The following is a 44,636-nucleotide window of genomic DNA, read 5'->3' as shown; positions in this document are numbered from 1 at the left end:
TGAGAAATTCGAATTTTCGGCGAATGTCGTCTTCACAGTATAACCAGATTGCTTGGGGTTATATGGTCAAGTGAAGAAGCGCATACGGTGGATGCCTTGGCAGTCAGAGGCGATGAAAGACGTGGTAGCCTGCGAAAAGCTTCGGGGAGTCGGCAAACAGACTTTGATCCGGAGATGTCTGAATGGGGGAACCCAGCCATCATAAGATGGTTATCTTGTACTGAATACATAGGTGCAAGAGGCGAACCAGGGGAACTGAAACATCTAAGTACCCTGAGGAAAAGAAATCAACCGAGATTCCCTTAGTAGTGGCGAGCGAACGGGGACTAGCCCTTAAGTGGCTTTGAGATTAGCGGAACGCTCTGGAAAGTGCGGCCATAGTGGGTGATAGCCCTGTACGCGAAAATCTCTTAGTCATGAAATCGAGTAGGACGGAGCACGAGAAACTTTGTCTGAATATGGGGGGACCATCCTCCAAGGCTAAATACTACTGACTGACCGATAGTGAACTAGTACCGTGAGGGAAAGGCGAAAAGAACCCCGGAGAGGGGAGTGAAATAGATCCTGAAACCGTATGCGTACAAGCAGTGGGAGCCCACTTTGTTGGGTGACTGCGTACCTTTTGTATAATGGGTCAGCGACTTATTTTCAGTGGCGAGCTTAACCGAATAGGGGAGGCGTAGCGAAAGCGAGTCTTAATAGGGCGTCTAGTCGCTGGGAATAGACCCGAAACCGGGCGATCTATCCATGGGCAGGTTGAAGGTTGGGTAACACTAACTGGAGGACCGAACCGACTACCGTTGAAAAGTTAGCGGATGACCTGTGGATCGGAGTGAAAGGCTAATCAAGCTCGGAGATAGCTGGTTCTCCTCGAAAGCTATTTAGGTAGCGCCTCATGTATCACTGTAGGGGGTAGAGCACTGTTTCGGCTAGGGGGTCATCCCGACTTACCAAACCGATGCAAACTCCGAATACCTACAAGTGCCGAGCATGGGAGACACACGGCGGGTGCTAACGTCCGTCGTGAAAAGGGAAACAACCCAGACCGTCAGCTAAGGTCCCAAAGTTATGGTTAAGTGGGAAACGATGTGGGAAGGCTTAGACAGCTAGGAGGTTGGCTTAGAAGCAGCCACCCTTTAAAGAAAGCGTAATAGCTCACTAGTCGAGTCGGCCTGCGCGGAAGATGTAACGGGGCTCAAACCATACACCGAAGCTACGGGTATCACGTAAGTGATGCGGTAGAGGAGCGTTCTGTAAGCCTGTGAAGGTGAGTTGAGAAGCTTGCTGGAGGTATCAGAAGTGCGAATGCTGACATGAGTAACGACAATGGGTGTGAAAAACACCCACGCCGAAAGACCAAGGTTTCCTGCGCAACGTTAATCGACGCAGGGTTAGTCGGTCCCTAAGGCGAGGCTGAAAAGCGTAGTCGATGGAAAACAGGTTAATATTCCTGTACTTCTGGTTATTGCGATGGAGGGACGGAGAAGGCTAGGCCAGCTTGGCGTTGGTTGTCCAAGTTTAAGGTGGTAGGCTGGAATCTTAGGTAAATCCGGGATTCTAAGGCCGAGAGCTGATGACGAGTTAACTTTTAGTTAACGAAGTGGTTGATGCCATGCTTCCAAGAAAAGCTTCTAAGCTTCAGGTAACCAGGAACCGTACCCCAAACCGACACAGGTGGTTGGGTAGAGAATACCAAGGCGCTTGAGAGAACTCGGGTGAAGGAACTAGGCAAAATGGCACCGTAACTTCGGGAGAAGGTGCGCCGGTGAGGGTGAAGGACTTGCTCCGTAAGCTCATGCCGGTCGAAGATACCAGGCCGCTGCGACTGTTTATTAAAAACACAGCACTCTGCAAACACGAAAGTGGACGTATAGGGTGTGACGCCTGCCCGGTGCCGGAAGGTTAATTGATGGGGTTAGCTAACGCGAAGCTCTTGATCGAAGCCCCGGTAAACGGCGGCCGTAACTATAACGGTCCTAAGGTAGCGAAATTCCTTGTCGGGTAAGTTCCGACCTGCACGAATGGCGTAACGATGGCGGCGCTGTCTCCACCCGAGACTCAGTGAAATTGAAATCGCTGTGAAGATGCAGTGTATCCGCGGCTAGACGGAAAGACCCCGTGAACCTTTACTATAGCTTTGCACTGGACTTTGAATTTGCTTGTGTAGGATAGGTGGGAGGCTTTGAAGCGTGGACGCCAGTCTGCGTGGAGCCAACCTTGAAATACCACCCTGGCAACTTTGAGGTTCTAACTCAGGTCCGTTATCCGGATCGAGGACAGTGTATGGTGGGTAGTTTGACTGGGGCGGTCTCCTCCTAAAGAGTAACGGAGGAGTACGAAGGTGCGCTCAGACCGGTCGGAAATCGGTCGTAGAGTATAAAGGCAAAAGCGCGCTTGACTGCGAGACAGACACGTCGAGCAGGTACGAAAGTAGGTCTTAGTGATCCGGTGGTTCTGTATGGAAGGGCCATCGCTCAACGGATAAAAGGTACTCCGGGGATAACAGGCTGATACCGCCCAAGAGTTCATATCGACGGCGGTGTTTGGCACCTCGATGTCGGCTCATCACATCCTGGGGCTGAAGCCGGTCCCAAGGGTATGGCTGTTCGCCATTTAAAGTGGTACGCGAGCTGGGTTTAGAACGTCGTGAGACAGTTCGGTCCCTATCTGCCGTGGACGTTTGAGATTTGAGAGGGGCTGCTCCTAGTACGAGAGGACCGGAGTGGACGAACCTCTGGTGTTCCGGTTGTCACGCCAGTGGCATTGCCGGGTAGCTATGTTCGGAATAGATAACCGCTGAAAGCATCTAAGCGGGAAACTAGCCTCAAGATGAGATCTCACTGGAACCTTGAGTTCCCTGAAGGGCCGTCGAAGACTACGACGTTGATAGGTTGGGTGTGTAAGCGCTGTGAGGCGTTGAGCTAACCAATACTAATTGCCCGTGAGGCTTGACCATATAACACCCAAGCAATTTGACTACTCTAACGAGCATCAGATTGCGGTGTGTGAAGACGAAAATGAACCGAAAGTTCGACGCTCATAAAACACCGAAAGCTGTCACATACCCAATTTGCTGAAGCGAGGCATAAGCCACGATTCAGTACCCGAATTTCTTGACGACCATAGAGCATTGGAACCACCTGATCCCATCCCGAACTCAGTAGTGAAACGATGCATCGCCGATGGTAGTGTGGGGTTTCCCCATGTGAGAGTAGGTCATCGTCAAGATTAAATTCCGAAACCCCATTTGCGAAAGCAGATGGGGTTTTGTTTTGGGCGGTCGAAAAGTCCCCAAATACTCGGCGTGATCACTTCATCGGTGCTTTCAGCTCCGCATTAATCTGGTTTTTCATACATGCTCGGTGGCGCTGGCACCCAAATGCGTTCGACGCGTTGAGCGCTCTCCAGTAGCTGCTAGAGGCTTGTAAGTGCGCGATGAATGGTAGGCGGGCATTGCGCTGACAGCGCGTGTCAGAGCGCGCCTGGAGAGGGGCGTTGGCGTGGTGCACCGCTCACAAAAGAACAACTTTGCAGGTGATGCACTTTTCTACAGGCGAAAAAAAAGACCTTGAATTTCAAGGTCTTTTTTTAAGATGGTGCCCCGAGGGAGACTCGAACTCCCACTCCTTTCGAAAACGGATTTTGAATCCGCCGCGTCTACCAATTCCGCCATCAGGGCTCAATGGCGGCGAAGTATAGAGATGAGATTACCGTTGGTCAATCACCTTTCATGGTCAATTTTGACTAATTCCGCTAGACTTCCCGGCCCTGCTAGACGAACTCCATCATGCGCGTTGCTGACTTTACTTTTGAACTCCCTGATTCGCTGATCGCTCGCCACCCTTTGGCCGAGCGTCGCGCCAGTCGACTGCTGACCCTGGACGGGGTGAGTGGCGTCCTCGCACACCGTCAATTCACTGATTTGCTTGAGCATTTGCGCCCTGGCGATCTGATGGTGTTCAACAATACCCGAGTGATTCCGGCGCGGTTGTTTGGCCAGAAAGCATCTGGCGGCAAGCTGGAAATTCTGGTTGAGCGAGTACTGGACAGTCATCGCGTACTGGCCCATGTGCGCTCGAGCAAGTCGCCGAAACCGGGTTCCTCCATACTGATCGATGGCGGTGGCGAAGCCGAGATGGTGGCGCGTCATGATGCGCTGTTCGAACTCAAGTTTGCCGAAGAGGTATTGCCGCTGCTGGAGCGCGTCGGCCATATGCCGTTGCCTCCCTATATAGACCGCCCCGACGAAGACTCGGACCGCGAACGCTATCAGACGGTTTACTCCCAGCGCCTCGGCGCCGTTGCTGCACCGACCGCAGGCCTGCACTTCGATCAACCGCTGCTCGATGCGATTGCCGCCAAGGGCGTCGAGACCGCCTATGTGACCCTGCACGTGGGGGCCGGCACGTTTCAACCGGTGCGTGTGGATAACATCGAAGACCACCATATGCACAGCGAGTGGTTGGAAGTCAGCCAGGAAGTGGTGGACGCTGTCGCGGCGTGCAAGGCGCGTGGCGGACGCGTAGTCGCAGTGGGCACCACCAGTGTGCGCTCGTTGGAAAGCGCGGCCCGTGATGGCGTGCTCAAGCCGTTCAGCGGCGACACCGATATCTTTATCTTCCCAGGCCGGCCATTCCATGTGGTCGATTGCCTGGTGACCAACTTCCATCTGCCCGAATCCACGCTGTTGATGCTGGTTTCGGCATTTGCCGGTTACCCGGAAACCATGGCCGCTTATCAAGCCGCCATCGCCAACGAGTACCGTTTTTTCAGCTACGGTGATGCGATGTTTATCACCCGTAACCCGGCGCCGCGCGGCCCAGAGGAACAATCATGAGTCGTATGTCGTTTGAATTGCTGGCCACGGATGGTAAAGCTCGCCGCGGCCGTTTGACCTTCCCGCGCGGCACCGTCGAGACCCCGGCTTTCATGCCGGTCGGCACCTACGGCACCGTCAAAGGCATGCTGCCGCGTGACATCGTCGCCACCGGCGCCGAGATCATCCTCGGCAACACTTTCCACCTGTGGCTGCGCCCGGGCACCGAAGTGATCAAGAAGCATGGCGACCTGCATGACTTCATGAAATGGCAAGGCCCGATCCTGACCGACTCGGGTGGTTTCCAGGTGTTCAGCTTGGGCGCCATGCGCAAGATCAAGGAGGAGGGCGTGACCTTCGCCTCGCCGGTGGACGGTTCCAAAGTGTTCATGGGCCCGGAAGAGTCGATGCAGGTCCAGCGTGACCTGGGCTCCGATATCGTGATGATTTTTGACGAGTGCACGCCGTACCCGGCTGACGAAGACGTCGCGCGGATCTCCATGGAGTTGTCCCTGCGTTGGGCCCAGCGTTCGAAGAATGCCCACGGCGACAACACCGCTGCGCTGTTCGGTATCGTCCAGGGCGGCATGCACGAAAGCTTGCGCAAACGCTCGCTGGAAGGCTTGGACAAAATCGGTTTTGACGGCCTGGCCATCGGCGGTTTGTCGGTGGGCGAGCCCAAGCACGAAATGATTAAGGTGCTGGATTACCTGCCGGGCCTGATGCCGGCTGACAAACCTCGTTACCTTATGGGCGTTGGCAAACCGGAAGATCTCGTAGAGGGTGTGCGCCGCGGTGTGGACATGTTCGATTGCGTGATGCCAACCCGTAATGCCCGCAATGGGCATCTGTTCATCGATACAGGCGTGCTGAAGATCCGTAACGCGTTCCATCGCCATGATGATTCGCCGCTGGATCCCACCTGTGATTGCTACACCTGCCAGAACTTCTCCCGTGCTTATCTGCACCATCTGGACAAGTGTGGGGAAATGCTGGGTAGCATGTTGAATACCATCCACAATTTGCGTCACTACCAAGTCCTGATGGCTGGTTTGCGCGAGGCTATTCAACAGGGTACATTGGCCGCCTTCGTCGATGCCTTCTATGCCAAGCGCGGGCTCCCTGTGCCGCCCTTGGACTGAGTTTTCCGACCCTAAGATTCACTATTTGCAACTGGAGTGCTAAATGAGCTTTTTTATCTCTAACGCCATGGCTGATGCCGCTGCGCCTGCTGCTGCCGGCCCTATGGGCGGTGGTTTCGAGTGGATTTTCCTGGTCGGCTTCCTGGTCATCTTCTACCTGATGATCTGGCGTCCACAGGCCAAGCGCGCCAAAGAGCAGAAAAACCTGCTGGGCAGCCTGCAGAAAGGTGACGAAGTTGTGACCACTGGCGGCATCGCCGGCAAGATCACCAAGGTTTCCGATGCTTTCGTGGTTCTGGAAGTTTCCGACACCGTAGAAATGAAGTTCCAGAAGGGCGCCATCGCCGCCACGCTGCCAAAAGGCACGCTCAAAGCGATCTGAGTAACAACCTTTACCAATCGACGGGGCGCGCAAGGCGCCCCGCGTTATAAGCGGGCGGCGTGATGCTGAACAAATACCCTCTGTGGAAATACGTACTGATCCTGGCGGTGCTGGCGATCGGTTTTATTTATTCCGCTCCCAATCTCTATCCTGATGACCCGGCGATCCAGATCACTGGCGCCAGCACTTCGCTGCAGGTCAATCAGGCCGACCTGGAACGCGCGAGCAAAGCGCTCGTTGACGCGGGTATCCAGGTCAAGGCGGCAACGTTGGCGGCTGATTCGAAGGGCGGCTTGCTGCGCCTGACCAAGGCAGAAGACCAATTGCCGGCCAAAGATGTCGTGCGCAAGGCCATGGGTGACGACTATGTTGTCGCACTCAACCTGGCACAGACCACGCCAACCTGGCTGCGCAAGATTGGCGCGCACCCGATGAAGCTGGGTCTGGACTTGTCCGGTGGCGTGCACTTCCTGCTGGAAGTCGACATGGACAAAGCCCTCGACGCTCGACTGAAGGTCTACGAAGGCGACGTGAAGAGCCTGCTGCGTAAAGAGCGCCTGCGTTATCGCAGCCTGCCGCAGCTCAACGGTGCCATCCAGCTGGGCTTCTCTGACGAAGCTTCCCGCGAACAGGCCCGTGCACTGATCCGCAAGAACTTCAACGATTTCGACATCGTACCGGCCGACCTCAACGGTCAACCTGTACTGCGTCTGGCGATGACCCCGGCCAAGCTGGCGGAAATCCGTGAATACTCCATCAAGCAGAACTTGACCACGGTACGTAACCGCGTCAACGAACTGGGTGTGGCTGAGCCAATCGTTCAGCGCCAGGGTGCCAACCGTATCGTGGTTGAACTGCCGGGCGTACAGGACACCGCTGAAGCCAAGCGTATCCTGGGTAAAACCGCCAACCTGGAATTCCGTCTGGCGGCTGAGCCGGGTGCTACTCGCGCCACTTCCGAAGAGTTCGAGTTCCGCGAAGGCAACCGTCCTCCTGCGTTGATCGAGCGTGGCTTGATCATCACCGGTGACCAGGTGACTGACGCCAAGGCTGGTTTTGGCGAGCACGGCACCCCTGAAGTGAACATCCGTCTGGATGGCCATGGCGGCGAACTGATGAGCCGCGCCACGCGCAGCAACGTCGGTCGCAGCATGGCGGTGATCTTCATCGAGCAACGCCCGGTGACCACCTATACCAAGCAGATGGTCAACGGCGTCGAGAAAGACGTGCCGGTTCAGACCTTCAAGGAAGAAAAGAAGATCATCAGCCTGGCGACCATCCAGTCGCCACTGGGTGCTCAATTCCGTATCACTGGCTTGAACGGCCAGGGCGAATCCTCGGAGCTGGCCCTGCTGCTGCGTGCCGGTGGCCTGGCTGCCCCAATGTACTTCGCTGAAGAACGTACCATCGGCCCGAGCCTCGGTGCCGACAACATCACCAAGGGTATCGATGCGGCCTTGTGGGGCATGCTGTTCGTGTCCCTGTTCATCATCGCCATCTACCGCTTCTTCGGTGTTATCGCCACCGTGGCCCTGGCGGGCAACATGGTCATGCTGCTGGCCCTGATGTCGCTGCTGGGCGCTACGCTGACCTTGCCAGGTATCGCCGGTATCGTACTCACCATGGGTATGGCGGTAGATGCCAACGTACTGATCTTCTCGCGGATTCGTGAAGAGATCGCCAATGGCATGACCGTACAGCGTGCAATCAACGAAGGCTTCGGCCGGGCATTTACCGCGATTCTCGACTCCAACCTGACCACATTGTTGGTGGGTGGGATTCTCTTCGCCATGGGTACCGGCCCGGTCAAGGGCTTTGCGGTGACCATGTCCCTCGGTATCTTTACCTCGATGTTCACGGCCATCATGGTGACCCGCGCAATGGTCAACCTGATCTATGGCGGGCGTGACTTCAAGAAGTTGTGGATTTAAGGGGCTGCCATGTTACGTACAATCAACTTCATGGGCGTTCGCAACGTTGCGTTCGGCGTCACCGTGCTCCTTACCGTTCTGGCGTTGTTCAGCTGGTTCCATAAGGGCCTGAACTACGGTCTGGACTTTACCGGCGGTACGCTCATCGAGCTGACCTACGAGAAACCGGCCGATGTGACCCTGGTGCGCAACGAGCTGGTCAAGGCCGGCTATCACGAAGCCATCGTGCAGAGCTTTGGTGCCACCACCGACCTGCTGGTGCGTATGCCTGGCGAAGACCCGCAACTGGGTCACCAGGTAGCCGAGGCCTTGCAGAAGGTCGGCGGCGACAACCCTGCGTCGGTCAAGCGTGTCGAGTTCGTGGGCCCGCAGGTCGGTGAAGAACTGCGCGACCAGGGCGGCCTCGGCATGCTGATGGCGCTGGTCGGTATCATGATCTACCTGGCGTTCCGCTTTCAGTGGAAGTTCGGTGTCGGCGCCATTGTGTCGCTGATCCATGACGTGATCGTCACCGTGGGTATCCTCGCGTACTTCCAGATCACGTTCGACCTGACCGTACTGGCCGCTGTACTGGCGATCATTGGTTACTCCCTCAACGACACCATCGTGGTATTCGACCGGGTTCGTGAGAACTTCCGTGTACTGCGCAAGGCGTCGCTGATCGAGAACATCAACGTCTCGACCACCCAGACCCTGTTGCGGACCATGGCGACGTCGATTTCCACTTTGCTGGCGATCGCTGCGCTGATGATTTTCGGTGGCGACAACCTGTGGGGCTTCTCCCTGGCGCTGTTCATCGGCGTTCTGGCGGGCACCTACTCGTCGATCTACATCGCCAACGTGGTGCTGATCTGGCTGAACCTCAACAGCGAAGACCTGATCCCTCCGGCCAGCACTGGCAAGGAGGTTGACGACCGTCCTTGATGGGCGTTTGTTGATCGGCTGTGACAAGAAAGGCGCGAGTATTGAACTCGCGCCTTTTTTTTTGCTCCAAGGCTGGGTATAGCGCGGACGTTTCGGTCCGCTTGTGATGGTCAGGAGGTTCACGTGAACAAGTCGTTGCTGGTTGGTGCGGTATTGGGTGCTGTCGGTGTGACTGCCGGGGGTGCTGTTGCCACCTACAGCCTGGTAAAAAGCGGCCCTGAGTATGCGCAAGTGCTGGCGGTGCAGCCGGTTAAAACCCAGATAAAAACTCCCCGTGAGGTCTGCAAGGACGTCACCGTGACCCGGCAGCGTCCGGTGCAGGATCAGCATCAAATCGCCGGTACGGTCGTAGGCGCCCTGGCGGGTGGTTTGCTCGGCAACCAGATCGGTGGCGGTAATGGCAAGAAGCTGGCGACTGTAGCCGGCGCGGTGGGTGGCGGTTACGCCGGTAACAAGGTTCAGGAAGGCATGCAGAACCGCGATACCTACACCACCACGCAAACCCGTTGTAACACCGTCAACGACATCAGCGACAAGGTGGTCGGGTACGACGTGCGTTACAACCTGGATGGCAAGGAAGGTTCCGTGCGTATGGAGCGTGACCCTGGCAGCCAGATTCCAGTCGACAAAGAGGGTCGTCTGATTCTGGGTCAGAACCAGCAGTAACCGGTTCTACAGGCATAAAAAAAGCACCCCTCGGGGTGCTTTTTTGTGCTCGCTCGCTTAGCGCTTCAGCGATGCAGGCAGGTGCGGCTGGATGGCCGTCAGTACTGCCTTGAAGCATTTGGTGTTGCCGGCAACGACGTGGCCTTTCTCAAGGAAATCGTGACCGCCCGTGAAGTCGCTCACCAAGCCACCTGCTTCTTGGATCAGCAGGGCGCCTGCAGCCATGTCCCACTCGGACAGGCCCGACTCCCAGAACGCATCGAAACGACCAGCAGCCACATAAGCCAGGTCCAGGCTCGCGGCACCGGCACGACGGATGCCGGCAGTCTGGCCAACGAGGGCGCGGAACATGCCCAGGTAGTTTTCCAGGTTGTCCATCTGGTCATCACGGAACGGGAAGCCGGTACCCAGCAGGGCGCCGTCCAGGCTGGTACGACCGCTGACGCGCAGGCGACGACCATTCAGCTGGGCGCCACGGCCACGGCTGGCGGTGAATTCTTCTTGGCGGACTGGGTCCAGGACGACGGCGTGTTCCAGGCGACCACGGTATTTGCACGCGATGCTCACGGCAAAGTGCGGGATGCCGCGCAGGAAGTTGGTGGTGCCATCCAGTGGGTCGATGATCCACAGATAGTCTTCGCCTTCGCCGCTGCCTTTGTGCAAGCCGGTTTCTTCACCGAGGATGCCGTGGGTAGGGTAGGCCTTGCGCAGGGCATCGATGATTTTCTGTTCGGCGGCGCGATCCACCTCGGATACATAATCCTTGGCGTCTTTTTCGTCGACCTTGATGGTATCCAGGCGCTCGATGGAGCGGAAGATCAATTCACTGGCGCTGCGGGCGGCGCGCAGCGCGATATTCAGCATGGGCTGCATGGATGTGTCACCTAAGGTTGTTAAAGAAAGCCGAGCATTCTAGCAGAAACTTTCTTCAGGTGAAGGACGACGTTAGCTTTCATGGCATAACCTTAGGCTGTTCTGTAAGATTTGCTCCCCTTTCCCGTGTCCGAGAGCGCCTCCCTTGCTGCAAAACATTCGTGTCGTCTTGGTCAATACCAGTCATCCCGGTAACATCGGCGGGGTGGCGCGAGCCATGAAAAACATGGGGCTGACGCGCCTGGTGCTGGTCGAACCGCGTGTGTTCCCGCACCACGAGGCTGATGCCCGTGCGTCCGGCGCCAATGACATCCTGGAAAAAGCCCAGGTTGTCGCCACCTTGGAAGACGCCTTGGTCGGCTGCAACTTGGTGCTCGGCACCAGTGCCCGCGACCGTCGCATCCCTTGGCCGCTGCTGGATCCGCGTGAATGCGGCACCAAAGTGGTCGAAGAAGCCGCCGGCGGCGCTGAAATAGCCTTGGTCTTTGGTCGTGAGGACTCCGGCCTGACCAATGAAGAGCTGCAGCGATGTCATTACCATGTGCATATCCCATCGGACCCTGAATTCAGCTCGCTGAACCTCGGGGCGGCGGTGCAGGTGTTGACCTACGAAGTGCGCATGGCCTGGCTGGCCGCTGCGGGTCAGCCGAGCAAGGTAGAGAAGGAAGAGGTCGCGTCGACCAAAAGTGGCGAGTTGGCCACCATGGACGAGTTGGAGCGGTTCTATGAACACTTGGAGCAAACCCTGGTGGCCATCGAATTCCTCGATCCGGAAAAGCCGCGGCACTTGATGGCACGCCTGCGTCGCCTTTACGGACGTAGCTCGGTCAGCCGGGCAGAAATGAACATATTGCGTGGCATCCTCACGGAAACCCAGAAAGCGGCCCGTGGCGAGCTTCTTAAGCGGAAGGATTAAAAATGTTCGAGCGTTTGCGAGAAGATATCCAAAGTGTTTTCCACCGTGACCCGGCGGCGCGCAACGCTTTTGAAGTGCTGACCTGCTATCCGGGCATGCACGCCATCTGGATTCACCGCCTTTCCGGTGCCCTGTGGGGCATGGGCTGGAAATGGCTGGCGCGGTTGGTGTCGAACTTCGGGCGGTGGATGACGGGGATCGAGATTCATCCGGGCGCCAAGGTGGGTCGTCGTTTCTTCATCGACCATGGCATGGGTATCGTGATTGGCGAGACTGCCGAGATCGGCGATGACGTGACCCTTTATCAGGGTGTGACCTTGGGTGGGACCAGTTGGAATAAGGGCAAGCGCCACCCAACTCTAGGTGATGGTGTGGTGGTAGGTGCGGGCGCGAAGGTGCTCGGCCCGTTCACTGTCGGCGCGGGCGCCAAGGTCGGCTCTAATGCGGTGGTGACCAAGGCTGTGCCGCCAGGTGCAACCGTTGTAGGTATTCCTGGCCGAATCATCGTCAAGCCGGAAGTCGGCGACGAGCAGGAAGCCAAGCGCAAGGCCATGGCTGAGAAAATCGGCTTCGATGCCTATGGCGTCAGCGAAGACATGCCTGACCCGGTGGCGCGAGCCATTGGCCAGTTGCTGGATCACCTGCAAGCGGTGGACGGCAAGCTGGATGGCATGTGCGGTGCGCTGAAGGACCTGGGCAGTCCGTACTGTGCGAAGGATCTGCCTGAGCTACGCGAAGAAGACTTCGCCGAGATCAAGGCCGAAACCAACCAGCAAGCTAGCTAAAGTACTTATTCCTGTAGGAGTCCGGCTTGCCGGCGATGGCGTCGTTAAGGTCGCTATCGCCGGCAAGCCGGGCTCCTACAAGGTTTACGCTTTATCGGCCACATGATGTTGAATGTGCCATTACCTCTCGCACCCTGCTATGATTCGCGCGCCCTTTTTACGGGTAATCCTGACTAAAGTACTAGGTCTTATAGTTGACTTAAATACTCGGGAATCGCATACTTGCCCACATTCTGAAACACCTTGGTAATTGTCCATGAGACTGACTACAAAAGGCCGATACGCGGTGACCGCCATGCTTGACCTGGCTTTGCACGCGCAAACTGGGCCGGTGTCCCTGGCCGATATCTCCGAGCGCCAAGGCATTTCCCTGTCCTATCTCGAGCAACTGTTTGCCAAGTTGCGCCGTAGCAACCTGGTTTCCAGTGTCCGCGGCCCAGGCGGCGGCTATCAGTTGTCCCGCGACATGCAGGGTATCCAGGTGGCTCAGGTGATCGACGCGGTCAACGAATCCGTCGACGCCACCAAATGCCAGGGCCTGGGTGATTGCCACGCCGGCGACACCTGCCTCACACACCACCTGTGGTGTGACTTGAGCCTGCAGATCCATGAGTTTTTGAGTGGTATCAGCTTGGCTGATCTTGTGACTCGCCGTGAGGTGCAAGAAGTAGCCCAGCGTCAGGACCAGCGCCGTTGCAACACCAAGGCGCCGCGTCTGGACAAGATCGAAGCGTCCGCCGTCGAGTGACAGCCGAAGAGCTAACGGCACGCCAGCCAGCCTGATTTAGGAGAAAGTCCATGAAATTGCCGATTTACCTTGATTACTCAGCGACCACCCCGGTTGATCCGCGTGTCGCGCAAAAGATGAGCGAATGCCTGCTGGTTGACGGAAACTTCGGCAACCCGGCCTCCCGTTCCCACGTATTCGGCTGGAAAGCCGAGGAAGCGGTCGAGAACGCTCGTCGCCAAGTCGCTGACCTGGTCAACGCCGACCCACGGGAAATCGTCTGGACCTCCGGTGCTACCGAGTCTGACAACCTGGCAATCAAGGGCGCGGCGCATTTCTATGCGACCAAAGGCAAACACCTGATCACCACCAAGATTGAGCACAAGGCTGTCCTCGACACCATGCGCCAACTGGAGCGTGAAGGTTTCGAGGTCACCTACCTCGAGCCAACCACCGACGGTATCGTCACCCCGGCCATGATCGAAGCGGCCCTGCGTGAAGACACCATCCTGGTTTCCGTGATCCACGTGAACAACGAAATCGGCACCATCAACGACATCGCGGCCATCGGCGAGCTGACCCGCTCGAAGGGCATCCTGCTGCACGTCGACGCTGCTCAGTCCACCGGCAAGGTCGACATCGACCTGTCGAAGCTGAAAGTCGACCTGATGTCGTTCTCTGCCCACAAGACCTACGGCCCTAAGGGCATCGGCGCCCTGTATGTGAGCCGCAAGCCACGTGTGCGCATCGAAGCCACCATGCACGGCGGCGGTCACGAGCGCGGCATGCGTTCGGGCACCCTGGCGACTCACCAGATCGTCGGCATGGGCGAAGCCTTCCGTGTAGCCAAGGAAGACATGGCTGCCGAAAACGTGCGCATCAAGGCCCTCAGCGATCGCTTCTACAAGCAGGTCGAGAACCTTGAAGAGCTGTACATCAACGGCAGCATGACCGCCCGTGTACCGCACAACCTGAATTTGAGCTTCAACTACGTCGAAGGCGAGTCGCTGATCATGGCGCTCAAGGATCTGGCGGTTTCGTCCGGTTCGGCCTGCACCTCGGCGTCCCTTGAGCCTTCATACGTACTGCGCGCCCTGGGCCGCAACGACGAACTGGCACACAGCTCGATCCGCTTTACGTTCGGCCGTTTCACCACCGAAGAGCAAGTCGACTACGCCGCGCAGAAAGTCTGCGAAGCCGTCAACAAGCTGCGCGTTCTGTCGCCGCTGTGGGACATGTACAAAGACGGTGTCGATATTTCCAAGATCGAGTGGGCGGCACACTAAATATAGAAGCCGCCACCCAAGCTCTGTAGGAACGTGGCGGAAAACGCAGGCGTTTCTACAGGGTTCCAGAGCGGCCCTGATGAGTGAGGATTCAGTACCATGGCTTACAGCGAAAAGGTCATCGACCACTACGAAAACCCGCGCAACGTCGGCAAGATGGACGCGGAAGACCCTGATGTCGGCACCGGCATGGTCGGCGCTCCGGCGTGCGGCGATGTGATGCGCCTGCAGATCAAGGTCAACGACGCTGGCGTTATCGAAGACGCCAAGTTCAAGACCTACGGCTGCGGTTCGGCCATCGCCTCCAGCTCCCTGGCGACCGAATGGATGAAAGGCAAGACCCTGGACGAGGCTGTCACCATCAGCAACACCCAGCTGGCCGAAGAACTGGCCCTGCCGCCAGTGAAAATCCACTGCTCGGTACTCGCAGAAGACGCCATCAAGGCGGCCGTTCGCGACTACAAGCAGAAGAAAGGCTTGATCTAAGCATTTGGCGACGAGTAAGGAGTCAACGATGGCTATCAGCATGACAGAAGCGGCTGCACAGCACATTCGCCGCTCCCTGAATGGGCGCGGTAAAGGTGAGGGGATTCGTCTGGGTGTTCGCACCACAGGCTGCTCCGGCCTTGCCTACGTGCTGGAGTTTGTCGACGAAGTGGTTGCGGAAGACCAGGTGTTCGAAAGTCACGGCGAGAAAGTGATCATCGACCCTAAAAGCCTGACCTACCTGGACGGCACCGAGCTCGATTTCGTCAAGGAAGGGTTGAACGAAGGCTTCAAGTTCAACAATCCCAACGTGCGCGGTGAATGTGGCTGCGGCGAAAGCTTCAACATCTGAGGCTATTCGTGGGTACTCCTTGTCATTTCGCTTTATTCGAGCTGCAGCCGAGCTTTCGGCTGGACCTTGAGCAGCTTGCCACGCGCTACCGAGAACTGGCGCGTGGCGTGCATCCGGACCGCTTTGCTGACGCCTCCGAGCGTGAGCAACGCCTGGCGCTGGAGCAATCGGCCAGCCTCAACGAAGCCTATCAGACGCTCAAAAGCCCCCCCAAGCGCGCGCGTTACCTGCTCGCGATGAATGGTGGCGAGTTGCCGCTGGAAGTCACGGTTCACGACCCGGACTTCTTGATGCAGCAGATGCAGTGGCGCGAAGAACTCGAAGACTTGCAGGACGAAGCCGATCTGGCCGGCGTCGCAGTCTTCAAGCGTCGTCTGAAAACGGCCCAGGATGAACTCAACGAAAGCTTCGCAGCCTGTTGGGATGATGCTGCGCAACGTGAACAGGCCGAACGCCTGATGCGGCGCATGCAGTTCCTCGACAAGCTCACCTACGAAGTGCGCCAGCTAGAAGAGCGCCTCGACGATTAACCCAGTGTGCTGCCCGTGATGCACGCCTGATAGACAGATAAGACCTGATTACCATGGCCCTACTGCAAATCGCCGAACCCGGCCAAAGCCCTCAACCGCACCAGCGTCGCCTGGCGGTCGGGATTGACCTGGGCACCACCAATTCCCTGGTTGCTGCCTTGCGCAGCGGCCTGTCCGAGCCGTTGCCCGACGCTGATGGCCAGGTGATCCTGCCGTCCGCCGTGCGTTATCACGCTGATCGCACCGAAGTCGGTGAGTCAGCCAAGCTGGCAGCCTCTAGCGATCCTCTGAACACTGTGCTGTCGGTCAAGCGCTTGATGGGTCGTGGTCTGTCCGACGTCAAGCAATTGGGCGACCAACTGCCATACCGCTTTGTTGGCGGTGAATCCCACATGCCGTTCATCGACACCATCCAGGGCCCGAAAAGCCCGGTGGAAGTGTCGGCCGATATCCTCAAGGTGCTGCGCCAACGCGCGGAGAAAACCCTGGGCGGCGAACTGGTCGGTGCCGTAATCACCGTTCCGGCTTATTTCGATGACGCTCAGCGCCAGGCCACCAAGGACGCGGCAAAACTCGCCGGCCTGAACGTACTGCGCCTGCTCAACGAACCGACTGCGGCGGCCGTGGCTTATGGCCTGGACCAGCACGCCGAAGGCCTTGTCGCTATTTACGACCTGGGCGGCGGCACCTTTGATATTTCTATCCTGCGCCTGACCGGCGGCGTCTTCGAAGTGCTCGCGACCGGCGGCGACAGCGCCCTGGGCGGCGATGACTTCGACCACGCCATTGCGGGCTGGATCATCAGCAGCGCCGGCTTGTCTGCCGACCTGGACCCGGGCGCGCAGCGCAACCTGCTGCAAACTGCTTGCGCGGCCAAGGAAGCGCTGACCGATGCTGCAAGTGTTGAAGTTTCCTACGGCAACTGGTCGGCCCAACTGACGCGCGAAGCCTTCGATGCGTTGATCGAACCGATGGTTGCCCGCAGCCTGAAAGCCTGCCGCCGCGCGGTGCGCGATTCCGGTATCGAGCTGGAAGATGTCGGCGCCGTGGTCATGGTCGGTGGCTCCACCCGTGTGCCGCGCGTGCGTGAAGCCGTCGCCGAAGCCTTCGGTCGCCAGCCGCTGACTGAAATCGACCCGGATCAAGTGGTCGCCATCGGCGCTGCGATCCAGGCCGATACCCTGGCCGGTAACAAACGCGATGGTGGCGAACTGCTTCTGCTCGACGTGATCCCACTGTCCCTGGGTCTCGAAACCATGGGTGGCTTGATGGAGAAGGTGATTCCACGCAACACCACCATCCCCGTCGCCCGCGCCCAGGACTTCACTACTTACAAAGATGGCCAGACGGCCATGATGATTCACGTGTTGCAAGGTGAGCGCGAGCTGATCAGCGACTGCCGCTCCCTGGCGCGCTTTGAATTGCGCGGCATTCCGGCGATGGTGGCGGGTGCGGCGAAGATTCGCGTGACCTTCCAGGTTGACGCCGATGGCCTGTTGAATGTGGCCGCGCGCGAGCTGGGCTCAGGCGTTGAGGCGAGCATCCAGGTCAAGCCGTCCTACGGCCTCACCGACGGTGAAATCGCCAAGATGCTCAAGGACTCGTTCCAATATGCCGGTGACGACAAGGTCGCCCGGGTATTGCGTGAGCAGCAAGTCGACGCCCGGCGCCTGCTCGAAGCGGTGCAGGGCGCGCTGGATGCTGACGGCGAGCGCCTGTTGGATGCCGAAGAGCGCATGGTCATCGACCTGCAAATGCAGGAACTGGCCGAACTGATGAAAGGCGACGATGGTTATGCCATCGAGCAACAGACCAAGCGCCTGTCCCAAGTGACCGATGCCTTTGCCGCCCGTCGTATGGACCAGACGGTCAAAGCCGCCTTGGCGGGACGCAACCTGAATGAAATCGAGGAATAATTAATGCCGCAGGTCATTTTTCTGCCACACGCCGAGCATTGCCCGGACGGTATGGTCGTGGAGGCTGAGACCGGCAAGTCCATCCTCGAAGTTGCCCATGACAACCACATCGAGATCGAAAGCGCCTGCGGCGGTGTGTGCGCTTGCACCACGTGCCACTGCGTCATCCGCGAGGGCTTCAACAGCCTGGAAGAGGCTGACGAGCTGGAAGAGGACTTCCTTGACCGCGCGTGGGGCCTGGAAGCGACTTCGCGTCTAAGCTGTCAAGCAAAGGTCGGGACGGAAAACATCACCGTCGAAATTCCGAAATATTCCCTCAACCATGCCGCCGAAGCGCCGCATTGATTCAAGGAAATGTCATGAGCCTGAAATGGGTTGATGTACAAGAAATCGCTATACAACTTGCTGAAGCTCATCCGGAGGTCAATCCTCTGACTGTCAACTTCGTCAAGCTGCGCAATCTGGTGATGGAGCTGCCGGACTTCGATGACATCCCTGATCGGGGTGGCGAGAAGGTCCTGGAGGCGATTCAAGGCCTGTGGATCGAAGAAGCAGACTGAGCCGCCTTTTTACGCAGTTAGGCAATACCCAATAACCCGCGTATAATTCGCGGGTTTAATTTTTCGTAAATTACCGTTTCTGGAGTTACACCATGGCTGTTCAACGTACTTTCTCCATCATCAAGCCTGACGCTGTTGCAAAAAACGTCATCGGCGAGATCACCACTCGTTTCGAAAAAGCCGGCCTGAAGGTTGTAGCTTCGAAACTCAAGCAACTGTCCAAAGCCGAAGCTGAAGGCTTCTACGCTGAGCACAGCGCTCGTGGTTTCTTCGGCGACCTGGTTGCCTTCATGATCTCCGGTCCTGTTGTTGTTCAGGTTCTGGAAGGCGAAAACGCTATCGCTCTGAACCGTGAGCTGATGGGCGCTACCAACCCTAAAGAAGCTGCTGCCGGCACTATCCGTGCTGACTTCGCTGAATCCATCGACGCCAACGCTGTACACGGCTCGGACTCCGAAGCTGCCGCTGCTCGCGAAATCTCGTACTTTTTCGCTGCTACTGAAGTAACCGCTCGCTAAGCATCGGCTTAAAGAGTGAGGGTGAATCCATGACTACATCGACTGTTAAAACCAACCTGCTGGGTCTGACCCAGCCGGAAATGGAGAAATTCTTCGACTCAATCGGGGAGAAGCGTTTCCGTGCCGGTCAGGTAATGAAGTGGATTCACCACTTTGGCGTCGACGATTTCGATGCCATGACGAACGTCAGCAAGGCCCTGCGCGACAAGCTCAAGGCCATTGCTGAGGTCCGTGGTCCCGAAGTGGTCAGCGAGGACATCTCCAGCGACGGCACCCGCAAGTGGGTGGTGCGCGTGGCGTCCGGCAGCTGCGTCGAGACTGTGTACATTCCCCAGGGCAAACGTGGCACCTTGTGCGTTTCGTCCCAGGCAGGCTGTGCCCTGGACTGCAGTTTCTGCTCCACCGGCAAGCAAGGCTTCAATAGCAACCTCACCGCCGCCGAAGTGATCGGCCAGGTGTGGATTGCCAACAAATCCTTTGGCAGCGTCCCGGCGACCGTCGACCGTGCCATCACCAACGTGGTGATGATGGGCATGGGTGAGCCGCTGCTGAACTTCGATAACGTCATTTCGGCCATGCACCTGATGATGGACGACCTGGGCTACGGCATCTCCAAGCGCCGTGTGACCCTGTCGACCTCCGGCGTGGTACCGATGATCGATGAGCTGGCCAAGTACATCGACGTCTCCCTGGCGTTGTCGCTGCATGCACCGAATGACGCATTGCGTAACCAATTGGTGCCAATCAACAAGAAGTATCCGCTTAAGATGCTGCTCGAATCTTGCCAGCGCTATATGGCAACGTTGGGCGAGAAGCGAGTGTTGACCATTGAGTACACCCTGCTCAAGGACATCAACGACAAGGTCGAACACGCGGTCGAGATGATCGAGTTGCTCAAGAACACCCCGTGCAAGATCAACCTGATTCCGTTTAACCCGTTTCCACATTCTGGCTACGAGCGGCCGAGCAACAACGCTATCCGCCGTTTCCAGGATCAACTGCACCAGGCCGGCTACAACGTCACCGTGCGCACCACCCGTGGTGAAGATATCGACGCCGCCTGTGGCCAATTGGTAGGGCAGGTGATGGACCGCACCCGCCGCAGCGAGCGTTATATTGCCGGGCGTGAGTTGAACTCCCCCGACGATCTGCCGCTGATTGCTGTGAATCGAATCTGAGAGAGGATCTCTATGCCCTTGCGCCTTGCGCTGCTTTTGCTTGTTACTGGTCTCGTGGCCGGTTGTGTTTCATCGGGTCATGAGAGCCCTTTGCAAACCGGTAAAGGCCGTGACGAGGCGCGTGTTGCCTATGTGCAACTGGGCTTGGGTTACCTTCGACAAGGCATGAGCGAACAGGCCAAAGTGCCGCTGAAGAAAGCCTTGGAGCTGGACAGCGATGATGCGCACGCCAATGGCGCACTGGCCTTGGTGTTCCAGGCCCAGGCCGAGCCTGAACTGGCCGAACAGTATTTCCACAAGGCTCTGGCCTCCCGTCCTGCCGACCCGCGGCTGCTGAACAATTACGGCAGCTTCCTGTTCGAGCAGAAGCGTTATGACCAAGCCGCCCTTTATTTCCAGCAAGCCAGCGCTGATACCCTCTATCCTGAGCGTTCGCGGGTATTCGAGAACCTTGGGGTGACCTCGATGCGCTTAGGTCAACGCGACAGCGCCCGCCAGCAACTGGAAAAAGCCCTGCATTTGAACAGTCGCCAGCCTCGGGCATTGCTCGAAATGGCTGAGATATCCTTTGATGACAGGCATTATGTGCCAGCACGTGACTATTACGAGCGTTTTAGCCTGCTCAGTGGGCAAAATGCACGTAGTCTATTGCTCGGCGTGCGCCTGGCGACGGTTCATGAAGAACGCGACACGGCCGCACGTTTTGGCCAGCAACTCGAACGACTCTATCCCGGTACGCCGGAATATCAGCAATACCTGTCGGAGCAATGATGAAAGCGGCGCACCCGGAAGTTGTAGCAGCTAATCGCGTAAACCCAGGCGACACCTTGCGCCAGGCCCGCGAAAGCAATGGTTGGTCGCTGGCGGAAGTGGCCCTCAAGCTCAATTTGACCACGACGTCCCTGGGCAACTTGGAAGCTGGCGCGTTCGATAAGCTGCCTGGGCACACCTTTGCCCGCGGCTATATCCGTGCCTATGCCAAATTGCTGGGTATCGACCAAGCCATACTGGTCCAGGAATTCGACCAATTTACCGGCACCGACTCCCAGGGCAGCAATGTCCACGGCCTGGGGCGCATCGAAGAGCCGGTGCGGGTTTCCCACACGATTTTGCGAATTGTCAGCCTGTTGCTGCTGATCGCGGTCATTGGTGGCGGTTTCGTCTGGTGGCAAGACCAGACCTCCCAGCGGGCCAAGGACTTGACCAGCAACGCAATGGAGCACGTCGAAGTCGAGAGCGCTGACGGTACCACCCAGATTCACCCGCTGGATGAGCCGGAAGACCAGGCCGTTGCCGAAAGCCAGGCCGCGCCGGAAGCACCGGCTGCCACCGAGCAGCCAGCCGCACCGGAAACCGCGCCAGCCGCGACTGCTGCCGCGCCGGCTCCTGCAACGCCTGCTGCCCCGGCTCACACTCCGGCCGCTCCAGTGCAGACGCCAGCGACTCCGGCTCCAGCCGCTCCTGCTGCCCCTGCGATTTCGCCGCCCACCACCCCAGCGTTGATCGCCGGTGATGGCCGTGTACAGATTACCTTCATCGCTGACTGCTGGACGCAAGTCACCGATGGCAACGGCAAAGTGCTGTTCAGCGGTCTGAAGCGTAAGGGAGATACGCTCGACCAGGGCGGCAAGCCTCCTTTGACGCTGCGTCTGGGCTTTGCCCGTGGCGCGCAAGTGGCCTACAACGGCCAGCCTGTGGACGTAGCGCCGTTCACCAGTGGCGAGACCGCTCGCCTGAAGTTGGGACAATAGTCATGCACGGCGAATCTCCAATCAAACGTCGCGTATCGCGCAAGATCTGGGTCGGCTCGGTGCCGGTGGGTGGCGATGCCCCCATCGCGGTACAAAGCATGACCAACAGCGACACCAATGATGTGGCCGCCACGGTTGCCCAGATCAACCGTCTGGAAGCAGCCGGCGTGGACATCGTGCGCGTCTCCGTGCCGGACATGGATGCTGCCGAAGCCTTTGGCCGCATCAAGCAATTGGTCAAGGTGCCATTGGTTGCTGATATTCACTTCGACTACAAGATCGCATTGCGCGTGGCAGAGCTGGGTGTGGACTGCCTGCGTATCAACCCGGGCAACATCGGTCGTGAAGACCGTGTGCGTGCGGTGGTTGATGCGGCTCGCGACCGTGGCATTCCAATCCGTATCGGCGTCAACGCCGGTTCCCTGGAAAAAGACCTGCAAAAGAAATACGGCGAACCTACCCCAGCGGCGCTGGTTGAATCGGCGCTGCGCCACGTTGAGCACCTTGAACGCCTGAATTTCCAGGACTTCAAGGTCAGCGTAAAGGCCTCCGACGTGTTCATGGCGGTAGAAGCCTACCGCCTGCTGGCCAAGGAAATTGTGCAGCCGTTGCACCTGGGTATTACTGAAGCGGGCGGTTTACGCTCAGGCACAGTGAAATCTGCGGTAGGTCTCGGTATGCTGCTCGCCGAAGGGATTGGCGATACTATCCGCATCTCGCTGGCAGCAGACCCTGTAGAGGAAGTGAAAGTCGGTTACGACATTCTCAAATCCCTGCGTTTGCGTTCCCGTGGCATCAATTTCATTGCCTGCCCGAGCTGCTCGCGGCAGAACTTCGACGTGGTTAAAACCATGAACGACTTGGAATTGCGCCTTGAAGACCTGCTGGTGCCGCTGGATGTTGCAGTGATCGGTTGCGTGGTCAACGGGCCGGGCGAGGCCAAAGAGGCCCATGTGGGCCTGACCGGTGGTACGCCGAACCTGATCTACATCGACGGCAAGCCGTCGCAGAAGTTGACGAATGACAATCTGGTGGATGAGCTGGAAAAGCTGATCCGCGAGAAAGCGGCCGAAAAGGTCGCGGCTGACGCAGCGCTGATCGCGCGCGGCTGATTGAACGAATTTAAGGATTTGATGTGAGCAAGTCTCTGCAAGCCATTCGTGGCATGAACGACATCCTGCCGGAACAGACGCCGCTGTGGCGCTATTTCGAGGGCACTGTCGCGCGCCTGCTGGATAACTACGGTTACAAGCAGATCCGCATGCCGATCGTCGAGTTCACCGAGCTGTTCAAGCGCTCCATCGGTGAAGTGACCGACATCGTCGAAAAAGAGATGTACACCTTTGAAGACCGCAACGGCGACTCCCTGACCCTGCGTCCGGAAGGCACTGCCGCCTGCGTTCGCGCTGTGCTTGAGCATGGCCTCACCGGTGCTGGCCAGCCGCAGAAGTTGTGGTACATCGGCCCGATGTTCCGCCACGAGCGTCCACAGAAAGGCCGTTATCGCCAGTTTCACCAGATCGGCCTGGAAGTGTTCAACATCGACGGCCCGGACATCGACGCCGAGCTGATCGTCCTGACCTGGCGCCTGTGGGGCCTGCTGGGCATCCGCGACGCGGTCAAGCTTGAACTCAACAGCCTGGGCACCAGTGAATCCCGCGGCCGCTACAAAGTGGCCCTGGTCGAGTACCTGTCTGCCCACCTGGACAAGTTGGACGAAGACAGCCAGCGCCGTCTGAAGACCAACCCATTGCGCGTCCTCGATACCAAGAACGCCGATACCCAGGCCGTGCTGCTCAATGCGCCGAAAATGGCCGACTACCTGGACGACGAGTCCCGTATCCACTTCGAGGGCCTCAAGGCTCGCCTGGATGCTGCCGGTATTCCGTTCGTGATCAACACCAAGCTGGTGCGCGGCCTCGATTACTACAGCAAGACCGTGTTCGAGTGGGTCACCGACAAACTCGGCGCCCAGGGCACCGTGTGTGCTGGTGGTCGTTACGACGGCCTGGTCGAGCAGATGGGCGGCAAGCCGACCACCGGCGTGGGCTTCGCCATGGGCATCGAGCGGCTGATCCTGCTGCTGGAAACCCTGGAGCGGGTCCCGGAAGAGATCTCCCGTCAGGTGGACGTGTACCTGTGCGCCTTTGGCGAGGCCGCCGAACTGGCTGCCCTGGCCCTGAGCGAAAAGGTTCGCGACCAACTGCCGAACCTGCGCCTGCAAGTCAATGCCGGCGCTGGCAGCTTCAAGAGCCAATTCAAGAAGGCCGACAAGAGCGGTGCGCTGTATGCACTGATCCTCGGCGATGACGAGCTGGCCCAGCAAGTGATAGGTTTCAAACCCCTGCGTGGCCAGGGCGAGCAACAGAACATTGCCTTTGATGCGCTCGCTGCGCACTTGGCCACCTGCGTCGTGCAGGGTTGAAGCTGTCGAACAGCCGAATTTAGCGATTAAGGAGTATTGGGGTGTCGAGTTCTGATGATGATCAACTGGCCGAGTTCAAGGACTGGTGGCAGCGTAACGGCAAGCCCCTGGTTACTGGCGGTCTGCTGGCTTTAGTGGTGGTGTTCGGCTGGCAAGCCTGGACCAAGTATCAGGCTAACCAGTCCCAAGGCGCCTCGATCCTCTATCAGCAATTGCTGGAAACCACCCTGACGCCGGACGGCAAGCCTGATCCTGCGCAGGTTGCAGACCTGGCCGGCAAGCTGAAGAATGAATTCGGTGGTAGCACCTACGCCCAATACGGCAGCCTGTTCGTCGCGAAAGTCGCGGTCGACACCGGCAAGCTGGATGACGCCGCCGCTGAGCTGAAGGCCATCGCCGACAAGCCGACCAACCCGACCCTGGGTGAAATCGCACGTCAGCGCCTGGCTCAGGTACTGGCGGCACAGAACAAGGCTGACGAAGCACTCAAACTGCTCGACGGCGATGCTGACAAGGCATTTGTAGCCACTCGCGAAGAGCTCAAGGGCGACCTGTTGGTCCAATTGGGTCGTACCGACGAAGCCAATGCTGCGTACCAAAAAGCCAAGGCGGCGCTGTCTGATGAAGCGGCGGTCGGTGGCTTACAAATCAAGCTGGACGACTTGGCCAAAGGGGATGCGTGACGTGATCCGTTGGAAACATGCAGCATTGCTGGCTCTGGCCGTTCTGGCCGCGGGTTGCAGCAGCAACAGTAAAAAAGAACTGCCTCCGGCCGAGCTGACGAGCTTCAAGGAAGAAGTGGTCCTGCAAAAGCAGTGGAGCCGCTCCATCGGTGACGGTCAGGGCGACACCTACAACATGTTGGTACCGGCAATCGACGGTGACAACATTGTGGCCGCTGACGTGACCGGCGTGGTGATCTCCATAGATCGCATGAACGGCGACGTGAAGTGGAAGAAAGACCTCGAATTGCCAGTCTCCGGCGCCGTCGGCGTGGGTTACGGCATGGTGATGCTCGGCACGCTGAAAGGCGAAGTCGTGGCCCTGGACTCCAGCACCGGTGAAGAGAAATGGCGCGCTCGCGTGACCAGTGAAGTCCTTGCACCGCCTGCCACCAACGGCGATATCGTCGTGGTGCAAACCCAGGACGACCGTGTAATCGGCCTCGACGCCAGCACTGGCGAACAGCGTTGGTTGTACGACAGCACCCCAGCGGTGCTGACGTTGCGCGGTACCAGTGGTCCGATTGTGACCAACAATCTGGCCGTTGCAGGCCTGTCGACCGGTAAAGTGGTCGCCCTGGATACCCAGAACGGCGTGCCGGCCTGGGAAACCCGTGTGGCCATCCCGCAAGGTCGTTCCGAGCTGGACCGCGTAGTGGACATCGACGGCGGCCTGCTGCTGTCCGGTGAAACCCTCTACGTCGCTACCTACCAGGGCCGTGTTGCCGCACTGGACCTGCAGAGCGGCCGCGTTAACTGGCAGCGTGATGCTTCCAGCTACGCCGGTGTCGCCCAAGGGTTTGGCAGCGTCTACGTAAGCCTCTCGTCCGGCACCGTTGAAAGTGTCGACGAACGTTCCACTACCGCGCTGTGGAGCAACGACTCCCTGGCTCGCCGTCAACTGTCGGCACCGGAAGTGTTCTCCAGCTACGTCGCCGTGGGTGACTTCGAAGGCTACCTGCACCTGCTGAGCCAGGTGGACGGTCGCTTCGTGGGTCGCGAGCGTATCGACAGCGACGGCCTGCGTGCGCGTCCGCTGGTCGTGGGTAACATGCTTTATGTGTTTGGCAACAGCGGCAAGCTGGAAGCCCTGACCATCAAGTAAGAACTATGCTTGGGGTAACACCCAGGCGGCCCCGCTTCGGCGGGGCATGCGGCATTTGATTATGCTGCCCCGAGCACCAGCCGCTGCCCTGCAGCGGCTTTTGTATTTTCTGAAATAACGAAGTGGAGAGCCGCATGGTTCCCGTAATCGCCCTGGTGGGCCGACCTAACGTCGGCAAGTCCACCTTGTTCAACCGCCTGACCAGGACTCGCGACGCCATCGTCGGCGACTTGTCCGGTCTGACCCGTGATCGCCAATACGGTGAGGCAAAGTGGCAAGGGCGCTCCTACATTATTGTCGACACCGGTGGTATCTCCGGTGACGAGCATGGCATGGACGAAAAGATGGCCGAGCAGTCTCTGCTCGCCATTGAAGAAGCCGATGTCGTGTTGTTCCTGGTGGACGCCCGTGCGGGCTACACCGCTGCTGACCAAATGATTGGCGAGCACCTGCGCAAGCGCAACAAGCGTTCCTATCTGGTCGCGAACAAGATCGACAACATCGATCCTGAAGCGGCCCGTGCCGAATTCAGCCCGATGGGCCTGGGCGATGCGATTCCGGTCGCCGGCGCTCACGGTCGCGGTATCACCCAGATGCTGGAAATCGCCCTGCGCGATTTCCCTAAGGATGATGTCGAGGAAGAAGAAGGCGAAGAGGAAATCGTTGCCGAAGGCGAGGAAGCCAAGCGCATTCCTGGCCCGAGCGAAAAAGACGGTATCAAGATCGCCATCATCGGCCGCCCTAACGTCGGCAAGTCGACGCTGGTCAACCGCATGCTCGGTGAAGATCGGGTTATCGTCTACGACCAACCCGGCACCACCCGCGACAGCATCTACATTCCGTTCGAACGCAACGAGGAAAAATACACGCTGATCGACACCGCCGGTGTGCGCAAGCGCGGCAAGATCCACGAGGAAGTTGAAAAGTTCTCGGTGGTGAAAACCCTGCAGGCGATCAAAGACGCCAACGTGGTGATCTTTGTGATGGACGCCCGCGAAGGCGTGGTGGACCACGACCTCAACCTGCTGGGCTTTGCCCTGGAGGCCGGTCGGGCACTGGTGATCGCGATCAACAAGTGGGACGGCATGACGCCGAGCGAGCGCGATTTCGTCAAGATCGAGCTGCAACGCCGCCTGTTCTTCGTCGAGTTCGCCGATATCCACTTTATCTCGGCACTGCACGGCACCGGCGTGGGCAACCTCTACGCGTCCGTACAGAACTCGTTCAAGTCTGCGGTCACCCGCTGGCCGACCAATCGCCTTACCCAGATCCTGGAAGACGCCGTTGGTGAGCATGCGCCGCCGATGGTCAACAACCGCCGGATCAAACTGCGTTACGCCCACTTGGGTGGTGCCAACCCGCCGATTATCGTGATCCACGGTAACCAGATCGAGAAGGTGCCGAAGTCCTATGTGCGTTACCTGGAAAACACCTACCGCCGTGTCTTGAAACTGGTCGGTACGCCGATCCGTATCGAGTTCAAGGGGGGCGAGAACCCATACGAAGGCAACAAGAACACACTGACTGACCGTCAGGTGAACAAGAAGCGTCGTTTGATGACTCACCACAAGAAGGCCGACAAGAAGCGCCGTGACAAGAAATAACGGCAGCTTCAAGTTGTGAGAGAGGGCTCCTTTGGAGCCCTTTTTTGTGCGCGGTGGTTTGTGCCTTGACCCGGTGCAGTTGGCAGCTTAAAACTTGGGGCTCATCTGCAGGGGCCTTTCGATGATCACCAGTAAGCTGCCGAATGTCGGCACGACCATTTTCACCACCATGTCGCAGCTCGCAGCCGAAACCGGCGCGCTCAACCTGTCCCAGGGCTTCCCGGACTTCAATGGCCCCCAGGCTTTGCTCGACGCGGTGGGCAAGCACATCGCCCTCGGTCACAACCAATATGCCCCTATGACCGGTCTGCCGGTGCTGCGTCAGCAGGTGGCCGCCAAGATTGCCCGCAGTTACGGCGCCACGGTCAATGCCGACAGTGAAGTGACCATCACCCCTGGCGCCACCGAAGCGATCTTCTGCGCGATCCAGGCAGTGATTCGCACGGGCGATGAAGTGATCGTGTTCGACCCCAGCTACGACAGCTATGAGCCTTCGGTGGAGCTGGCTGGCGGTTGCTGCGTGCATGTGCAACTGAGCCTGAACGGCTTTACCCTCGACTTCGAGAAGGTCAAGGCGGCGCTGTCACCGCGCACGCGCATGATCATTCTCAATACCCCGCACAACCCTACAGGTGCCTTGATCAGCCGCGCCGAGCTGGACCAATTGGCCGAACTGATCCGTGACCGTGATATCTATCTGGTCAGCGACGAAGTCTATGAACACTTGGTATTCGACGGCGTGTCTCACGTCAGCGTGTTGGCCCACGAAGAACTCTACCAGCGCGCGTTTGTGGTCAGCTCTTTTGGCAAGACCTATCACGTCACTGGCTGGAAAACCGGCTATGTCGTCGCACCGCCAGCCCTCACCGCCGAATTGCGTAAAGTGCACCAATACGTCAATTTCTGCGGCGTGACCCCACTGCAATACGCGCTGGCCGACTTCATGGCCGAACACCCGGAACACGTCGACGAATTACCGGCGTTCTACCAGGCCAAGCGTGACCTGTTCTGCGACCTGTTGGCGCCGTCCCGTTTCAGCTTTACCCGAGTGACCGGTACCTACTTCCAACTGGTGGATTACTCACAGATCCGCCCGGACCTGGATGACGTCGCCATGTCCTTGTGGATGACCCGCGAACACGGTGTGGCCACCATCCCGGTTTCGGTGTTTTACCAGACCCCACCCCAAGGCCAGCGCCTGGTGCGCCTGTGCTTTGCCAAACGCGAGGAAACGCTGCGCCAAGCGGCGGAAAAACTATGCGTGATCTGAGTGCACTGCCGAACCTGAACATCGCCCTGGTCCAGACCAGCCTGGCCTGGCATGACCGCCAGGCCAACCTCGAACATTTCGAACTGCTGTTGGAGCAAGCCAAAGGCGCCGACCTGATTGTGTTGCCCGAGATGTTCACCACAGGCTTCTCGATGGAGTCGCAAGCCCTCGCAGAGCCTGAAAACGGCCCGACCCATCACTGGCTCCAGGCCCAGGCGGCGAAGTACAACGCGGTGATTACCGGCAGTGTGATCATCCAGGCCGCCGACGGCAGCCACCGCAACCGCCTGCTGTGGGCGCGGCCGGATGGCGAGGTGCTGCATTACGACAAGCGCCATCTGTTCCGCATGGCGGGTGAGCATAATCACTACACGCCGGGCGAACGCCAGGTGCAGTTCGAATTGAAGGGTTGGCGTATTCGCCCGTTGATTTGCTACGACCTGCGCTTCCCGGTATGGAGCCGCGACGCCCAGGACACCGACCTGCTGCTGTACACCGCCAACTGGCCGGGTGCGCGGCGTTCACACTGGAACCGGCTGCTGCCGGCGCGGGCTATTGAAAACCTGTGCTACGTGGCGGCAGTGAATCGGGTGGGCACGGATGGGAAGGGCTTTGCTTACACTGGGGACAGCCAGGTGTTGGACTTCCAGGGTGAGACCCTGCTGAGTGCGGGGGAAGCGGACGGTGTATTTCAGGTGAGCCTGGACGCGGCGGAATTGGCGGCGTATCGCACCCGGTTTCCAGCCAACTTGGATGCTGACAGCTTCCAGTTCCTGTAGGAGCGAGCTTGCTCGCGAAAAACCTTAACGATAACGCAGCGCTATCAGGTAGCCAGCGGTGCCCTTGCGTTTTTCGCGAGCACGCTCGCTCCTACAAGGTCCGGAAACAGAAAGGCCCCTGGGGTCTTACCCAGGGGCCTTTTGTATGACAGCGAAACGCTTACGCCGCCTTGGCTTCCTGCTGGCTCAGCGAACGGTTCAGCGCGCTGAACAGCGCCTTGAAGCTGGCGGTGGTGATGTTTTCATCAATACCCACGCCATGCACCGGACGCTCACCGTTCACACGCAGCTCGATGTAGGCCGCGGCTTTGGCGTTGGTGCCTGCGCCGATTGCGTGTTCGTTGTAGTCCATGATCTCCACACCAATCGGCAGGCCTGCCACCAGCGCTTCCAACGCGCCGTTGCCTTTGCCTTTCCAGTGCAGGTTGGTTTCGCCCTGGCCCTTGCCGGAGACTTCCACCTCAACAAAGCTGTTACCGTTTTCTTCCTGCAGGCGATGGCTGACCAGCGCGTACGGGGTGTTGGCTTGCAGGTATTCACGCTGCAGCAAGGCGTAGATCTGCGGCGCTGTCATCTCCAGGCCCACACGGTCGGTTTCGGCCTGTACCACTTGGCTGAACTCGATCTGCATACGACGCGGCAAGCTGATGTCGTATTCCTGCTCCAGCAGGTAGGCGATGCCGCCTTTGCCCGACTGGCTGTTCACGCGAATCACCGCCTCGTAGCTGCGGCCGATGTCGGCCGGGTCGATCGGCAAGTACGGCACTTCCCACAGCGCATCGTCTTTCTGCTGGGAGAAACCTTTGCGGATCGCGTCCTGGTGAGAGCCGGAGAACGCGGTGTGCACCAGGTCGCCGACGTACGGGTGACGTGGGTGCACCTGGATCTGGTTGCATTCCTCGACGACCTTGCGCACGCCGTCGATGTCGGAGAAGTCCAGCTGCGGGTCGAGGCCCTGGGTGTACATGTTCAGGGCCACGGTGACCAGGTCGACGTTACCGGTACGCTCGCCGTTGCCGAACAGGCAGCCTTCGACACGGTCGGCGCCGGCCATCAGGCCCAGCTCGGTGGCGGCAACGCCAGTGCCACGGTCGTTGTGGGTGTGCAGGCTGATGATCACGCTGTCACGACGGTTGATATGGCGACCGAACCACTCGATCTGGTCGGCATAGATATTCGGCGTGGCGCATTCCACGGTAGCCGGCAGGTTAAGGATCATCTTGTGCTCAGGCGTCGGGTTCCACACCTCGATCACCGCATCACAGACTTCCTTGGCAAACTCCAGTTCGGTGGCGCTGAAGGTCTCCGGGGAGTATTCGAAGGTCCACTGGGTTTCCGGCTGCTGGGCGGCATATTTGACGAACAGCTTGGCCGCGTTGACCGCGATGGCCTTGATGCCGTCCTTGTCCTGGTTGAACACGATGCGACGGAAGGACGGCGACGTGGCGTTGTACAAGTGCACGATGGCCTTCTTGGCGCCGCGCAGGGATTCGAAGGTGCGTGCGATCAAGTCTTCACGGCCCTGGGTCAGCACCTGGATGGTGGTGTCCTCGGGGATGTGGTTGTCTTCGATCAGGGTACGTACGAAGTCGAAGTCGGTTTGCGAGGCGGCGGGGAACGAGGCTTCGATTTCCTTCACGCCGACGGCAACCAGAGTCTTCCAGAAACGCAGCTTTTTCACCGCGTCCATCGGCTCGATCAGCGACTGGTTGCCATCACGCAGGTCCGAGCTGCACCAGATCGGCGCTTCGGTGATGGTCTTCGACGGCCAGGTGCGGTCCGGGATGTCGATGGTCGGGAACGCGCGGTACTTCGAAGACGGGTCTTTGAGCATGCTCATCGGGAAATCCTTTGTTGTAGGGGCCGAGAAAAGGCGGCCTGCCGTGGAACTGTTATTGGGGATAAATCGCGGGACGAGGCAGATCGATTCAGCCTGGCAGTCGTGCGCTGACGAGGCACAGGCTGCGGTGCTGGCGGAGCTGAATGAGGGTGTGAGAGGTTTTCATAAGCCCAACCCTAACCGTCGGGGTGAAAGATGGCAAGCAGTCGCGAAAAATTGAGAGAAGTTCTGCTATTCACGTAGAAAACGAGATTTTGTGCCTGAGGATTTGTCGAAGGCTGGTTTTAATTGCGCGCCCATTATCAGGCGCGCAATCGAGCGTTTCAGGGCTGGAACGCGCCAATAAAGATCGCCGGGTCGACTCGCGCGTCGTTCAGGCTGACGTTCCAGTGCATGTGCGGCCCGGTCGCGCGGCCTGTGGCACCGACTTTACCCACCACCGCGCCACGCGCGAGCTGGTCACCGACTTTCACGTCGATCTTCGACATGTGGCAGAACATGCTGATAAAGCCCTGGCCGTGGTCAACGAACACGGTATTGCCGTTGAAGAAGTAGTTGCCTACCAAAATCACTTTGCCGTTGGCCGGCGTCTTGATCGGTGTACCGGCCGGCACGGCAAAGTCCAGGCCCGAATGGGGATTGCGCTCTTCACCGTTGAAGAACCGCCGCACGCCAAACTTGCTCGACAGCGGCCCGTTTACCGGTTTGTCCAGCACCAGGTTGCTCGGCAGGCTCGGGCTGAAACTTCGGTAAGCCTTGATCTGCACCGCCAGCTCCGCCTCGATGCGTTTCAGCTGCGCCGGGTCGGGGTTCACCTGGCTTTTGTTTTTCAGGGTGATGCGTTGTTCCGGGTACTTCTTGTAGCCAACGATAAACGGCAGGTTGCGCCCGCCGCTGCTGATGCGTTCGTTGCCTGGCTTGACCGTCAATGGAATACCGACAATCGCCAGCCAGTTGTCCGCCTCTTTCACCACAAGCACCGGCTTGCCCTGATAGGTGGCTTTTGGCGCCGCTGCTGCGGGGCCCAGCTCAACCACGGCAACGCCACCCGGCACTGGCTTGTTCAAGGTACGGGTGATGTAGCTGTCGGCGTTGGCGTTGAAGGCGAGGCAAAACAACATCAGCAGGCTAAAGAGACGTGGCATCAATCAATCCAATAACGAAAGGGTGACGGGTGTCAGGTGGTTGTCTTCCACCCGCACTTGCAATTGGCCTTCACCGAGACGCGCGGTGAGGCGCTGGCCGGTGTGGGTTTGCGCGGCATTGCGAATCGCTTGGCCGCGCTCGTCCAGCAGGATGCTGTAGCCGCGGCCCAAGGTCGCCAGCGGGCTGACCACCTGCAGCGTCTGCACCTGGCTCTGCAGTTGCAGGCGGCGCGCCTTGAGGCCTTCGCGCATGGCGCGGGGCAGGCGTTCGGCGAGGCTCTCCAGGCGCTGGCGCAGCAGTGCCAGTTGGCGACCGGGGTGCTGGCCGGCGAGGCGGGTTTCCAGGCGGATCAGGCGCTCACGGCGGGTATTGAGGCTGCGCTCGAACGCACGGCGCAGGCGCATGTCCAGGTCATCGAGGCGCTGGGCTTGCTGACGCAGACGTTCGCCCGGGTGACGCAGGCGTCGCGCCATGCCCTCCAGTCGCAGGCGGTCATGGCTCAGGCGATTGCGCATCAGCATCACCAGGCGGCGGTGCAGGTTCTCGACCTGGCGCACCAAATGGCTGGCGTCCGGTGCCAGTAATTCAGCAGCAGCAGAAGGGGTAGGGGCGCGTACGTCGGCCACGAAGTCGCTGATGGATACATCGGTTTCATGGCCGACAGCGCTGACGATTGGCGTGACGCAGGCGCCCACCGCGCGGGCTACGGCTTCTTCGTTGAAGCACCAGAGGTCTTCCAGCGAGCCGCCGCCACGGGCCAGGATCAGCGCATCGAAGCCGCGTGCATCTGCCAGTTTCAGTGCGCGCACAATCTGCGGGATGGCTTCGCGGCCTTGCACGGCGGTGGGGATCAGGGTCAGTTCAATGTTTGGCGCACGACGGCGGAACACGCTGATGATGTCGCGAATCACCGCGCCGGTCGGCGAACTGATAATGCCGATGCGCCGAGGGTGCGCCGGCAGCGGCACTTTGCGCTCGGCGCTGAACAGGCCTTCGGCGCTGAGCTTTTCCTTCAGCGCGTCGAACGCCAGGCGCAGTGCCCCATCACCGGCTGGCTCCACGGTGTCGAGGATCAGTTGGTAATCACCACGCCCCTCGAACAGCGAAACCTTGCCGCGTACCTTCACCGCCAGGCCGTCCTTCAGCGCCTGGCGTACCCGCGCGGCGTTGTTGCGAAACAGCGCGCAACGCACCTGGGCGCCGCTGTCCTTGAGGGTGAAATACACATGGCCAGAGGCCGGGCGGGCGAGATTGGAGATCTCGCCTTCGACCCAGATATTGGTGAACACGTCTTCCAGCAACACCCGCGCACGGCCGTTCAGCTGGCTGACAGTCAGGACTTCGCGGTCCAGGCCCAAACGGGCAAAAGGATCTTTAATCATGGGCGGCAGTTTATAGGCATTCGTGCAAGGTTTGGCAGAATTGCTCCACCAGCGCGCTCGGCCTCTGCGCGCAGGCCAGGGCCACGGTGCTGAGGCAGTCCGGGTCGGCCAGGGGCAAAAAGTGCACATTGGCAGGCGCGATGTCCTGCATGGATTTTGGTAACAAGGCAATACCGAAGCCGGCCTGGATCAACTGCAATTGGGTGGTCTTGCGTGACATCACCCGTGCAGCCTTGGGGAAAAATCCCGCACGCATGCACAATTCGGCTGACAGATAACTCAAGCCGCCCCGCTGGGGATGGGGGATCGAGATAAACGCTTCGTCCTTCAATTGGCCCAGTTCGATGGGCGCATTGCTATGCGCCAGCCCATGATTCGGCGGCACCGCCAGCAACAGTTGCTCGCTATATAGAGGCACGACTCGCACGCCTTCGCGCTGGCGCAACACGGGCAGGCGCAACAGCCCGACTTCCAGGCGACCGTCGGCGATTTCTTCCAACTGCGCTTCGGAGGACAGTTTGACGATGTCCATCGACACCCCAGGGCAGCGTTCCAGCCAGGTGCTGATGCCTTGCAGCAATGGGCCGCTCATCGGCACAGTGCTTGAATGGCTCAGGCGCAGCGTACCCAGTTCGCCATTACCCACCTGTGTCGCCATTTCGCTGGCCTTGAGCAATTCGCTCAGCAGGTTGCGTGCTCGCGGATAGAAGGCCTCACCCGCAGCGGTCAGTCGTGGTTGGCGTGCAGTACGCTCGAACAGTGGCGTTTGCAACTGGGCTTCCAGCTCCTTGATCTGCCGGCTCAAGGCGGATTGCGCCACAAACAGGCGCTCGGCGGCGGCACTGAAGCTGCCGCTTTCGGCGATTTCGACGAAGTAACGCAGTTGGCGGGTGGAAATCACACGTCATGCCTTTTCGAGATGGGTGGAGGGCTTTGAAGATATTAGTCGCATCTCTCGGCGCTGGCTAAAGTGAAGGCCATCTCTAATAAGGAATGACCCATGAACCCGGTTGAGCTGATGAGCCAGTGGTCGTTTGGTGGTGTGGATTGGCTGGTGATCGGCCTGGGCATTGTCGTGGCCTATATCGTGTTCGGTATCGCGGGATTTGGCACCGCATTGGTGGCGGGGCCGCTGCTGATCCTGTTCATGCCGCTGTCGAAGATCATCCCACTGCTGGTGCTGCTGGATTTTGTCGCGGCGTTTGGCAACCTGCTGCAATCGCGGCGGGACGTGAACAAGCCGGAGCTGCTGCGCTTGCTGCCGTGCATGGCGATCGGTTGCACACTGGGCGTGGTGTTTTTGCTCAATCTGCATTCGGACCTGCTACTGCTGCTGATGGGCTTGTTTATCAGCGTCTATGCGGTCTACAGCTTGGCAGTGAAGGCACGGCCAGCCCAACTGGCGGCGGGTTGGTCGGTTCCCATGGGCACCGTCGGTGGTTTGTTCGGCGCATTGTTTGGCAGTGGCGGCTTTCTCTATGCGATCTATCTCAATAGCCGCCTGCCCAAGGACGCCGCGCGCGCCACCCAGAGTGCGTTGATCAGTTGCAGCACGGTGGTGCGGCTGAGCCTGTTCCTGGTAGCCGGGGTGTATGCTGATTTGCCGCTGTTGATGTTGGCGGTGTGCCTGCTGCCGGCGATGGCCCTCGGGCTGTGGTGTGGGCGTAGGCTGACGATGCGTATGTCCCATGAGGCGTTTGTAAGACTGGTGACTTGGCTGGTGCTGGCGAGCGGTATTGCACTGATCGGACGCTACCTGAGCACTTGACCTGTGTGGGGCAGGGATTAAGCTGCCAGCCTTCAGGGCCTCATCGCCGGCAAGCCGGCTCCTACATTGAAATGCGATCAACTGTAGGAGCCGGCTTGCCGGCGATAGCGCCAGTGGCCACACCGCAGGACTCTCATGAATTCCCAAAGCATCCTTGTTCCGAAAATCTCCACTTTGCCCGTCCACGAACCCCGCGCCCGGGCAATCGTGCGCTGGCTGGTGCGCAAGAACATCATCAAGGAAGAACTCACCACTTGCGGCCGTACCGGCAATCGCATGGGCTATGCCCTCGCCGATGGCGCTCGCGCCGTGGTGTTGTACCCCGAGGCGCTGCCGTTCAACGAGCCGATCAACGGCCTGGAGATCATCTACAAGCGCTGCATCTACACGCCGGCCAAGGGTTTCCTCGAAGAAGCCGGTTGCCCGGAATGCCGCAAGGAAGTCGGTGAAGCCCTGTTCGAAAGCCTCGAAGACTGGATGCCCGGCCACACCGACAACTTCACCTGCCCGCTGTGTGGGCATGAAGACGACATCAACGGGTTCCTGTTCCTACAGCAATGCGGGTTTTCCAACCTGGGATTTATCTTCAACAACTGGGCGGAGGCCGGGTTCAAGCAGAGTTTTATCGATGAATTTGCCGATTGGCTGGACCAGAAGATGAGTTGGGTCAAAGTCGAGTTGTAACTCACTGCCGCGCACCCCTGTAGGAGCCCGGCTTGCTGGCGATAGCGCCCAATGGTCGAGCGCCAGGCTCGAGGGCCTCATCGCCGGGAAGAAGGCTCCTACAGAGGGCTGTTTTCCCCCATCTATCAGTATTACCAAGTTTGTCAGAGTTTTACATTGAGCCCGGCAGGGTGCATGTATATAATGGCGCGCTTCCATTTTCCCGCTCGGGAGCCCCCGCGATGCTGCGTATCAGCCAAGAAGCTCTGACATTCGACGACATTCTCCTAGTGCCCGGTTATTCCGAGGTGCTTCCTAACGAAGTCAGTCTCAAGACCCGCCTAACCCGTGGCATCGAGCTGAATATTCCCCTTGTTTCCGCTGCCATGGACACCGTCACTGAAGCCCGTCTGGCCATCGCCATGGCTCAGGAAGGCGGCATCGGCATCATCCACAAGAACATGACCATCGAGCAGCAAGCTGCCGAAGTGCGCAAGGTCAAGCGTTACGAAGCCGGTGTGGTGAAAGATCCGATCACCATCGAAGCCGACGCCACCGTGCGCGACCTGTTCGACCTGACCCGCCTGCACAACATCTCCGGTGTTCCGGTGCTGCACGATGGCGACCTGGTCGGTATCGTCACTTCCCGTGACGTGCGTTTCGAGAACCGTCTTGAAGTCACCGTCCGTGAAGTGATGACGCCCAAAGAGCGTCTGGTCACTGTCAAGGAAGGCGCCGACAAGAACGATGTGCGCGAACTGCTGCACAAGCACCGCATCGAGCGTGTGCTGATCGTCGACGACAAATTCGCCCTCAAAGGCATGATGACCGTCAACGACATCGAAAAAGCCAAGGCTTACCCGCTGGCCAGCAAGGATGACCAAGGTCGTCTGCGCGTTGGCGCGGCGGTCGGCACCGGTAAAGACACGGGCGACCGTGTTTCGGCCCTGGTCGCTGCCGGCGTTGACGTGGTGGTGGTCGACACCGCCCACGGTCACTCCAAAGGTGTGATCGACCGCGTGCGTTGGGTCAAACAGAATTTCCCTGACGTGCAAGTGATCGGCGGCAACATCGCCACCGGCGCTGCCGCCAAGGCCCTGGCCGAAGCGGGCGCGGATGCGGTCAAGGTCGGTATCGGCCCAGGCTCGATCTGCACCACCCGTATCGTCGCGGGTGTGGGCGTGCCGCAAATCAGCGCCATCGCCAACGTCGCCGCAGCCCTTGAAGGCACTGGCGTACCGTTGATCGCCGACGGCGGCATCCGTTTCTCCGGTGACCTGTCCAAGGCCATCGTAGCCGGTGCTTCCTGCGTGATGATGGGCTCGATGTTCGCCGGTACTGAAGAAGCGCCAGGCGAGATCGAACTGTTCCAGGGCCGTTCGTACAAGGCTTACCGTGGCATGGGTTCGCTGGGCGCCATGTCCCAGGCGCAAGGCTCTTCCGATCGTTACTTCCAGGACTCCTCGGCAGGCGCCGAGAAGCTCGTCCCGGAAGGCATCGAAGGCCGTGTGCCGTACAAAGGCACTCTGAGCGCAATCATCCACCAACTGATGGGCGGCCTGCGTTCCTCGATGGGCTACACCGGCAGCGCCGACATCGAAGAAATGCGCACCAAGCCAGAGTTCGTACGGATCACCGGCGCCGGCATGGCTGAATCCCATGTCCACGACGTGCAGATCACCAAGGAAGCGCCAAACTACCGCGTAGGTTGATGCTTCCAGCAAACTGTTAAGTAACCGGGGCTGTTCTTCAGCCCCGAGTTGTTTCTGATTCATTAGACGAGACTGACTTCATGGCCCTCGACATTCACGCCCACCGCATCCTGATCCTCGATTTCGGTTCCCAGTACACCCAACTGATCGCCCGCCGCGTGCGCGAAATCGGTGTGTACTGCGAACTGCATCCGTTCGACATGGACGACGAAGCGATCCGCGAATTCGCACCGAAAGGCGTCATCCTCGCCGGTGGCCCCGAGTCCGTGCACGAAGCCAACAGCCCACGCTGCCCGCAAGCCGTATTCGACCTGGGCGTACCGGTCTTCGGCATTTGCTACGGCATGCAAACCATGGCCGAGCAACTGGGCGGCAAAGTTGAAGGTTCCGAGCTGCGTGAATTCGGTTATGCCCGTGTCGACGTGGTCGGCAAGAGCCGCCTGCTGGACGGCATCGAAGACCACGTCGACGCCGACGGCCTGTTCGGCCTCGACGTGTGGATGAGCCACGGTGACAAGGTTACCAAGATGCCGGAAGACTTCCACATCCTGGCCAGCACCCCGAGCTGCCCGATCGCCGGCATGTTCAGCGACGAGCGTCGTTACTACGGCGTGCAGTTCCACCCGGAAGTGACCCACACCAAGCAAGGCGGCCGCATCCTGTCGCGCTTCATCCTCGACATCTGCGAGTGTGAGGCCCTGTGGACCCCGTCGAAAATTGCTGAAGATGCCATCGCCCAGGTTCGCGCCCAGGTCGGCACCGACAACGTATTGCTCGGCCTGTCCGGCGGCGTTGACTCCTCCGTGGTCGCAGCCCTGCTGCACAAAGCCATCGGCGACCAGCTGACTTGCGTGTTCGTCGACAACGGCCTGCTGCGCCTGCACGAAGGCGAGCAAGTAATGGCCATGTTCGCCGAGAACATGGGCGTCAAAGTGATCCGCGCCAATGCTGAAGATCAGTTCTTGAACAACCTGGCCGGCGAGTCCGACCCGGAGAAGAAGCGCAAGATCATCGGTCGCACCTTCATCGACGTCTTCGATGCCCAGTCCAACAAACTGGACAACATCAAGTTCCTCGCCCAAGGCACCATCTACCCTGACGTGATCGAGTCGGCCGGTGCCAAGAGCGGCAAGGCCCACGTGATCAAGTCCCACCACAACGTGGGTGGCCTGCCTGAGGAAATGAACCTCAAGCTGGTAGAGCCGCTGCGCGAACTGTTCAAGGACGAAGTCCGCCGTCTGGGCCTGGAACTCGGCCTGCCGTACGACATGGTCTACCGCCACCCATTCCCAGGCCCGGGCCTGGGCGTGCGGATCCTCGGTGAAGTGAAAAAGGAATACGCCGACCTGCTGCGTCGCGCCGACCACATCTTCATCGAAGAACTGCGCAAGGCCGACTGGTACCACAAAGTCAGCCAGGCATTCGTGGTGTTCCAGCCGGTGAAATCGGTTGGCGTTGTCGGTGACGGTCGTCGTTACGCCTGGGTCGTGGCCCTGCGTGCCGTAGAGACCATCGACTTCATGACCGCACGTTGGGCACACCTGCCGTACGAACTGCTGGAAACTGTCAGCGGCCGTATCATCAACGAGATCGAAGGCATTTCGCGCGTGACTTACGACGTGTCGAGCAAGCCGCCGGCGACGATTGAGTGGGAGTGATCCTGCAGTAGCAGGTGAACGCTGAACAACAAAACCCCGGCCATGTGCCGGGGTTTTGTGTTTATGGAATACGGTAAATGGATCACCCCGATTCTCTGTAGGAGCTGGCTTGCCAGCGATGAGGCCCATGAATGATGTGGCGGGTTCAAGGATGCAATCGCTGGCAAGCCGGCTCCTACAGTGGGCGCGTCAGGCTGCTCAGCGCCGCGCAATATCCGAAAAGTAAAACTTATCCAACGTATGCCGCGACTCGGTGTACTCGAACTGCCGCCCGTCCTGCAAAAACGTCTGGTTACTCACCACGATCACATGGCTCTGCCCTTCGAGGTCGAGGTGTGTCTGGTCGTCCTTGCCGCGTGGCAGGGCCTCGATGGTGCGTTGGGCATAGGCAATTTGCAGCTGCAACGTCTGTTCGATAAACGCGTAGATCGACTGTTCGGCGATGTCGCGGTCCAACCCCGGAATCACCTCGGCAACGAAATGGTTGATGTCGAGGATCACCCGTTTGCCGCCGATGCGCCGTACCCGTTTGATGCGGGTGATCAGGGTGCCGGGTTCGGCTTCGATGTGTTGCAGCAGTGAGCCTTCCAGCGGGAATTGAGTGAACTCGACCACTTCGGTGCGTACGTCATCGCCCAGGTCGGCGTGGGTTTCGTGGAAGCTGACGATGCCGCCCAGTTGGAACTCGATCGGGTTGGGCGACAACACGAAAGTGCCCTTGCCGTGGATTTTTTGCGCAAAGCCACGCTCCTGCAACTGCTCGATGGCCCGACGCACGGTGCCTCGGCTGGCCTGGTAGCTGTCCATCAGTTCTGTTTCGGAGGGAAGGCGTGTGCCGCGCTGCAGGCGTTCGGTGGTGATGCTGGCAAGCAGATCCGTATAGATCTGGTTGTATTTGCTCATGGGGATGGCTCTTTGCCGGGGTTGCGGTCAAGGCAGGAACCTTAGTGGCAGAGCGGGGGTTTGTCCATTAGACCCTTGGATTTATGCGGCTTGTAGCCATGCGCTGTCCTACAAAAAATAAACAAAATGTAACTCGTACAGACGAGTTGTTGCTTTAACTCGTGCAGACGAGTACTTTTGCCCTCGGCGTGCTGCCAATGACTGCCCCCAAATAAAAAAATCAAAGTGGAAACCAAGCATGAGCCACGACTATTCGACTATCGCCCGCGAGATTCTCGAGAACCTCGGGGGCAGCGACAACCTTGAGCAAGCTGCCCACTGCGTCACCCGTCTGCGCCTGGCGCTCAAGGACCCGAGCCTGGTCAACGGCAGTGCGCTGAACCAAGTGGATCTGGTCAAGGGCTCGTTCTTCACCGGCGGCCTGTTCCAGGTGGTGATCGGCCCCGGCGAAGTGGAAAAAGTCTACGCTGCCCTGCGCGAGCAGACCGGCCTCGCTGCCGCCACCATCGCCGACGTGAAGAAGAAGGGCGCCGACAAGACCAACGCCATGCAGCGTCTGGTGCGGGTGTTCTCCGACGTGTTCATGCCGATCCTGCCCGCGCTGATCATTGCCGGCCTGTTGATGGGCGTGAACAACCTGATGGGCGCCAAGGGCATGTTCATCGAGGGCAAGACGCTGCTGGAGGCCTACCCGAATCTGGATGGCCTGTGGAGCCTGATCAACCTGATGGCCAACACCTCGTTTGTGTTCCTGCCGGCGCTGGTGGGCTGGTCGGCGGCCAAGCGGTTTGGCGGCAGTGAAATCCTCGGCATCGTGCTTGGCCTGATGCTGGTGCATCCAGACCTGCTCAACGCTTGGAACTACGGCAAGGCGGTCGCCGGTCTCGACGGCCAGAGCCTGCCGTACTTCGATATTTTCGGCTGGTTCCAGATTGAAAAAGTCGGCTACCAGGGGCAGATCCTACCGATCCTGATGGCCGCCTATGTGATGAGCGTGATCGAGAAATGGTTGCGGGCGCGAGTGCCCAACGCGATTCAATTGCTGGTCGTGCCGATCACCACCATCGTCGTCACCGGCGTGTTGGCCCTGGCCATTATCGGTCCGGTAACGCGTCACCTCGGCATCCTGATCACTGAAGGCGTGGTCACCTTGTTCGACCTGGCACCGATGGTCGGCGGGGCGATTTTCGGCCTGCTGTATGCGCCGTTGGTGATCACCGGCATGCACCACATGTTCCTCGCCGTGGACCTGCAGCTTATTTCTACTCAGGGCGGCACCTTTATCTGGCCAATGATCGTCATGTCCAACCTGGCCCAGGGCAGCGCTGCGCTTGCGGTGTTCTACATGACCCGCAATGCGCGGGATAAAAGCATGGCGTCGACCTCGGCGATTTCGGCTTACTTCGGCATTACTGAGCCGGCGATGTTCGGGGTGAATTTGCGTTTCAAGTTTCCGTTCTATGCGGCCTTGGTGGGCTCGGGATTGGGCAGCATTTTCCTCGCGCTGAACAAGGTGCAGGCCTCGGCCATCGGGGTGGGAGGCTTGCCTGGGTTTATCTCGATCGTGCCGCAATCCATCGCGGTGTTTGTGATTGGCATGGTCATCGCGATGGTGGTGCCGTTTGTTTTGACCTGTGCGTTGAGCATCAAGATTGTTCGGCCTGGGTACAGGGTCGCCTGACCCGACGCCATCGCAGGCAAGCCAGCTCCCACATTTGAAACGCGTTCCCCTGTGGGAGCCGGGCTTGCCCTCGATGAGGCCCGAGAGGCCTGTACACAAATCAACTGAAGGAACCCACCATGCAAGACTGGCAACACTCGGTGATCTACCAGATCTACCCGAAAAGCTTCCACAGCCATGCGGGTAACGCCACCGGTGACCTGCTGGGCATCGTGGACAAACTCGACTACCTCAAATGGCTGGGTGTCGACTGCCTGTGGATCACCCCCTTCCTGCGCTCGCCGCAACGGGACAACGGCTACGACATCAGCGACTACTACGCCATCGACCCCAGCTACGGGACCATGGCCGATTGCGACCTGCTGATCAGTGAAGCGGCCAAGCGCGGCATCAAGTTGATGCTGGATATCGTGGTCAACCACACCTCCATCGAACACGAATGGTTCCAGCAGGCACGCAGTAGCCTCGACAACCCTTACCGCGATTTCTACATCTGGCGCGACCAGCCGAACAACTGGGAATCCAAGTTCGGCGGTTCGGCCTGGGAATACGAGGCGCAAACCGGCCAGTACTTCCTGCACCTGTTCGACCACACCCAGGCCGACCTGAATTGGGACAACCCCAAGGTGCGCGCCGAAGTGTTCAAGCTGATGCGCTTCTGGCGCGACAAGGGCGTGGGCGGCTTCCGCCTGGATGTGATCAACCTGATCTCCAAGCCCGCCGATTTCCCCGAGGACAACACCGACGGCCGTCGCTTCTACACCGACGGCCCGAACGTGCACGACTACCTGCAGGAAATGCACCGCGAAGTCTTCGAAGGGCATGACCTGATCAACGTCGGCGAGATGTCGTCCACCAGCCTCGAACACTGCATCCGCTACTCACGGCCAGAGTCGAAAGAGCTGTCGATGACCTTCAACTTTCATCACCTGAAAGTCGATTACCCGAACCTGCAGAAGTGGGTGAAGGCCGACTTCGACTTCTTGCAGCTCAAGCAGATTTTCTCCGACTGGCAACTGGGCATGCAGGCCGGTGGCGGCTGGAACGCGCTGTTCTGGTGTAACCACGATCAGCCACGGGTGGTCTCGCGCTTCGGCAATGACGGCGAGCATCGGGTGGTCTCGGCCAAGATGCTGGCGACCGCGCTGCACTTCCTCCAGGGCACGCCGTTTGTGTACCAGGGCGAAGAGCTGGGCATGACCAATCCTGGCTTCGACAGGATCGAGCAGTACCGCGATGTAGAGACCTTGAACATCTTCCGCCTCAAGCGCGATGCGGGTGAGTCCGAGGCGTCGAGCATGGCCGCGATCATGCAGAAGTCCCGCGACAACGGCCGTACGCCGATGCAGTGGAGTGCCGGGGAAAATGCCGGTTTCAGCAGCGGTGAGCCGTGGATTGGCATTCCGGCCAACGCGGCGCAGATCAACGTCGAAAGCCAACTGGATGACCCGGACTCAGTGCTGCATCACTACCGCGCGCTGATCGCCTTGCGTCGTCACGAACCGCTGATCCAGAAGGGCGTGTATCGCCAACTGCTGCAGGACCATTTGCAGGTCTGGGCCTACCTGCGCGAGGGCCATGGCGAACGCCTGCTGGTGCTGAACAACTTCTACGGCACGCCCTGCGAAATCCAGCTGCCGGACAACGTGATCAACCCGGCCCGCGAACAGCGCCTGCTGATCAGCAACTACCCCGACTGCCCGCAACGTACCGCCACGGTAGCGCTGCGTCCCTACGAATCGTTTGTGCTGCACCTGAAAGACTGAAATACCGCGACCCACTGTAGGAGCCGGCAAGCCGACTCCTACAAGGGAGCGTGCACCACGCAATAACAATAAGAAAAAATATTAGGAGCGTTTTATGAAAACAAGAATAAAGCTGGGCCTCGTTGCGTCTTGTCTAAGCCTGCCGTTTGGCGCTCAAGCCCTGGAATTTGCCGGTTACCTGCGCAGCGGCGCGGGCACCTCGACGGGCAGCGGTCCACAGCAATGTTTCCAACTGCCCGGGGCGCAATCCAAATACCGCCTGGGTAACGAATGCGAACAATACGCCGAGCTAGAACTGCGCCAGGACCTGCTCACCCTCGACGACGGCTCGGTGCTCAGCGTCGATGCCATGGCATCGCTCTACAACAAGTACGACCGTGAGCTGAAGTTCCAGGGCGAGAACAATGGCTCGGCGCGCATGCCGCAGATGTATGCGCAATGGTCCAACCTGCCCAGCCTCAATGGCGGTTCGG

The 44,636-nt window shown here is 59.1% G+C and carries 40 protein-coding genes, 1 tRNA gene and 2 rRNA genes (1 of these 43 only partly in view); 36 read left to right on the top strand and 7 right to left on the bottom strand.

Annotated features, from left to right (window positions below; translation table 11 throughout):
* The first annotated feature begins 64 nt into the window (after nucleotides 1–64).
* Nucleotides 65–2,956 (top strand): 23S ribosomal RNA (locus tag U367_RS0116640).
* Between the two features lie 156 nt (nucleotides 2,957–3,112).
* A 5S ribosomal RNA gene (gene rrf / locus U367_RS0116635) occupies nucleotides 3,113–3,228 on the top strand.
* Between the two features lie 366 nt (nucleotides 3,229–3,594).
* Here the strand turns inward: rrf and U367_RS0116630 are convergent.
* Nucleotides 3,595–3,679: transfer RNA gene (locus U367_RS0116630), tRNA-Leu, on the bottom strand.
* Between the two features lie 108 nt (nucleotides 3,680–3,787).
* Between U367_RS0116630 and queA the strand changes: the two genes are divergently transcribed.
* From queA to U367_RS0116600, 6 genes are all read left to right on the top strand, one after another.
* Complete coding sequence (queA, locus tag U367_RS0116625; RefSeq protein ID WP_028617855.1) at nucleotides 3,788–4,837, top strand: tRNA preQ1(34) S-adenosylmethionine ribosyltransferase-isomerase QueA; 1,050 nt, start codon at nucleotides 3,788–3,790, stop codon at nucleotides 4,835–4,837.
* A 5-nt stretch (nucleotides 4,838–4,842) separates the two neighbouring features.
* Complete coding sequence (gene tgt, locus U367_RS0116620) at nucleotides 4,843–5,958, top strand: tRNA guanosine(34) transglycosylase Tgt (protein ID WP_003175976.1); 1,116 nt, start codon at nucleotides 4,843–4,845, stop codon at nucleotides 5,956–5,958.
* Between the two features lie 43 nt (nucleotides 5,959–6,001).
* Nucleotides 6,002–6,340, top strand: a complete 339-nt coding sequence (gene yajC, locus U367_RS0116615) for a preprotein translocase subunit YajC (protein WP_003175975.1) — start codon at nucleotides 6,002–6,004, stop codon at nucleotides 6,338–6,340.
* A 62-nt stretch (nucleotides 6,341–6,402) separates the two neighbouring features.
* Complete coding sequence (secD, locus tag U367_RS0116610; protein WP_028617854.1) at nucleotides 6,403–8,271, top strand: protein translocase subunit SecD; 1,869 nt, start codon at nucleotides 6,403–6,405, stop codon at nucleotides 8,269–8,271.
* A gap of 9 nt (nucleotides 8,272–8,280) precedes the next feature.
* Nucleotides 8,281–9,195, top strand: a complete 915-nt coding sequence (gene secF / locus U367_RS0116605) for a protein translocase subunit SecF (RefSeq protein ID WP_028617853.1) — start codon at nucleotides 8,281–8,283, stop codon at nucleotides 9,193–9,195.
* 123 nt (nucleotides 9,196–9,318) lie between these two features.
* Nucleotides 9,319–9,861 carry a glycine zipper 2TM domain-containing protein gene (locus U367_RS0116600; RefSeq protein WP_010207894.1) on the top strand — a complete coding sequence of 181 codons (543 nt, stop codon included), beginning with the start codon at nucleotides 9,319–9,321 and terminating at the stop codon, nucleotides 9,859–9,861.
* 57 nt (nucleotides 9,862–9,918) lie between these two features.
* Here U367_RS0116600 and suhB read toward each other — a convergent pair whose 3' ends face one another.
* Entirely contained in the window at nucleotides 9,919–10,734 is an 816-nt protein-coding gene (gene suhB, locus U367_RS0116595) for a type III secretion system regulator SuhB (protein WP_003175971.1), read from the bottom strand.
* A gap of 145 nt (nucleotides 10,735–10,879) precedes the next feature.
* Between suhB and trmJ the strand changes: the two genes are divergently transcribed.
* The 21 genes from trmJ (at nucleotide 10,880) to U367_RS0116490 (ending at nucleotide 29,644) form a co-directional block, all read left to right on the top strand.
* On the top strand, nucleotides 10,880–11,650 hold the full coding sequence (trmJ, locus tag U367_RS0116590) for a tRNA (cytosine(32)/uridine(32)-2'-O)-methyltransferase TrmJ (protein ID WP_025859279.1): 771 nt from the start codon (nucleotides 10,880–10,882) through the stop codon (nucleotides 11,648–11,650).
* A gap of 2 nt (nucleotides 11,651–11,652) precedes the next feature.
* Nucleotides 11,653–12,435, top strand: a complete 783-nt coding sequence (gene cysE / locus U367_RS0116585) for a serine O-acetyltransferase (RefSeq protein ID WP_028617852.1) — start codon at nucleotides 11,653–11,655, stop codon at nucleotides 12,433–12,435.
* Between the two features lie 256 nt (nucleotides 12,436–12,691).
* A complete protein-coding gene (iscR, locus tag U367_RS0116580; protein WP_003194020.1) occupies nucleotides 12,692–13,183 on the top strand; it encodes a Fe-S cluster assembly transcriptional regulator IscR in 492 nt (163 codons plus the stop codon).
* Nucleotides 13,184–13,233: 50 nt separating this feature from the next.
* On the top strand, nucleotides 13,234–14,448 hold the full coding sequence (locus U367_RS0116575) for an IscS subfamily cysteine desulfurase (protein ID WP_010207898.1): 1,215 nt from the start codon (nucleotides 13,234–13,236) through the stop codon (nucleotides 14,446–14,448).
* A gap of 99 nt (nucleotides 14,449–14,547) precedes the next feature.
* Complete coding sequence (iscU, locus tag U367_RS0116570; RefSeq protein WP_028617851.1) at nucleotides 14,548–14,934, top strand: Fe-S cluster assembly scaffold IscU; 387 nt, start codon at nucleotides 14,548–14,550, stop codon at nucleotides 14,932–14,934.
* A 28-nt stretch (nucleotides 14,935–14,962) separates the two neighbouring features.
* Nucleotides 14,963–15,286, top strand: coding sequence for an iron-sulfur cluster assembly protein IscA (gene iscA, locus U367_RS0116565; RefSeq protein WP_003175963.1), 324 nt, complete (start codon nucleotides 14,963–14,965; stop codon nucleotides 15,284–15,286).
* Between the two features lie 8 nt (nucleotides 15,287–15,294).
* Nucleotides 15,295–15,816 (top strand): co-chaperone HscB, encoded by a 522-nt coding sequence (gene hscB / locus U367_RS0116560; protein ID WP_028617850.1) that lies wholly within the window; start codon nucleotides 15,295–15,297, stop codon nucleotides 15,814–15,816.
* A 53-nt stretch (nucleotides 15,817–15,869) separates the two neighbouring features.
* The gene (gene hscA, locus U367_RS0116555; protein WP_028617849.1) at nucleotides 15,870–17,732 is read left to right on the top strand and encodes a Fe-S protein assembly chaperone HscA; all 1,863 of its coding nucleotides are present in this window, start codon (nucleotides 15,870–15,872) and stop codon (nucleotides 17,730–17,732) included.
* A 3-nt stretch (nucleotides 17,733–17,735) separates the two neighbouring features.
* Entirely contained in the window at nucleotides 17,736–18,077 is a 342-nt protein-coding gene (gene fdx, locus U367_RS0116550; protein ID WP_028617848.1) for an ISC system 2Fe-2S type ferredoxin, read from the top strand.
* 14 nt (nucleotides 18,078–18,091) lie between these two features.
* Entirely contained in the window at nucleotides 18,092–18,292 is a 201-nt protein-coding gene (gene iscX, locus U367_RS0116545) for a Fe-S cluster assembly protein IscX (protein ID WP_003238461.1), read from the top strand.
* Nucleotides 18,293–18,384: 92 nt separating this feature from the next.
* Complete coding sequence (gene ndk / locus U367_RS0116540; protein ID WP_003175956.1) at nucleotides 18,385–18,810, top strand: nucleoside-diphosphate kinase; 426 nt, start codon at nucleotides 18,385–18,387, stop codon at nucleotides 18,808–18,810.
* Between the two features lie 29 nt (nucleotides 18,811–18,839).
* Nucleotides 18,840–19,988 (top strand): 23S rRNA (adenine(2503)-C(2))-methyltransferase RlmN, encoded by a 1,149-nt coding sequence (gene rlmN / locus U367_RS0116535; RefSeq protein ID WP_028617847.1) that lies wholly within the window; start codon nucleotides 18,840–18,842, stop codon nucleotides 19,986–19,988.
* Between the two features lie 12 nt (nucleotides 19,989–20,000).
* Entirely contained in the window at nucleotides 20,001–20,759 is a 759-nt protein-coding gene (pilW, locus tag U367_RS0116530; protein ID WP_028617846.1) for a type IV pilus biogenesis/stability protein PilW, read from the top strand.
* Nucleotides 20,759–21,739 (top strand): RodZ domain-containing protein, encoded by a 981-nt coding sequence (locus U367_RS0116525; protein WP_028617845.1) that lies wholly within the window; start codon nucleotides 20,759–20,761, stop codon nucleotides 21,737–21,739. Before pilW ends, U367_RS0116525 begins: the two co-directional genes overlap by 1 nt.
* A 2-nt stretch (nucleotides 21,740–21,741) precedes the next feature.
* Nucleotides 21,742–22,851, top strand: coding sequence for a flavodoxin-dependent (E)-4-hydroxy-3-methylbut-2-enyl-diphosphate synthase (gene ispG, locus U367_RS0116520; RefSeq protein WP_003175952.1), 1,110 nt, complete (start codon nucleotides 21,742–21,744; stop codon nucleotides 22,849–22,851).
* Between the two features lie 23 nt (nucleotides 22,852–22,874).
* Nucleotides 22,875–24,164 carry a histidine--tRNA ligase gene (gene hisS, locus U367_RS0116515; protein ID WP_028617844.1) on the top strand — a complete coding sequence of 430 codons (1,290 nt, stop codon included), beginning with the start codon at nucleotides 22,875–22,877 and terminating at the stop codon, nucleotides 24,162–24,164.
* Nucleotides 24,165–24,205: 41 nt separating this feature from the next.
* The gene (locus U367_RS0116510) at nucleotides 24,206–24,847 is read left to right on the top strand and encodes a YfgM family protein (protein WP_016977673.1); all 642 of its coding nucleotides are present in this window, start codon (nucleotides 24,206–24,208) and stop codon (nucleotides 24,845–24,847) included.
* Complete coding sequence (bamB, locus tag U367_RS0116505; RefSeq protein WP_028617843.1) at nucleotides 24,840–25,991, top strand: outer membrane protein assembly factor BamB; 1,152 nt, start codon at nucleotides 24,840–24,842, stop codon at nucleotides 25,989–25,991. Before U367_RS0116510 ends, bamB begins: the two co-directional genes overlap by 8 nt.
* A 134-nt stretch (nucleotides 25,992–26,125) precedes the next feature.
* Nucleotides 26,126–27,595, top strand: a complete 1,470-nt coding sequence (gene der / locus U367_RS0116500) for a ribosome biogenesis GTPase Der (RefSeq protein ID WP_016977675.1) — start codon at nucleotides 26,126–26,128, stop codon at nucleotides 27,593–27,595.
* Between the two features lie 121 nt (nucleotides 27,596–27,716).
* The gene (locus U367_RS0116495; protein ID WP_028617842.1) at nucleotides 27,717–28,865 is read left to right on the top strand and encodes a pyridoxal phosphate-dependent aminotransferase; all 1,149 of its coding nucleotides are present in this window, start codon (nucleotides 27,717–27,719) and stop codon (nucleotides 28,863–28,865) included.
* Nucleotides 28,853–29,644, top strand: coding sequence for an amidohydrolase (locus tag U367_RS0116490; protein WP_028617841.1), 792 nt, complete (start codon nucleotides 28,853–28,855; stop codon nucleotides 29,642–29,644). Before U367_RS0116495 ends, U367_RS0116490 begins: the two co-directional genes overlap by 13 nt.
* A gap of 160 nt (nucleotides 29,645–29,804) precedes the next feature.
* On the opposite strand, the gene leuA is transcribed toward U367_RS0116490, so the two are convergent.
* The 4 genes from leuA to U367_RS0116465 form a co-directional block, all read right to left on the bottom strand.
* On the bottom strand, nucleotides 29,805–31,484 hold the full coding sequence (leuA, locus tag U367_RS0116485) for a 2-isopropylmalate synthase (RefSeq protein ID WP_016977678.1): 1,680 nt from the start codon (nucleotides 31,482–31,484) through the stop codon (nucleotides 29,805–29,807).
* 323 nt (nucleotides 31,485–31,807) lie between these two features.
* Nucleotides 31,808–32,629 carry a M23 family metallopeptidase gene (locus tag U367_RS0116475; protein WP_028617839.1) on the bottom strand — a complete coding sequence of 274 codons (822 nt, stop codon included), beginning with the start codon at nucleotides 32,627–32,629 and terminating at the stop codon, nucleotides 31,808–31,810.
* Nucleotides 32,630–32,632: 3 nt separating this feature from the next.
* Nucleotides 32,633–34,012: an exodeoxyribonuclease VII large subunit gene (gene xseA / locus U367_RS0116470; protein WP_028617838.1), complete on the bottom strand. Its 1,380-nt coding sequence runs from the start codon at nucleotides 34,010–34,012 to the stop codon at nucleotides 32,633–32,635.
* A 10-nt stretch (nucleotides 34,013–34,022) separates the two neighbouring features.
* Nucleotides 34,023–34,913 carry a LysR family transcriptional regulator gene (locus U367_RS0116465; protein WP_028617837.1) on the bottom strand — a complete coding sequence of 297 codons (891 nt, stop codon included), beginning with the start codon at nucleotides 34,911–34,913 and terminating at the stop codon, nucleotides 34,023–34,025.
* A gap of 99 nt (nucleotides 34,914–35,012) precedes the next feature.
* Here U367_RS0116465 and U367_RS0116460 point away from each other — a divergent pair, with 99 nt between their 5' ends.
* The 4 genes from U367_RS0116460 (at nucleotide 35,013) to guaA (ending at nucleotide 39,813) form a co-directional block, all read left to right on the top strand.
* Nucleotides 35,013–35,780, top strand: coding sequence for a sulfite exporter TauE/SafE family protein (locus U367_RS0116460; protein WP_028617836.1), 768 nt, complete (start codon nucleotides 35,013–35,015; stop codon nucleotides 35,778–35,780).
* 135 nt (nucleotides 35,781–35,915) lie between these two features.
* Entirely contained in the window at nucleotides 35,916–36,464 is a 549-nt protein-coding gene (locus tag U367_RS0116455; protein WP_028617835.1) for a hypothetical protein, read from the top strand.
* A gap of 221 nt (nucleotides 36,465–36,685) precedes the next feature.
* Nucleotides 36,686–38,155, top strand: coding sequence for an IMP dehydrogenase (gene guaB, locus U367_RS0116450; RefSeq protein WP_016977684.1), 1,470 nt, complete (start codon nucleotides 36,686–36,688; stop codon nucleotides 38,153–38,155).
* 80 nt (nucleotides 38,156–38,235) lie between these two features.
* Nucleotides 38,236–39,813: a glutamine-hydrolyzing GMP synthase gene (guaA, locus tag U367_RS0116445; protein ID WP_028617834.1), complete on the top strand. Its 1,578-nt coding sequence runs from the start codon at nucleotides 38,236–38,238 to the stop codon at nucleotides 39,811–39,813.
* Nucleotides 39,814–40,011: 198 nt separating this feature from the next.
* Here guaA and treR read toward each other — a convergent pair whose 3' ends face one another.
* Nucleotides 40,012–40,716: a trehalose operon repressor gene (gene treR / locus U367_RS0116440; protein ID WP_028617833.1), complete on the bottom strand. Its 705-nt coding sequence runs from the start codon at nucleotides 40,714–40,716 to the stop codon at nucleotides 40,012–40,014.
* 238 nt (nucleotides 40,717–40,954) lie between these two features.
* Between treR and treP the strand changes: the two genes are divergently transcribed.
* From treP to U367_RS0116425, 3 genes are all read left to right on the top strand, one after another.
* A complete protein-coding gene (gene treP, locus U367_RS0116435; RefSeq protein WP_028617832.1) occupies nucleotides 40,955–42,397 on the top strand; it encodes a PTS system trehalose-specific EIIBC component in 1,443 nt (480 codons plus the stop codon).
* A gap of 119 nt (nucleotides 42,398–42,516) precedes the next feature.
* Entirely contained in the window at nucleotides 42,517–44,163 is a 1,647-nt protein-coding gene (gene treC / locus U367_RS0116430) for an alpha,alpha-phosphotrehalase (RefSeq protein ID WP_028617831.1), read from the top strand.
* A 94-nt stretch (nucleotides 44,164–44,257) separates the two neighbouring features.
* Nucleotides 44,258–44,636, top strand: partial view of a maltoporin gene (locus U367_RS0116425; protein WP_028617830.1) — the 5' end (the start) only. It continues 842 nt past the right edge of the window; only the first 379 of its 1,221 coding nucleotides appear in the window; the start codon lies at nucleotides 44,258–44,260; the stop codon falls past the right edge of the window.

Origin of the sequence: Pseudomonas canadensis (assembly GCF_000503215.1) — a bacterium.
Classification (GTDB): Bacteria; Pseudomonadota; Gammaproteobacteria; order Pseudomonadales; family Pseudomonadaceae; genus Aquipseudomonas; species Aquipseudomonas canadensis.
Note: the sequence above shows the minus strand (reverse complement) of the source record. Positions and strands in the feature narration are given on the sequence as shown.

Excerpts from the sequence above, each read along its gene's own strand:
- queA (WP_028617855.1), top strand. The coding sequence starts at position 3,788 with ATGCGCGTTGCTGACTTTACTTTTGAACTCCCTGATTCGCTGATCGCT.
- xseA (WP_028617838.1), bottom strand. The coding sequence starts at position 34,012 with ATGATTAAAGATCCTTTTGCCCGTTTGGGCCTGGACCGCGAAGTCCTG.
- U367_RS0116575 (WP_010207898.1), top strand. The coding sequence starts at position 13,234 with ATGAAATTGCCGATTTACCTTGATTACTCAGCGACCACCCCGGTTGAT.
- ispG (WP_003175952.1), top strand. The coding sequence starts at position 21,742 with ATGCACGGCGAATCTCCAATCAAACGTCGCGTATCGCGCAAGATCTGG.
- leuA (WP_016977678.1), bottom strand. The coding sequence starts at position 31,484 with ATGAGCATGCTCAAAGACCCGTCTTCGAAGTACCGCGCGTTCCCGACC.
- U367_RS0116525 (WP_028617845.1), top strand. The coding sequence starts at position 20,759 with ATGAAAGCGGCGCACCCGGAAGTTGTAGCAGCTAATCGCGTAAACCCA.
- rlmN (WP_028617847.1), top strand. The coding sequence starts at position 18,840 with ATGACTACATCGACTGTTAAAACCAACCTGCTGGGTCTGACCCAGCCG.
- ndk (WP_003175956.1), top strand. The coding sequence starts at position 18,385 with ATGGCTGTTCAACGTACTTTCTCCATCATCAAGCCTGACGCTGTTGCA.
- bamB (WP_028617843.1), top strand. The coding sequence starts at position 24,840 with ATGCGTGACGTGATCCGTTGGAAACATGCAGCATTGCTGGCTCTGGCC.
- pilW (WP_028617846.1), top strand. The coding sequence starts at position 20,001 with ATGCCCTTGCGCCTTGCGCTGCTTTTGCTTGTTACTGGTCTCGTGGCC.
- secF (WP_028617853.1), top strand. The coding sequence starts at position 8,281 with ATGTTACGTACAATCAACTTCATGGGCGTTCGCAACGTTGCGTTCGGC.
- iscU (WP_028617851.1), top strand. The coding sequence starts at position 14,548 with ATGGCTTACAGCGAAAAGGTCATCGACCACTACGAAAACCCGCGCAAC.
- der (WP_016977675.1), top strand. The coding sequence starts at position 26,126 with ATGGTTCCCGTAATCGCCCTGGTGGGCCGACCTAACGTCGGCAAGTCC.
- tgt (WP_003175976.1), top strand. The coding sequence starts at position 4,843 with ATGTCGTTTGAATTGCTGGCCACGGATGGTAAAGCTCGCCGCGGCCGT.
- U367_RS0116460 (WP_028617836.1), top strand. The coding sequence starts at position 35,013 with ATGAACCCGGTTGAGCTGATGAGCCAGTGGTCGTTTGGTGGTGTGGAT.
- treR (WP_028617833.1), bottom strand. The coding sequence starts at position 40,716 with ATGAGCAAATACAACCAGATCTATACGGATCTGCTTGCCAGCATCACC.
- fdx (WP_028617848.1), top strand. The coding sequence starts at position 17,736 with ATGCCGCAGGTCATTTTTCTGCCACACGCCGAGCATTGCCCGGACGGT.
- secD (WP_028617854.1), top strand. The coding sequence starts at position 6,403 with ATGCTGAACAAATACCCTCTGTGGAAATACGTACTGATCCTGGCGGTG.
- yajC (WP_003175975.1), top strand. The coding sequence starts at position 6,002 with ATGAGCTTTTTTATCTCTAACGCCATGGCTGATGCCGCTGCGCCTGCT.
- guaA (WP_028617834.1), top strand. The coding sequence starts at position 38,236 with ATGGCCCTCGACATTCACGCCCACCGCATCCTGATCCTCGATTTCGGT.
- U367_RS0116495 (WP_028617842.1), top strand. The coding sequence starts at position 27,717 with ATGATCACCAGTAAGCTGCCGAATGTCGGCACGACCATTTTCACCACC.
- treC (WP_028617831.1), top strand. The coding sequence starts at position 42,517 with ATGCAAGACTGGCAACACTCGGTGATCTACCAGATCTACCCGAAAAGC.
- iscR (WP_003194020.1), top strand. The coding sequence starts at position 12,692 with ATGAGACTGACTACAAAAGGCCGATACGCGGTGACCGCCATGCTTGAC.
- iscX (WP_003238461.1), top strand. The coding sequence starts at position 18,092 with ATGAGCCTGAAATGGGTTGATGTACAAGAAATCGCTATACAACTTGCT.
- iscA (WP_003175963.1), top strand. The coding sequence starts at position 14,963 with ATGGCTATCAGCATGACAGAAGCGGCTGCACAGCACATTCGCCGCTCC.
- U367_RS0116475 (WP_028617839.1), bottom strand. The coding sequence starts at position 32,629 with ATGCCACGTCTCTTTAGCCTGCTGATGTTGTTTTGCCTCGCCTTCAAC.
- U367_RS0116490 (WP_028617841.1), top strand. The coding sequence starts at position 28,853 with ATGCGTGATCTGAGTGCACTGCCGAACCTGAACATCGCCCTGGTCCAG.
- cysE (WP_028617852.1), top strand. The coding sequence starts at position 11,653 with ATGTTCGAGCGTTTGCGAGAAGATATCCAAAGTGTTTTCCACCGTGAC.
- treP (WP_028617832.1), top strand. The coding sequence starts at position 40,955 with ATGAGCCACGACTATTCGACTATCGCCCGCGAGATTCTCGAGAACCTC.
- hscA (WP_028617849.1), top strand. The coding sequence starts at position 15,870 with ATGGCCCTACTGCAAATCGCCGAACCCGGCCAAAGCCCTCAACCGCAC.
- U367_RS0116455 (WP_028617835.1), top strand. The coding sequence starts at position 35,916 with ATGAATTCCCAAAGCATCCTTGTTCCGAAAATCTCCACTTTGCCCGTC.
- guaB (WP_016977684.1), top strand. The coding sequence starts at position 36,686 with ATGCTGCGTATCAGCCAAGAAGCTCTGACATTCGACGACATTCTCCTA.
- suhB (WP_003175971.1), bottom strand. The coding sequence starts at position 10,734 with ATGCAGCCCATGCTGAATATCGCGCTGCGCGCCGCCCGCAGCGCCAGT.